The organism is Pseudomonas sp. GD04015, from assembly GCF_029837675.1.
Taxonomy (GTDB): Bacteria; Pseudomonadota; Gammaproteobacteria; order Pseudomonadales; family Pseudomonadaceae; genus Aquipseudomonas; species Aquipseudomonas paralcaligenes.
Genome location: NZ_JAOEEE010000007.1, coordinates 56,441 through 110,138, shown reverse-complemented (window position 1 = coordinate 110,138; position 53,698 = coordinate 56,441). Strand labels below are relative to the sequence as shown.

61 protein-coding genes and 2 tRNA genes (2 of these 63 cut by a window edge) are annotated in these 53,698 nt (G+C 66.8%); 37 read left to right on the top strand and 26 right to left on the bottom strand.

The window, feature by feature from the left end:
* From N7640_RS08405 to N7640_RS08365, 9 genes are all read left to right on the top strand, one after another.
* Positions 1–408, top strand: partial view of a phosphohydrolase gene (locus N7640_RS08405; RefSeq protein ID WP_279903476.1) — the 3' portion only. Its footprint begins 291 nt before the window's first position; only the last 408 of its 699 coding nucleotides appear in the window; its start codon lies beyond the left edge, outside the window; the stop codon is at positions 406–408.
* A gap of 27 nt (positions 409–435) precedes the next feature.
* Positions 436–1,056 carry a DUF1566 domain-containing protein gene (locus tag N7640_RS08400; RefSeq protein ID WP_279903474.1) on the top strand — a complete coding sequence of 207 codons (621 nt, stop codon included), beginning with the start codon at positions 436–438 and terminating at the stop codon, positions 1,054–1,056.
* Positions 1,057–1,118: 62 nt separating this feature from the next.
* Positions 1,119–1,772, top strand: a complete 654-nt coding sequence (locus tag N7640_RS08395) for a DUF1566 domain-containing protein (protein WP_279903472.1) — start codon at positions 1,119–1,121, stop codon at positions 1,770–1,772.
* Positions 1,773–1,795: 23 nt separating this feature from the next.
* Positions 1,796–2,155, top strand: a complete 360-nt coding sequence (locus tag N7640_RS08390; protein WP_279903470.1) for a four helix bundle protein — start codon at positions 1,796–1,798, stop codon at positions 2,153–2,155.
* Positions 2,156–2,477: 322 nt separating this feature from the next.
* Entirely contained in the window at positions 2,478–3,548 is a 1,071-nt protein-coding gene (locus N7640_RS08385) for an RNA-directed DNA polymerase (RefSeq protein ID WP_279903469.1), read from the top strand.
* Positions 3,545–3,778 carry a hypothetical protein gene (locus tag N7640_RS08380; RefSeq protein WP_279903468.1) on the top strand — a complete coding sequence of 78 codons (234 nt, stop codon included), beginning with the start codon at positions 3,545–3,547 and terminating at the stop codon, positions 3,776–3,778. The genes N7640_RS08385 and N7640_RS08380 overlap by 4 nt, the downstream gene beginning before the upstream one ends.
* Complete coding sequence (locus tag N7640_RS25520) at positions 3,775–4,821, top strand: hypothetical protein (protein WP_347815587.1); 1,047 nt, start codon at positions 3,775–3,777, stop codon at positions 4,819–4,821. The genes N7640_RS08380 and N7640_RS25520 overlap by 4 nt, the downstream gene beginning before the upstream one ends.
* On the top strand, positions 4,818–5,330 hold the full coding sequence (locus N7640_RS08370) for a hypothetical protein (protein WP_279903467.1): 513 nt from the start codon (positions 4,818–4,820) through the stop codon (positions 5,328–5,330). The genes N7640_RS25520 and N7640_RS08370 overlap by 4 nt, the downstream gene beginning before the upstream one ends.
* Positions 5,327–5,767: an XF1762 family protein gene (locus N7640_RS08365; RefSeq protein ID WP_279903466.1), complete on the top strand. Its 441-nt coding sequence runs from the start codon at positions 5,327–5,329 to the stop codon at positions 5,765–5,767. Before N7640_RS08370 ends, N7640_RS08365 begins: the two co-directional genes overlap by 4 nt.
* Positions 5,768–5,790: 23 nt before the next feature.
* Here N7640_RS08365 and N7640_RS08360 read toward each other — a convergent pair whose 3' ends face one another.
* Positions 5,791–6,045: a hypothetical protein gene (locus tag N7640_RS08360; RefSeq protein ID WP_279903465.1), complete on the bottom strand. Its 255-nt coding sequence runs from the start codon at positions 6,043–6,045 to the stop codon at positions 5,791–5,793.
* Between the two features lie 56 nt (positions 6,046–6,101).
* On the opposite strand from N7640_RS08360, the gene N7640_RS08355 reads away from it, so the two are divergent.
* The 5 genes from N7640_RS08355 (at position 6,102) to N7640_RS08335 (ending at position 10,691) form a co-directional block, all read left to right on the top strand.
* Positions 6,102–6,569, top strand: a complete 468-nt coding sequence (locus tag N7640_RS08355) for a hypothetical protein (RefSeq protein ID WP_279903463.1) — start codon at positions 6,102–6,104, stop codon at positions 6,567–6,569.
* Between the two features lie 198 nt (positions 6,570–6,767).
* Positions 6,768–7,970 (top strand): tyrosine-type recombinase/integrase, encoded by a 1,203-nt coding sequence (locus tag N7640_RS08350; protein WP_279903460.1) that lies wholly within the window; start codon positions 6,768–6,770, stop codon positions 7,968–7,970.
* 78 nt (positions 7,971–8,048) lie between these two features.
* Complete coding sequence (locus N7640_RS08345; RefSeq protein ID WP_279903459.1) at positions 8,049–9,536, top strand: leucyl aminopeptidase; 1,488 nt, start codon at positions 8,049–8,051, stop codon at positions 9,534–9,536.
* A gap of 173 nt (positions 9,537–9,709) precedes the next feature.
* Positions 9,710–10,129 (top strand): DNA polymerase III subunit chi, encoded by a 420-nt coding sequence (locus N7640_RS08340; RefSeq protein ID WP_220811046.1) that lies wholly within the window; start codon positions 9,710–9,712, stop codon positions 10,127–10,129.
* Between the two features lie 82 nt (positions 10,130–10,211).
* Complete coding sequence (locus tag N7640_RS08335; protein WP_279903457.1) at positions 10,212–10,691, top strand: DNA polymerase III subunit chi; 480 nt, start codon at positions 10,212–10,214, stop codon at positions 10,689–10,691.
* Between the two features lie 70 nt (positions 10,692–10,761).
* Here N7640_RS08335 and N7640_RS08330 read toward each other — a convergent pair whose 3' ends face one another.
* Both N7640_RS08330 and N7640_RS08325 read right to left on the bottom strand, forming a co-directional pair.
* A complete protein-coding gene (locus N7640_RS08330; protein WP_279903455.1) occupies positions 10,762–11,571 on the bottom strand; it encodes an SDR family oxidoreductase in 810 nt (269 codons plus the stop codon).
* A gap of 100 nt (positions 11,572–11,671) precedes the next feature.
* On the bottom strand, positions 11,672–12,040 hold the full coding sequence (locus tag N7640_RS08325; RefSeq protein WP_279903453.1) for a DUF2784 domain-containing protein: 369 nt from the start codon (positions 12,038–12,040) through the stop codon (positions 11,672–11,674).
* 241 nt (positions 12,041–12,281) lie between these two features.
* Between N7640_RS08325 and bfr the strand changes: the two genes are divergently transcribed.
* The gene (bfr, locus tag N7640_RS08320) at positions 12,282–12,752 is read left to right on the top strand and encodes a bacterioferritin (RefSeq protein ID WP_220811050.1); all 471 of its coding nucleotides are present in this window, start codon (positions 12,282–12,284) and stop codon (positions 12,750–12,752) included.
* A 445-nt stretch (positions 12,753–13,197) separates the two neighbouring features.
* On the opposite strand, the gene N7640_RS08315 is transcribed toward bfr, so the two are convergent.
* The 6 genes from N7640_RS08315 to N7640_RS08290 all read right to left on the bottom strand — a co-directional run bounded on the left by N7640_RS08315 (position 13,198) and on the right by N7640_RS08290 (position 17,426).
* Positions 13,198–13,728: an alpha/beta fold hydrolase gene (locus N7640_RS08315; protein WP_279903451.1), complete on the bottom strand. Its 531-nt coding sequence runs from the start codon at positions 13,726–13,728 to the stop codon at positions 13,198–13,200.
* A 65-nt stretch (positions 13,729–13,793) separates the two neighbouring features.
* The gene (locus N7640_RS08310; RefSeq protein ID WP_279903450.1) at positions 13,794–14,234 is read right to left on the bottom strand and encodes a hypothetical protein; all 441 of its coding nucleotides are present in this window, start codon (positions 14,232–14,234) and stop codon (positions 13,794–13,796) included.
* On the bottom strand, positions 14,231–14,506 hold the full coding sequence (locus N7640_RS08305) for a hypothetical protein (protein ID WP_279903449.1): 276 nt from the start codon (positions 14,504–14,506) through the stop codon (positions 14,231–14,233). The genes N7640_RS08310 and N7640_RS08305 overlap by 4 nt, the downstream gene beginning before the upstream one ends.
* Before the next feature lie 7 nt (positions 14,507–14,513).
* Positions 14,514–15,227 carry a DUF4349 domain-containing protein gene (locus N7640_RS08300; protein ID WP_279903448.1) on the bottom strand — a complete coding sequence of 238 codons (714 nt, stop codon included), beginning with the start codon at positions 15,225–15,227 and terminating at the stop codon, positions 14,514–14,516.
* Positions 15,228–15,459: 232 nt separating this feature from the next.
* The gene (locus N7640_RS08295; RefSeq protein ID WP_279903447.1) at positions 15,460–17,118 is read right to left on the bottom strand and encodes a cation acetate symporter; all 1,659 of its coding nucleotides are present in this window, start codon (positions 17,116–17,118) and stop codon (positions 15,460–15,462) included.
* Positions 17,115–17,426 carry a DUF485 domain-containing protein gene (locus N7640_RS08290; protein WP_220811056.1) on the bottom strand — a complete coding sequence of 104 codons (312 nt, stop codon included), beginning with the start codon at positions 17,424–17,426 and terminating at the stop codon, positions 17,115–17,117. Before N7640_RS08290 ends, N7640_RS08295 begins: the two co-directional genes overlap by 4 nt.
* Positions 17,427–17,686: 260 nt before the next feature.
* On the opposite strand from N7640_RS08290, the gene N7640_RS08285 reads away from it, so the two are divergent.
* Positions 17,687–17,911: a DUF2061 domain-containing protein gene (locus N7640_RS08285; protein ID WP_279903446.1), complete on the top strand. Its 225-nt coding sequence runs from the start codon at positions 17,687–17,689 to the stop codon at positions 17,909–17,911.
* Between the two features lie 114 nt (positions 17,912–18,025).
* The gene (locus N7640_RS08280; protein ID WP_279903444.1) at positions 18,026–19,579 is read left to right on the top strand and encodes a beta (1-6) glucans synthase; all 1,554 of its coding nucleotides are present in this window, start codon (positions 18,026–18,028) and stop codon (positions 19,577–19,579) included.
* A gap of 6 nt (positions 19,580–19,585) precedes the next feature.
* On the opposite strand, the gene N7640_RS08275 is transcribed toward N7640_RS08280, so the two are convergent.
* Positions 19,586–19,954, bottom strand: coding sequence for a hypothetical protein (locus N7640_RS08275; RefSeq protein WP_279903443.1), 369 nt, complete (start codon positions 19,952–19,954; stop codon positions 19,586–19,588).
* Positions 19,955–20,036: 82 nt separating this feature from the next.
* On the opposite strand from N7640_RS08275, the gene N7640_RS08270 reads away from it, so the two are divergent.
* The 3 genes from N7640_RS08270 to N7640_RS08260 all read left to right on the top strand — a co-directional run bounded on the left by N7640_RS08270 (position 20,037) and on the right by N7640_RS08260 (position 22,775).
* A complete protein-coding gene (locus tag N7640_RS08270) occupies positions 20,037–20,603 on the top strand; it encodes a hypothetical protein (protein WP_279903442.1) in 567 nt (188 codons plus the stop codon).
* A gap of 110 nt (positions 20,604–20,713) precedes the next feature.
* Complete coding sequence (locus N7640_RS08265; protein ID WP_279903441.1) at positions 20,714–22,012, top strand: serine/threonine protein kinase; 1,299 nt, start codon at positions 20,714–20,716, stop codon at positions 22,010–22,012.
* A gap of 22 nt (positions 22,013–22,034) precedes the next feature.
* Entirely contained in the window at positions 22,035–22,775 is a 741-nt protein-coding gene (locus tag N7640_RS08260) for a VacJ family lipoprotein (protein WP_279903627.1), read from the top strand.
* Between the two features lie 70 nt (positions 22,776–22,845).
* Here N7640_RS08260 and N7640_RS08255 read toward each other — a convergent pair whose 3' ends face one another.
* Together N7640_RS08255 and N7640_RS08250 are read right to left on the bottom strand one after the other, a co-directional pair.
* Positions 22,846–24,051: a patatin-like phospholipase family protein gene (locus N7640_RS08255; RefSeq protein WP_279903440.1), complete on the bottom strand. Its 1,206-nt coding sequence runs from the start codon at positions 24,049–24,051 to the stop codon at positions 22,846–22,848.
* 35 nt (positions 24,052–24,086) lie between these two features.
* On the bottom strand, positions 24,087–25,022 hold the full coding sequence (locus tag N7640_RS08250) for a lipid A biosynthesis lauroyl acyltransferase (protein ID WP_279903439.1): 936 nt from the start codon (positions 25,020–25,022) through the stop codon (positions 24,087–24,089).
* 110 nt (positions 25,023–25,132) lie between these two features.
* Here N7640_RS08250 and minC point away from each other — a divergent pair, with 110 nt between their 5' ends.
* From minC to N7640_RS08220, 6 genes are all read left to right on the top strand, one after another.
* Positions 25,133–25,864, top strand: coding sequence for a septum site-determining protein MinC (minC, locus tag N7640_RS08245; protein WP_279903438.1), 732 nt, complete (start codon positions 25,133–25,135; stop codon positions 25,862–25,864).
* A 99-nt stretch (positions 25,865–25,963) separates the two neighbouring features.
* On the top strand, positions 25,964–26,776 hold the full coding sequence (minD, locus tag N7640_RS08240; protein ID WP_220811066.1) for a septum site-determining protein MinD: 813 nt from the start codon (positions 25,964–25,966) through the stop codon (positions 26,774–26,776).
* A complete protein-coding gene (gene minE / locus N7640_RS08235) occupies positions 26,776–27,030 on the top strand; it encodes a cell division topological specificity factor MinE (RefSeq protein WP_192322011.1) in 255 nt (84 codons plus the stop codon). The genes minD and minE overlap by 1 nt, the downstream gene beginning before the upstream one ends.
* Before the next feature lie 56 nt (positions 27,031–27,086).
* Positions 27,087–27,722 (top strand): RluA family pseudouridine synthase, encoded by a 636-nt coding sequence (locus N7640_RS08230; protein ID WP_279903437.1) that lies wholly within the window; start codon positions 27,087–27,089, stop codon positions 27,720–27,722.
* 2 nt (positions 27,723–27,724) lie between these two features.
* Positions 27,725–28,291, top strand: a complete 567-nt coding sequence (locus N7640_RS08225; protein WP_279903436.1) for a class I SAM-dependent methyltransferase — start codon at positions 27,725–27,727, stop codon at positions 28,289–28,291.
* A 56-nt stretch (positions 28,292–28,347) separates the two neighbouring features.
* Positions 28,348–29,637 carry a M18 family aminopeptidase gene (locus N7640_RS08220; RefSeq protein WP_279903435.1) on the top strand — a complete coding sequence of 430 codons (1,290 nt, stop codon included), beginning with the start codon at positions 28,348–28,350 and terminating at the stop codon, positions 29,635–29,637.
* Between the two features lie 37 nt (positions 29,638–29,674).
* Here N7640_RS08220 and N7640_RS08215 read toward each other — a convergent pair whose 3' ends face one another.
* Positions 29,675–30,391 (bottom strand): UTRA domain-containing protein, encoded by a 717-nt coding sequence (locus tag N7640_RS08215; RefSeq protein WP_279903434.1) that lies wholly within the window; start codon positions 30,389–30,391, stop codon positions 29,675–29,677.
* Between the two features lie 242 nt (positions 30,392–30,633).
* On the opposite strand from N7640_RS08215, the gene N7640_RS08210 reads away from it, so the two are divergent.
* The 6 genes from N7640_RS08210 to N7640_RS08185 all read left to right on the top strand — a co-directional run bounded on the left by N7640_RS08210 (position 30,634) and on the right by N7640_RS08185 (position 35,488).
* The gene (locus N7640_RS08210) at positions 30,634–31,686 is read left to right on the top strand and encodes an extracellular solute-binding protein (protein WP_279903433.1); all 1,053 of its coding nucleotides are present in this window, start codon (positions 30,634–30,636) and stop codon (positions 31,684–31,686) included.
* A gap of 104 nt (positions 31,687–31,790) precedes the next feature.
* Complete coding sequence (locus N7640_RS08205) at positions 31,791–32,633, top strand: ABC transporter permease subunit (RefSeq protein WP_279903432.1); 843 nt, start codon at positions 31,791–31,793, stop codon at positions 32,631–32,633.
* Positions 32,623–33,423, top strand: a complete 801-nt coding sequence (locus tag N7640_RS08200) for an ABC transporter permease (RefSeq protein ID WP_279903431.1) — start codon at positions 32,623–32,625, stop codon at positions 33,421–33,423. The genes N7640_RS08205 and N7640_RS08200 overlap by 11 nt, the downstream gene beginning before the upstream one ends.
* A complete protein-coding gene (locus N7640_RS08195) occupies positions 33,420–34,409 on the top strand; it encodes an ABC transporter ATP-binding protein (RefSeq protein WP_279903430.1) in 990 nt (329 codons plus the stop codon). The genes N7640_RS08200 and N7640_RS08195 overlap by 4 nt, the downstream gene beginning before the upstream one ends.
* Positions 34,409–35,062, top strand: a complete 654-nt coding sequence (locus N7640_RS08190) for an HAD-IB family hydrolase (RefSeq protein ID WP_279903428.1) — start codon at positions 34,409–34,411, stop codon at positions 35,060–35,062. Before N7640_RS08195 ends, N7640_RS08190 begins: the two co-directional genes overlap by 1 nt.
* A 39-nt stretch (positions 35,063–35,101) precedes the next feature.
* Positions 35,102–35,488 (top strand): STY0301 family protein, encoded by a 387-nt coding sequence (locus tag N7640_RS08185; RefSeq protein ID WP_279903427.1) that lies wholly within the window; start codon positions 35,102–35,104, stop codon positions 35,486–35,488.
* A gap of 4 nt (positions 35,489–35,492) precedes the next feature.
* On the opposite strand, the gene N7640_RS08180 is transcribed toward N7640_RS08185, so the two are convergent.
* Entirely contained in the window at positions 35,493–36,455 is a 963-nt protein-coding gene (locus tag N7640_RS08180) for an NAD(P)H-quinone oxidoreductase (protein WP_279903426.1), read from the bottom strand.
* Positions 36,456–36,577: 122 nt separating this feature from the next.
* On the opposite strand from N7640_RS08180, the gene N7640_RS08175 reads away from it, so the two are divergent.
* Positions 36,578–38,689, top strand: a complete 2,112-nt coding sequence (locus tag N7640_RS08175) for a carboxy terminal-processing peptidase (RefSeq protein ID WP_279903424.1) — start codon at positions 36,578–36,580, stop codon at positions 38,687–38,689.
* Between the two features lie 148 nt (positions 38,690–38,837).
* Positions 38,838–40,598, top strand: coding sequence for an EAL and GGDEF domain-containing protein (locus tag N7640_RS08170; RefSeq protein WP_279903422.1), 1,761 nt, complete (start codon positions 38,838–38,840; stop codon positions 40,596–40,598).
* On the opposite strand, the gene N7640_RS08165 is transcribed toward N7640_RS08170, so the two are convergent.
* The 7 genes from N7640_RS08165 to N7640_RS08135 all read right to left on the bottom strand — a co-directional run bounded on the left by N7640_RS08165 (position 40,582) and on the right by N7640_RS08135 (position 43,955).
* Positions 40,582–41,061: a sel1 repeat family protein gene (locus N7640_RS08165; protein WP_279903420.1), complete on the bottom strand. Its 480-nt coding sequence runs from the start codon at positions 41,059–41,061 to the stop codon at positions 40,582–40,584. The two genes, N7640_RS08170 and N7640_RS08165, sit on opposite strands and share 17 nt — an antisense overlap.
* On the bottom strand, positions 41,061–41,426 hold the full coding sequence (locus tag N7640_RS08160) for a hypothetical protein (RefSeq protein ID WP_220811080.1): 366 nt from the start codon (positions 41,424–41,426) through the stop codon (positions 41,061–41,063). Before N7640_RS08160 ends, N7640_RS08165 begins: the two co-directional genes overlap by 1 nt.
* The gene (locus N7640_RS08155; protein ID WP_279903417.1) at positions 41,423–41,743 is read right to left on the bottom strand and encodes a helix-turn-helix transcriptional regulator; all 321 of its coding nucleotides are present in this window, start codon (positions 41,741–41,743) and stop codon (positions 41,423–41,425) included. The genes N7640_RS08160 and N7640_RS08155 overlap by 4 nt, the downstream gene beginning before the upstream one ends.
* Before the next feature lie 299 nt (positions 41,744–42,042).
* Positions 42,043–42,477 (bottom strand): DUF1232 domain-containing protein, encoded by a 435-nt coding sequence (locus N7640_RS08150; RefSeq protein ID WP_279903416.1) that lies wholly within the window; start codon positions 42,475–42,477, stop codon positions 42,043–42,045.
* A 353-nt stretch (positions 42,478–42,830) separates the two neighbouring features.
* Positions 42,831–43,550, bottom strand: coding sequence for an FKBP-type peptidyl-prolyl cis-trans isomerase (locus tag N7640_RS08145; RefSeq protein ID WP_220811083.1), 720 nt, complete (start codon positions 43,548–43,550; stop codon positions 42,831–42,833).
* Positions 43,551–43,782: 232 nt separating this feature from the next.
* Positions 43,783–43,859, bottom strand: a tRNA-Asp gene (locus N7640_RS08140).
* 20 nt (positions 43,860–43,879) lie between these two features.
* A tRNA-Val gene (locus tag N7640_RS08135) sits at positions 43,880–43,955 on the bottom strand.
* Positions 43,956–44,114: 159 nt separating this feature from the next.
* On the opposite strand from N7640_RS08135, the gene rdgC reads away from it, so the two are divergent.
* Both rdgC and sugE read left to right on the top strand, forming a co-directional pair.
* Positions 44,115–45,035, top strand: a complete 921-nt coding sequence (rdgC, locus tag N7640_RS08130; protein ID WP_279903415.1) for a recombination-associated protein RdgC — start codon at positions 44,115–44,117, stop codon at positions 45,033–45,035.
* A gap of 163 nt (positions 45,036–45,198) precedes the next feature.
* A complete protein-coding gene (gene sugE, locus N7640_RS08125) occupies positions 45,199–45,513 on the top strand; it encodes a quaternary ammonium compound efflux SMR transporter SugE (RefSeq protein ID WP_279903414.1) in 315 nt (104 codons plus the stop codon).
* 109 nt (positions 45,514–45,622) lie between these two features.
* Here sugE and N7640_RS08120 read toward each other — a convergent pair whose 3' ends face one another.
* The 5 genes from N7640_RS08120 to N7640_RS08100 all read right to left on the bottom strand — a co-directional run bounded on the left by N7640_RS08120 (position 45,623) and on the right by N7640_RS08100 (position 50,221).
* A complete protein-coding gene (locus N7640_RS08120) occupies positions 45,623–47,494 on the bottom strand; it encodes an MFS transporter (RefSeq protein ID WP_279903413.1) in 1,872 nt (623 codons plus the stop codon).
* A 214-nt stretch (positions 47,495–47,708) separates the two neighbouring features.
* On the bottom strand, positions 47,709–48,038 hold the full coding sequence (locus tag N7640_RS08115) for an AzlD domain-containing protein (RefSeq protein ID WP_279903412.1): 330 nt from the start codon (positions 48,036–48,038) through the stop codon (positions 47,709–47,711).
* Entirely contained in the window at positions 48,038–48,748 is a 711-nt protein-coding gene (locus N7640_RS08110) for an AzlC family ABC transporter permease (RefSeq protein ID WP_279903410.1), read from the bottom strand. Before N7640_RS08110 ends, N7640_RS08115 begins: the two co-directional genes overlap by 1 nt.
* Positions 48,749–48,820: 72 nt before the next feature.
* Positions 48,821–49,648, bottom strand: a complete 828-nt coding sequence (locus tag N7640_RS08105) for an AraC family transcriptional regulator (protein WP_279903409.1) — start codon at positions 49,646–49,648, stop codon at positions 48,821–48,823.
* Positions 49,649–49,651: 3 nt separating this feature from the next.
* Positions 49,652–50,221 carry a GNAT family protein gene (locus N7640_RS08100; protein ID WP_220811090.1) on the bottom strand — a complete coding sequence of 190 codons (570 nt, stop codon included), beginning with the start codon at positions 50,219–50,221 and terminating at the stop codon, positions 49,652–49,654.
* 165 nt (positions 50,222–50,386) lie between these two features.
* Between N7640_RS08100 and N7640_RS08095 the strand changes: the two genes are divergently transcribed.
* Positions 50,387–53,698: the 5' portion of a PAS domain-containing hybrid sensor histidine kinase/response regulator gene (locus N7640_RS08095; RefSeq protein WP_279903406.1), read on the top strand. The gene runs 165 nt beyond the window's last position; 3,312 of the gene's 3,477 nt are visible here — the first part of the coding sequence; the start codon lies at positions 50,387–50,389; its stop codon lies off the right edge, out of view.

The following is a 53,698-nucleotide window of genomic DNA, read 5'->3' as shown; positions in this document are numbered from 1 at the left end:
GCCAGCACCGAAGCCTGGCTGACGATCATCGCGGAGGCCGGCCTTGACCGGAACAAAGCAATGATCAGCGCCGCCAGCGCCCGCCTGCTGCCCGCGGACAACGGCGACGCGCTGACGCTGCTGCTGGACGCGTATCACCAGATCGAGCAGCGCATCTGGACGGCCATCTGCGAGCGCTTCGACCTCAACCCCGTGCTGCCCGCCAGCGTGAAGCGCGCAGACATGGTCGCGCTCGCCACCGAGCGCCGCGACCTGCTGCCGGACCACCCGACCGAGTGGGAATGCCTGCGCGGCGTCGATCCCATCCGCGAGCGGATACCGAAGCTCCCGCAAGAGATCGTCCGCCAGCACTTCCATGACCGCCTGCTGCAGCTGCTCACCACCACCCACCGCCAGCGCTGCGCCTGACCCCATCCAGATTCGAGGTAACGACAAATGAGCATCATCACCACCATCAACGCCGCCCAGGTTCCCGCCCTCCGTTCGCCGCTGGGTGGCGGGTTCTTCATGGGCCTGTTCGGACTGCAGGGCAAGACCTTCGCCCTGGTGCGCGCACCCAAGGCCCAGGGCTTCCACGCGGAAACGCGCTGGGGCGAGGCCGGCATCGTGATCCCCGGCGCCGCCAGCTGCGTCGACGGCTTGGCGAACACCCGCGCCATGGCCGAGGCCGGCTACGCGCTGGGCGCCTGGGCGCTGGGCCTGTCGATTGACGGCAGCGAGGACTGGTATCTCGGCGCCCGCGACGAGATCGAACTGGTCTACCGCGCCTGCAAGCCGACCGCCGAGGAGAACTGGTGCAGCTTCCGCGACGGCGACAACCCCAGCAGCCTGCCGCCGGGCTACCTCTACACCCCGAGCGAGCCGGCGCAGAGCCCCGATGCCGCTTTTCAGGAGGGCGGGGAGGAGGCGCTGGAAGCGTGCGGCTACTGGAGCAGCACGCAGGGCGGCCCGTTCCTCGCGTGGGTTCAGGCCTTCGTCGGTGGCCTCCAGACCACCTGCCACAAGGGCTACGCCAGGCCGGCCTTCGCCGTCCGCAGAATCGAAGTCACCCCTTGACCACTTCGCTCTCCCAGCCGCGCGCGCAGCGCGCGGTCGGCTCCAAATTTGAGGACATGACCATGCAACACGAAATCACCCTGTCGGTCGGCACCACCACGCTGCTCACCAACAACGCCCTGCTCGCTCGCCACACCCTGGAACAGGAAACCGGCCTGGCCCCAGTGGAGGGCATCGTCGGCGTACTGCTCACCGCCAGCGAGTACCTGATCCCGCCCGCCATCGGCCAGCACTGGGAGGGCCAGGGCGGCACCTACGTCGGCGTGATCCGCGGCGAGAACGGCGCACCGGACTACCACCTGATCGCACCGAAGCACGCGCAGATCGACTCCATCGTCTACGGCTCCGCCGGCCACCGCATCGAGGGCGCCAACCACCGCCGCGACGGCCTGGCCAACACCCGTGCCCTACTCGCCTCCGGTGTCGAGCACCCGGCCGCGAAGTGGGCCAGCGAGCAGCAGGCGGAAGGGCACGCCGATCTCTACCTGCCCTCGCAGGCCGAGGCGTTTCTCTGCTGGGCCAACATCCCCGAGCAGTTCGAGAACAAGGGCTGGTGGCTCACCAGCACGCAGGACGGCCCGGGCTACGCGTGGATTCAGGGCTTCGGCGATGGCAACCAGGACGGCGGCCGCAAGGCCTGCGCCAGGCCGGCCTTCGCCGTCCGCAGAATCGCAGTCACCCCTTCAACACTTAACGCCCTTGAACCGCGCGCGTAGCGCGCGGTAGCGAGTTTTACAGCATGGCCATCGCCCAACACCTGCCGATCTACAAGCGCCTCGCTGAACTGGCTCTGCTCGTTGCCGAGCTGAGCGCAGGGTGGCGCCGCCCCTTCGGGCGGACCCTCGGCGAGCGGGTGCTCAACGAGTGCTTCGACCTGAGCCTACTGGTTTTCCGCGCCAACAGCGCCACCGGCGCGGCGCGGGTCGCCTACATCCAGCAGGCGCTGGAGGGCATTCAGGTTGTCGAGCTTGCACTGCGGCTGGCGGTCGACCTCCGACTGCTGAGCCCCAAGCAGCACGGCCGCACCGTTGAACTGACCGATGACATAGGCCGGCAGGCCACAGGGTGGAAACGCAATGCCGCATCGCCAGAGGCATGAGGGTCACGGCCTTCATGACAGCGCGATTTTGATTCTGGTCGTGCCGCTGGCCCACAAGGCCACCGACATGCGCACCAGGGGAACCACCCGGCTTCGCCCGGGCAGGCCCCGCGCAGTTTCGCCGCTGATCGGCCTCGGCCTTCGGCAGCGCGACGTAGATAGCACGACCTGGCGCAGAACGGCCCGAACAACGCGTGGATTCAGAACTTCGACGATGGCAACCAGAACAACGACCACAAGGACTACGCCAGGCCGGCCTTCGCCGTCCGCAGCATCACCCGGTGCAGCCCCTGGCCATGCTGGATTTTCTATTGAGGCACTCATGCAGGCCTACCACGACTGCCGCCGCACCAAGCGCGGCAGCGCCTCGGCCCTTGCATTCGAGTTCAACTTGGAGCGCAACATCATGCAGCTTCACACCGAGCTGAACAGCGGCACCTGGCGCCCCGGCCCCTCCATCTGCTTCGTGGTCACCCACCCGAAGCCGCGCGAGGTGTGGGCCGCCGCCTTCCCTGATCGCATCGTCCACCACCTGCTGTACAACCACGTCGGCGCGCGCATCGAGCGCACCTTCATCGCCGACTCCTGCGCCTGCATCGAAGGGCGCGGCACCCTCTACGCCGCCGAACGCCTCGAGCGCAAGGCGCGCAGCATCACCGAGAACTGGCGCCGGCCGGCGCATTACCTCAAGTGCGACCTGGCGAATTTCTTCGTCAGCATCGATAAGCGCGTGCTGGCCGAGCAGCTGCGTGCCGCGATCCCGGAGCAGCCCTGGCAGCGCCTGGCGCTTGAAATTCTCTGGCATGACCCGCGCGCGAACTACCAGCTGCGCAGCCCGGCTCGGCTGCTCAACCGCGTGCCACAGCACAAGCGGCTGATCGCGCAGCCGGCCCACCTGGGCCTGCCCATCGGCAACCTCTCCAGCCAGTTCTTCGCCAACGTCTACCTCAACGCGCTGGACCAGTTCATTAAGCACCGCCTACGCGTGCGGCACTATATCCGCTACGTCGACGACTTCGTGCTGCTCCACCGCAGCCCGCAGCAGCTCAACGCCTGGCACGACCAGATCGAGGCCTTCCTCGGCGAGCGCCTGCACGCCCGCCTCAACCCCAGCAAGACCATCCGCCAGCCCCTGGCTCGCGGCGTCGACTTCGTGGGCCAGGTCATCCTTCCCCACCGCCGCATCACCCGGCGCCGCACGGTCGCCAACGCCCTGCGCCGGGTGGCCACAACGCCCGCGAGCGACCTGCGCGACACCGCCAACAGCTACTTCGGCCAGCTGCGCCAGGCCACCCACAGCCAGACCGACCGCCGGCACCTGACCAAGGCCCTGCTGCTGCGCGGGCGCACCGTCGACCTGGCCATGACCAAGACATTCAAGGGGGCTGCATGAACCGCCTACTGGACTTCCTGCTACCCCGCTTCATAACCGAGGACGTGGCGCTGGTAGATGCCGGAGACCATCTGGAGATCATCGGCCGTCTGGCTGATGCGCCGCCCGGGTTCGTGCCCGCAGCCGTAGCCACCATCCGCAGCTTCAATTTGTTCGGCTGGGCCATCTGCCCCCGGATGATCGGCGAGCCGCGCGAGTGGCCCGAAAGCACGGAGGGTGACCAGGCATGACCACCATCCACGACCCGATGAAATCCATCATCAGCCTACACGGCCTCGGCTTCGTTCAGGTCCTGCTTCAGGGCGGCCAGCGGCTGCACGTCTGGCACCCGGATCTTCCGCGCCGCCGCTGCTTCGAGCACTCCGCCATCCACAGCCACCGCTTCAGCTTCGAGTCTCAAGTGCTCGTTGGCGAGCAGATCAACATCAGCTATCGAGCCATCGCCGCTGCCGATGAACAGGGCGCCACCCACCGGCTGTACCTGCACGAGGGGCCGCGCAGCGCATGTGGCGGGCGGCCTTGGACACCGAATGCACCCGTGATCATGCGCGAGGAGGGCCGCTCTGCTATTCGTGCCGGCGATAGCTATCGCATGTACGCCTACGACTTTCACCGCACCGAGCCCGGCGGAGACGGACGGGTAGCCACCCTCATGACCAAGACGGGCGAGGGCTCGGCCGGCGCCATGTCCAGTTGTCTGATCGGCATCGAACCGGATACGGACTTCGACCGCTTCCAACTGAGCGCGCCCGATCTGTGGGCATACGTGCTCGATGTACTGGGCCACGGCGAAGTCAGCGCCACACTTCGCTGCTTGGGCAGGCAGCCCCCTGAACTAGAGGGGGTGGCGGATCAGTTACAGGAAGGCAATGGCTTTTGGCGGAGCTGCACAGGCTGCTACGAAACCGAGGACGGCCACCCGGTCGGCCAGTACCTCTACAGCAAGTCCTTGCACTGCATGCTCGGCGCGGGCTGCAGCGAGTGCGGCGGCATCGGGGCGGTGTGGGACTCGACCGACTATGCCGCACAGTTCGACGAGGAGGAAACCCAGCACACTGCGGCCTGCAACCACCAGTTGGCCCCCTGCCCCTGCTGTGGCATGCCGGGCGCCTATGTCGAGGTGGAGCCCAGCGGCTACGTAGTCACTTGCACCGCTACGCGCCCATGCGTCACCACCGGCGAGATTCGCTATGCGCTCGGCGGTGACGTGAAGCAGGAGCTAGCCGAGGTTTGGAACTGCCGCTGCCCAGCCGACAAGGAGCCCGCGACATGACGCCCAGCAAGCAGAAGGCCGCCCTCCAGGGCTGCAGCGCCATCGCGTGCAAGGTCTACGAGGCCGTCCCGATCCAAGAGGCCTGGCAACCAAGCCAGATCAAGCTGGCACTCGCCGCCAGCACCCGCAGCAGCGCCGATCTGCACGTGATCCGCGGCTGCCTGAAAGCACTGGTGGAAGCCGGCCTTGTGCGGGAACACCCGCGCAGCCACTTCCGACGCGTCGAAGTCCGCGAGCCACTCACCACCGCCGCCAACACCCCGGAGCAACCCATGCGCGAATCGACCAGCAAGCCCGCCACCGCCCCGGCCAAATCCTCCGTCGAACTGCTGGCCGACCTGGCCAGCCAGCTTTCAGCGACCGGCAAACAGATGCAGCACCTGGCCCGGCAGATCGAGGAGGCGGCCCTGGTGGTGGCCCAGGAACAGGAGTCAGCCGCGACCAAGCTGCAGGGGCTCAGCCAGCTGCAGACGCTGCTGAAAACCTTGTCGCAGGAAGTGCCGGCGTGAGTCTCACCATCTGCCCGCTCAGCCTGGCAGAGGCGAACGAGTTTGTTCGCCTGCATCATCGTCACCATGGGCCGGTTCAGGGGCACAAGTTCAGCCTTGGCCTAGTGCAGGGCGACAGCGTGGTCGGAGTGGCCATCATCGGCCGGCCGGTAGCGCGGCACCTCGACGACGGACTGACGCTGGAGGTGACTCGCTGCTGCACCTCTGGCGCCCGCAACGGCTGCTCGAAGCTCTACGGCTCCGCCTGGCAGGCGGCCCGCGGCATGGGCTATCGGCGACTGATCACTTACGTGCTGTCCAGCGAGTCCGGCACAAGCCTGCGCGCCAGCGGCTGGAAACTGGTCGGCGTGCGGGGCGGCGGCAGCTGGAGCAGGTCTAGCCGGCCTCGAGTGGAAACGCCGAACCAGGGCCAGAAGCTGCTTTGGGAGGCAACATGAAACGGCCGACCAGTATCTGCAGATCAGCCGCCGCCGACACCTGTAGAGCCGCCGTTGCTCTTTGCAACAGCGATGTTGCCGGCGCGCACTCGGTCGGCCAGCGCAGTGAGCCTATCTGCGGTCGCCTGAATGGAAATGGCCACCTGCAACAGCGGCAAGGCCTGAGCATCAGGCAGCGCCTGGGCGATTCGCCACAAGTCAACGCAAGCATTCTCACTCTGAAATGCCATGTCACGCAGTTCGCTCCTGAGCTGCTGGGTCGGTCGGTTCAGTCCCATAGCCACCCCTCCATATCGAACCACCAGAATAGCCGCACAGAGGAGGCGCCCCATTCATGAGCCGCCGCAAACCCTACAACCACCGCGCGAGACTGGAACGCTACTACGGCTCCATGCTGCGCAACCACCATGTGGCCGTCATCGACTCTGAAGCGGCCCAGCTGCAGACGATGATCAACTGGAAGCACGCCTCGCTGATCACATCCAACAGCCGCCAGGCCATCGCCGAAGCGCTGTGCGATATCCCGCACCGGTGGTGCATCTACCTCGCCGCGCTGTGCTGCGACCAGCGGGGTGAGCGATACATGAAAAGCACCGAGGTGGCCCCGCACGGCGTACACCTCGCAAAGGCCCTGAGCGAGATCATCGAGACCTACGGCGTCCAGCTGCGCGATGGCTGCAATCCGAAGCACCGCCCCGCCCTGGCATGGATCGCGATCCCGGATGACGTGACCCTCGACGAGGCGCAGGCCGCTCTCATCTTCGACGCCTTCGGCGCGTGGCCCACTGCGGCGGCAGCTTGAGGAGGAGCGACTGACGATGAGCACAGCCGAAGCCCTGCCGCCAATCGACCACGACAAACTCAGCGAGCCGGAGATGGCCGAGCACCTCGGCATCACGTTCCGGGCGCTGCAGACCCGCCGCCTGAAAAAGAAAATCCCCTACGGCGTGTGGAACAAGATCAACGGGGACGTGATTTACAGCGTAAAAAGGTACGAAGCATGGCTGGAAAGCACCTGGGACTGCCCCCCGGAGTTGAATTCGTTGGTGACTCGATCCGCATCCGCTTCACCTGGCGCGGAGCAACCCCTCCCCGGCGATGCGAAACCCTCCCGTTCCCGCAAACGGCCAAGGGTGTCCAGGCCGCAGCCAGTCTACGTGCTCAAGTAACGCAGCTCATCAAGCACGGTGCCCTCGACGACACCAAGTATCTGGAGCTGTTCCCGAACACCAGCTATGCCTTGGATCGCGTCGAGCCGACCTTCGGTGAGTACGCCCAGGTCTGGCTGAATGGCCGCGACATTGTCGAGGGCACGCGCAAGAACTACCGCGCCACCCTGAACCGGCACTGGATGCCGTTTCTCGCCATCAAGCCCGTCTCTACGATCACCGCGTATCAGCTGCGCCGCATCGTCACGGACACGCCCTGGGTGTCGGCCACGGCGAAGCGCACCGCCCTGGTCCGGCTGCGCACCCTGCTCAACTCCGCGGTCAAGGACGGCTGGCTCGCGAAGAACCCGGCCGACGCCATTGATCTGCCGCCCAAGCACAGAAAGGAGATCGACCCCTACACCCGGGAGGAGGCGGATCGCATCATCGACTATTTGTACGAGAAGTACGCCGGCAAACGCACTGAGATTTACGCCTGCGCGATTGAGTTCGCCTTCTACACCGGCATGCGTCCGGGCGAGCAGCGCGCGCTGATGATATCGGAGGTGGACGAACAGGCCAGGACCGCGTCAGTCCACCGGACCATGACCGACGACGAAGGCCTGGTGGAGCGCGTGAAGAATCGCAAGCCCCGCCAGGTGCTGCTGAACGACCGCGCCCTTCACGCCCTGGAACGAGCCCGGGTCGCGCGCGGGCGGATCAGGCGCAAGACCGCGTTCGTGTTCCCGCCAGCCCAGGGCGGCGACCTGATGCTGGACCCGCAGGGACCCACCGGCTACCTGTTCGAAGCGCTCGAGGCGCTGGGCATCCGCCGGCGGCGGCAGTACGATACCCGCCACACTTACGCGACGATGTGCCTGATGTCGGATATGAAGATCGCCTTCATCGCAAATCAGATGGGGCACACCGTCGAGGTTCTGCTCACCACCTACGCCAAGTGGATCAACTCGGCGGGCGACTGGTCGGAACTGGCTAAGCTCCCGATGCCTGAAAATGGTACTAAATCGGTACAAACAGAATCAGAAAAGACATAAAGTCCTTATGATTCAAGCGGATACGAACTAACCTCTAAATTATCCGCCAAACCCGACTCTTTGTCTTGGGGACAGCACATGGAATTCCTCGTCAAAAGCACCCGTCCGGAAACCCTGAAGACCGCGACCCTGGTGGTCGCGCTCGGAGAAGGCCGCAAGCTCGGCGCCGCGGCCAAGGCCGTGGACGACGCCAGCGGCGGCGCGATTTCCAGCCTGCTCAAGCGCGGCGACATCACCGGCAAGCAGGGCCAGACCCTGCTGCTGCACAGCCTGCCGGGCCTCAAGGCCGAGCGCGTGCTGCTGGTGGGCAGCGGCAAGGGCGAACTATCCGACCGCCAGTTCCGCAAATTGGTTGCAGGCGCCCATGGCGTGCTGAAGAACCTCGGCGGCGGCGACGCCGTGCTGGCCCTCGGCGAACTCGCGGTCAAGGGCCGCGACGCCTACGCCAAGGCCCGCCTGCTGGTGGAGACCCTGGCCGACGGCGGCTACGTGTTCGACCGCTTCAAGAGCAAGAAGGCCGAGCCCCGAGCCCTGAAGAAGATCACCCTGATCGCCGACAAGGCCGAGCTGGCCGAGGTCGAGCGCGGCAGCCTGCACGCCCGCGCCATCGCCACCGGCATGGCCTTCACCCGCGACCTCGGCAACCTGCCGCCGAACCTCTGCCACCCCAGCTTCCTGGCGGACGAGGCCAAGACCCTGGCCAAGGCGCACAAGAACCTCAAGGTCGACATCCTCGACGAGAAGAAACTCAAGGAGCTGGGCGCCGGCGCCTTCCTCGCCGTGGCCCAGGGCAGCGAGCAGCCGCCGCGGATGATCGTGATGCAGTACAACGGCGGGCGGAAGGACGACAAGCCCTTCGCCCTGGTCGGCAAGGGCATCACCTTCGACACCGGCGGCATCAGCATCAAGCCGGCCGCCAACATGGACGAAATGAAATACGACATGTGCGGCGCCGCCAGCGTGTTCGGCACCCTGCGCGCCGTGCTGGAACTGCAGCTGCCGATCAACCTGGTGTGCCTGCTGGCCTGCGCCGAGAACATGCCGAGCGGGCGCGCCACCCGCCCGGGCGACATCGTCACCACCATGAGCGGGCAGACCGTCGAAATCCTCAACACCGACGCCGAAGGCCGCCTGGTGCTGTGCGACACCCTCACCTACGCGGAGCGCTTCAAGCCGCAGGCGGTGATCGACATCGCCACCCTCACCGGCGCCTGCATCGTCGCCCTGGGCAGCAACGTCTCGGGCCTGATGGGCAACGACGACACCCTGGTGAAGCAGATTCTCGCGGCCGGCGAGTACGCCGACGACCGCGCCTGGCAGCTGCCGCTGTACGACGAGTATCAGGAGCAGCTGGACAGCCCCTTCGCCGACATCGCCAACATCGGCGGGCCGAAGGCCGGCACCATTACCGCCGGCTGCTTCCTCTCGCGCTTCGCCAAGAGCTACCAGTGGGCACATCTGGACATCGCCGGCACCGCCTGGATCAGCGGCGGCAAGGACAAGGGCGCCACCGGCCGGCCGGTACCGCTGCTCACCCAGTACCTGCTGGACCGCGCCAAGGCCTGACGCCAGCCCCGTAGCCCGGATGCCAGTCCGGGGGCGCTGCTGCCCCGGATTGCATCCGGGCTACGACTGATCCCCCTGTAGGAGCGAGCTCTGCTCGCGAACACAGGCAACCCGAAAGCTTCGCGAGCAGAACTCGCTCCTACAATGACCATTCCTCCAGCGCCGACAGCCCCATGATCCGCATCGAGTTCTACGTGCTCTCCTCTGCCACCCCGGAAGGCCGCCTGCGCGCGGCCTGCCAGCTGGCGGCCAAGGCCTGGAAGGCCGGCCTGCCGGTGTTCCTGCGCGGCAGCGACGAGGCCCAGTGCGAGGAGCTGGACCGGCTGCTGTGGAGCTTCCGTCAGGAAGCCTTCGTGCCGCACGACCTCCACCAGGCCGACCCGCAGGCGCCGGTGGTGATCGGCCTCGACCAGGAGCCGGCGCTGGCCGGCGGCGTGCTGCTCAACCTGCACCCGCAGTTGTCGCCCCATCTCCCCCGCTTCAGCCGGGTGATCGAGATCGTCAACCAGGAGCCGGCGCTGCTGGCCCAGTGCCGCGAGAACTTCCGCCAGTACCGCAAGCTCGGCCACGACCCGCAGCGCGTGGAACTCTGAAGGAAAGCAAGGTCGAAATAGGCCTGTACTGCGCGTAGAATCCCACGCCTCGTCCCCATTCCACCGCCGCAACGCCACGCCCATGGACAGCTCCAAACCACCGAAGCGCGATCTCCTGCTGGATGATCTGGAAGCCATCCGCCAGCTGCTGGAGAAGGACCAGCTGGAACCGCCGCTGCTGACCGAAAGCCTGGATGACGACCTGCAGATTCCCCTGCTCTCGGACATCATCCAGCCCGGGCCGGGCAGTTCGCCGACCACCACCATCCCGGCCAGCCCGCCGGTGACGAGCATGCCGCTGTCCTACCCGGCGCAGCCCGCCGTCGCGCCACCCGCTGCCGGCGCCGCACCCGCCAAACCAGCCGCACCCGCCGCCCCGTCCATCGGCACCGCCGTGCAGCAGAGCCTGCTGACCTCCGGCAAGCTGGACGCCGAGCTGCGCGCCGCCGCCCAGCTGATCCTGCAGGACGTGATCGACGACTTCGTGCCGCAGATCGAGGCCGAGCTCAAGCGCCGCCTCGACGCCCGCCTGGACCGCCTGCTCAAGTCGCCGCGCGGCTGATCGCGCAAATGAAAACGCCGTTTCCCCTCGGCGGGGAAACGGCGTTCTTCCATCCGCGAATGGCGAACGATCAGGCTGCACCCATCTTGGCGCGCATCTTCTCGCACATCTTGGTCATCTCGTCGTAGATCAGCTGCGGGTTCTGCCGCTTGACCGCCCAGGCCATGCGGCCCTGCTCGTGGGGCAGGATCATGAACTCGCCCTTGGCCACTTCCTGATACACGTAGTCGGCGATGTCGGCCGCGCTGATCGGGCTGCCCTCGAGCAGCTTGCCGACCTGCTGCTTCATCTCCGGGGTCGGGCCGCGGAAGGAATCCAGCAGGTTGGTCTGGAAGAACGACGGGCAGACCACGTGGACGCCCACGCCGACCGGCTTCAGCTCGATCAGCAGGCTTTCCGACAGCGCCACCACGCCGGCCTTGGCCACGTTGTAGTTGCTCATGGCCGGACCCTGCATCAGGGCCGCCATGGAGGCGATGTTGATGATCCGCCCGCCGCTGGCTTCCAGCATCGGCAGGAAGGCCTTGCAGCCCTTGATCACGCCCATCAGGTTGATCGACAGCTGCCAGTCCCAGTCTTCCAGGCTGAGGTCGGCGAACATGCCGCCGGCCGCCACGCCGGCGTTGTTGACCAGCACGTCCAGGCCGCCGAAGCGCTCGTCGCAGGCCTGGGCCACGGCGGTGAGCTGGCTGTAGTCGCGCACGTCGCAGCGCAGGGTGAAGCCGTCACCCCCCGCCTCGTGCACCAGCTTCAGGGTTTCCGCCAGGCCCTGTTCGTTCACGTCGCACAGCGCCAGGCGCCAGCCCTCGCGGGCCCAGCGCAGGGCGATCTCGCGTCCCAGGCCCGAGCCGGCGCCGGTAATCATCATGCGTTTTTGCATACTGCTGCCTTTGTTCTGTGGTGAGGTTGGAGCGAGTGTAGCCAAGGCGCCCCGCGCCGCGACGCAGCATCAGGCGGCTGAATGACCACTCACAAGCGCATCAGCGGCCGGCACGCAGGCGCCACAGCAGCCAGATGTAGATAGGCAGGTTGATCGCCAGCACCACGGCGCCCAGCCAGAGCTGGATCTGCGGCGTCAGCCCGGCCGGGTAGATCAGCGGGATCAGGTAGTGCTCGACGAACCCGCCGTCATAGCCGGCCTGTCCCGCCGCCAGGCGCAGCCGGTTCTCCAGTGGCGTGAGCGGGCACTGCAGGTGCAGCCACTCCACGGTCACGCCCCAGATCGCCGCCGGCAGGTGCAGCAGGGCCAGGCGCGGCCAGCGCAGCAAAGCGAGTGCGCCGCAGACCACGAACAGGATGAACGAAAAGTGCAGCAGCACGACCGCGTCGGCCGCCAATCGAAGAATCATTTTCATTCACTCCGCAGTTCATCGCGAATATATCTATCGGCGCTGTTTGCCGGAAATGGCGACATCAATCCGCCGCCCCGACAATTACTTCAATATATCAATTACTTAGCGCCAAACGCAGAAGCTAAACATTCTTATTTATATTAATTTTTATATATAATTCAATAACTTATATTTGACCAACTGCAACTTGGAGCGCAAACTTCGCCATCATCACTCACAACTCCGGGCGGACTCTCTCATGAAAGGCGACAAGAAGGTCATTCAGCATCTCAACAAGATCCTTGGCAACGAGCTGGTGGCGATCAACCAGTACTTCCTGCATGCCCGCATGTATGAGGACTGGGGCCTGAACCGGCTCGGCGAGCACGAGTACAAGGAATCCATCGACGAGATGAAGCACGCCGACAAACTGGTCAAGCGCATCCTGTTCCTCGAAGGCATTCCCAACCTGCAGGACCTCGGCAAGCTGATGATCGGCGAAAACACCAAGGAAATGCTGGCCAGCGACCTGCGCCTGGAAATGCAGGCCGTACCGGACCTGAAGGACGCCATCGCCTACTGCGAGGCCGTCGGCGACTATGGCAGCCGCGAACTGCTGGAAGACATCCTCGAATCCGAGGAAGAGCACATCGACTGGCTGGAGACCCAGCTGGGCCTGATCGACAAGGTCGGCCTGGAGAACTACCTGCAGTCGCAGATGGACGAATAAGGCCGCGAACCTCCGCCCTCGCGCCAGACGAAACGCCGCGATCCCCACCCGGGGGTCGCGGCGTTTTTCATGGCTCTGTCCACGCTGGTTGTTGCACACCTTGTGGGAGCGGATTTATCCGCGAATGTCGCGGCCTATGGGATGCCGCCCAGCCGCTCCCACTAACGCAGAATTGCGCCGCCAACATCTAACGAGACATAGCCTTTTTCATGGCTATGTCCCCGTTAGAGCTTGTCGTGCCCTGAGTTTTTCTGGATCCACGCCTGCGCGGGGATGACGAGGTAGGGGTGGAGTTTCTTCTGAAACCGTCATTCCCGCAAAGGCGGGACAGCAGCCGTATCGCTGAACAGCGCTTGCGCTGGCCCGAAGGGGAGTAATCCAGGGGCAGGCAGCTGTAGCGTCTGCAACACGTAACGGGGACACAACCTTTTCACGTCGTGGCCCTTCACTCCAGCAGGGATTGCAGCAGCGCTCGCCCTTCGGGCCAGTCGCCCAGGCCGCTGTCGCTGTTGATGTGCCCGCGGGCACCGATGTTGTGCCAGCGGCTGCCCCAGCGCGTGGCGGCGCCATGGGCGTGTTCCAGGCTGCCGTAGGGATCATCGCTGCTCGCCACTACCAGGCTGGGGAAGGCCAGCGGCAGGTCGGGCACGGGCACGAAGCCCTGGATGTTCAGCTCGGCCGCCGGGCCTTCCGGGTCGGGCGGCGCCACCAGCATGGCGGCGCGGATGCGCTGGCGGGTCTGCGCGGCCCAGTGGGCGACCAGCCCGCAGCCAAGGCTGTGCGCCACCAGCACGGTGTGCGGCCCGCTGGCGGCCACCGCCTGCTCCAGGGTCGCCACCCACTCCTCGCACACCGGATTCCACCAGTCGCGCTGCTCGACCCGGCGGAAACGCGGGTCCTGGTGCTGCCACAGGCTCTGCCAGTGGTCGGGACCGGAGTCGCCATAGCCGGGGATGATCAGGAAGGTGCAGTCCATGGTGCGTTCGCTCGTGCGGGAAGCCGATGCTCAACCATGCCCGAGGACGGCGGGCGCCTCAAGCCTCAGCCCGCCGTGGACTGGAAGTAATGGACACGCCAGCGTCCTGCCCCGTCGCGACGCAGTTCGATGCTGATCAGGCAGGCGCCCTCGAAGCGGGCGACGAGGCTGGGCATGTCCAGCTCGCGGTCATGCAGCCAGCGGCGCAGGCGGTTGCCGTTGGACTGCGGCGGGTGCATCCAGACCCGCGCCAACGGCTCGCGAGAGCACAGCTGGCGCCCGACCAGATCGCCGAAGTCGCTCAGGTTGCGGCCCGTCAAACCGTCCTCCTTCAGGGTCAGGTCGTAGGCCTGCTCCATCCGGTCGTCGCGCAGCAGTTGCAGGAATTCCTCCGCCACCGCCCAGGCCGCCGCGTTGTCGTACGGCGCCTTGAGCCAGGCGTAGGTGGCCGCGCCGCCCGCCAGCAGCACGCAGAGCCCGAGGGCCGCGAGCGTGCGCCGACTCACAGGTCCACCCCGTCGACGTCACGGAACAGCCGGCCGAACTGGCGCAGCAGCCAGAGCACGGCATTCACCGGCAACTCGACCAGCAGTTCCAGCACATCGAGCCAGGGGCTCTGCGCGTCCCGTCCGCGGGGCCACAGCCAGTACGCCAGCAGGAAGCACAGCGCCATGCCGACCAGCCACGGCAGCAACGAATCGCCGGTCAGCCCGTATACCAGGCAGGCGATGCCGGCCGTGAAGGCCAGCGACGACGACAGCATGCGAAGCAGTTCCATGCTCAGTTCACTCGCGGATCACGAACAGCTTCACCACCACCCACTCCACACCCTTGTACAGGTAGCCCAGCGGGCCGTAGATGGTCGGTGGCTGTGGTGGCGTCTGCTGGAGCAGCGTCAGGCGGATGACGGACATGTGGATCTGGTCGTTGAGGATGCGCATGCGGGCTTCCATCGCGTCGATTTCCGTCTGGACGCGGTTCAGCTCCGTTTCGATCTGCAGGATGTCCTTGACGTCCCTGGCCTTGCCCAGCAGATCGCGGAAGCGGTCGCGCAGGGCCAGGTTGGTCTTGAGCCGGGTATCCAGATCGACGTACTGCTCGGTGACGTCCTTGCCCTTGACGCTGCGCGACAACACCTTGCCGCTCTGTTCTATCTCGCTCACGGTACCGTCGAAGAGCTTGTCGGGCACGCGGTAGACGAGGTTGTAATTCAGTCCCCGATAGTCGCTCTTCTCCTCGACGTATCCGCCAAGAGCGACGATGCGGGCGTTGAGTTCCGCGACAGTCTTGTCGACATCGGCCACTTCCACGGAAAGATCGGCGCTCCATGCCAGCAGGCGTCCCTCGGGCCGGCCAACGGGCGACACCTGCTCCACGGGGGCGGATGCGGGCTCAGCGGCCGCACTCGGCGATTCGAAGCTCTTGTTGGAGCAGCCGCCCAGCAGGGTCAGGCACAGCGCCAGGACAACGGCGCCCCAGCGGGTAACGGGGGTATTCATCCTTGAGAGTTCCTCGGTTCGTCCATGTGTATGGCCGGCGATCATACCGCCGCCCACAAAAAAGGCTATGTACCCGTTAGTTGTTGCACGCCTTGTGGGAGCGGATTTATCCGAATTTCGCGGCCAAGGCCGCTCCCACAAGAGCAGAATTACGCCACCAACATATAACGGGTACATAGCCACAAAAAAGGGCAGCCCGAAGGCTGCCCCAGTCACGCATGGGAAACCGCTGTCAGTGAGCCGAAGCACCGCTGGCGCCGAGGCCGGTCTGCGAACGGACGAACTGCGGGTAGAAGCGTGCGCGCTCCTCGTCGGCGGCGCTGGACTTGTCGGTGATCGAGAAGAACCAGATGCCGATGAAGGCCACCGCGATGGAGAACAGCGCCGGGTACTCGTAGGGGTAGACCGGGGTGGCGTTGCCGAGGATCTGCACCCAGATGGTCGGGCCGAGCACCATCAGTACCACCGCAGTGATCAGGCCCAGCCAGCCGCCGATCATGGCGCCACGGGTGGTCAGCTTCTTCCAGTACATGGAGAGGATCAGCACCGGGAAGTTGCAGCTGGCGGCGATGGAGAAGGCCAGGCCGACCATAAAGGCGATGTTCTGCTTCTCGAACAGGATGCCCAGGCCGATCGCCAGCACACCGAGGATCACGGTGGTGATCTTCGATACGCGCAGCTCGTCCTTCTCGTTGGCCTTGCCCTTCTTGATCACGCTGGCGTACAGGTCGTGGGACACCGCCGAGGCGCCGGACAGGGTCAGGCCGGCGACCACCGCCAGGATGGTGGCGAAGGCCACGGCCGAGATGAAGCCGAGGAACAGGCTGCCGCCCACGGCATCGGCCAGGTGCACCGCCGCCATGTTGTTGCCGCCGATCAGGGCGCCGGCGGCGTCCTTGAAGTCCGGGTTGGTGCCGACCAGCAGGATCGCGCCGAAGCCGATGATGAAGGTCAGGATGTAGAAGTAGCCGATGAAGCCGGTGGCGTAGAACACCGATTTGCGAGCTTCCTTGGCGTCGGAGACGGTGAAGAAGCGCATCAGGATGTGCGGCAGGCCGGCGGTGCCGAACATCAGCGCCAGGCCCAGGGAGATGGCCGAGATCGGGTCCTTCACCAGGCCGCCGGGGCTCATGATCGCCTCGCCTTTCGGGTGCGCCTTGACCGCTTCGCTGAACAGGGTGCCGAAGTCGAAGCCGACGTGCTTCATCACCATCAGCGCCATGAAGGAGGCGCCGGACAGCAGCAGCACGGCCTTGATGATCTGCACCCAGGTGGTGGCCAGCATGCCGCCGAACAGCACGTAGCAGACCATCAGGATGCCGACCAGCACCACCGCGACGTGGTAGTCGAGGCCGAACAGCAGCTCGATCAGCTTGCCGGCGCCGACCATCTGCGCGATCAGGTAGAAGGCCACCACCACCAGCGAGCCGCAGGCGGACAGGGTGCGGATTTCCTTCTGCTTGAGGCGGAACGAGGCCACGTCGGCGAAGGTGTACTTGCCGAGGTTGCGCAGGCGTTCGGCGATCAGGAACAGGATCACCGGCCAGCCGACGAGGAAGCCGATCGAGTAGATCAGGCCGTCGTAGCCGGAGGCGAACACCAGGGCGGAAATGCCCAGGAAGGAAGCCGCCGACATGTAGTCGCCGGCGATCGCCAGGCCGTTCTGGAAGCCGGTGATGCCGCCGCCGGCGGTGTAGAAGTCGGCAGCCGACTTACTGCGCTTGGAAGCCCAGTAGGTGATGTAGAGGGTGAAGCCGACGAAGGCGACGAACATGACGATGGCCGCCATGTTCAGCGGCTGACGCTGCACGTCGCCTTCGAGAGCACCGGCAGCCCAGAGTGCCGGGGCAGCGACCATCAGGCCGATGGCAGTGAGCAGACGCGCGATCATTTCTGCACCTCGTCCAGGACTTCCTGGGTCATGCGGTCGAATTCGCCGTTGGCGCGCTTGACGTAGATGCCGGTCAGCACGAAGGCCGAGAGGATCAGGCCGACGCCCAGCGGAATGCCCAAGGTCATCGGCGAGTCGTCGCTGATGCGGGTGCCGAGCAGTTGCGGGTCGAAGGCGATCAGCAGGATGAAGGCCACGTAGAGGCCGAGCATGATGGCAGATAGGGTCCAGGCGAAGCGGTCGCGCTTGGCGACCAGTTCCTGGAAGCGCGGATTCTGCTCAATCCGCTTGTAGACGCTGTCGTTCATTGTTGTTGTCCTCCACAGCACGAGTTACGGTGAGGTCACTCTGCGAGCGGCGGACGTGGTGAGACAGACGACCTTAGTCGTAACACCCCGCCTCTCTCGACCAAAGTCTTAGCGGGTCGCTCGACGCCACAAAGAAAATCGATTCCTGGCAATCAATAAAGCGAACCTATCGACACCATCGGCAAGGGCGATTTCACGCCTGCCCGGCCGACGCCTTAAGGTGCACCCAAGAGAACAATTCTCATTAACCGAGGTGTGCCATGCTCAAGACCGTAACCTTCACCCTCATGCACTTCTGCATTGCCTTCGGCGTCGCCTACGCCCTGACCGGCAGCATCGCGGTGGGCGGCCTGGTGGCGGCGGTCGAGCCGCTGTGCAACTCGGTGGGCTTCTACTTCCACGAGAAACTCTGGAAGCGCTTCGAGAAACCGGGCAAGGCCAGCAGCGAGATTCCCCGCCACGCCTGGCTGCACCACCACGCCTGAGCGCCCCTGGAACAGGGCGCCCAAGGGGCCTTCCCCGGCCACCAGAAAACCTCAACGGCCGCAATGCGCTTCCGCTAAGATGCGGGGCTTTGCCACCTCGCACTCGCAGCCGACATGACCTCCAGCCCGCGCGCCCTGCTCCTGCCGTACCTGTTCGCCCTTACCCTCGCCCTCTCGGCGCTCGCCGCCATCTGGTACGGCATCGGTCACCCGGTGATCCTCGACGATGTGGCCACGCCCACCCACAAGCTGCAGTGCGCCTCCTACACCCCGTTCGGCAAGGACCAGTCGCCCTTCGACAAGCCGCTACAGATCCGCCCCGAGCAGGTGGACATCGACTTCGCCCAGTTGGCCAAGCGCTTCGAATGCGTGCGCACCTACTCCCAGACCGGCCTCGAAGCACTGCCCGAGCTGGCCCGCAAGCACGGCCTGAAGCTGCTAGCCGGCGCCTGGGTGAGCAGCAACCCGGTGGACACCCAGCTGGAAATCGACGCGCTGATCGCCAATGCCAAGGCCAACCCGGACGTGATCGAAGCGGTGATCGTCGGCAACGAGGCCCTGCTGCGCAAGGAAGTCACCGCCGCCCGCCTGGTCGAGCTGATCGGGCAGGTCAAGGCGCAGGTCGAGCAGCCGGTGACCTACGCGGACGTCTGGGAATTCTGGCTGCAGTACCCGGAAGTGGCGCCAGCCGTGGACTTCCTCACCATCCACCTGCTGCCCTACTGGGAAGACGACCCCACCGGCATCGACGCCGCGCTGAACCAGGTCGCCAACGTGCGCCGCACCTTCGGCACCGCCTACGCGCCCAAGGACATCCTGATCGGCGAGACCGGCTGGCCCAGCGAGGGCCGCCAGCGCGAGACGGCCGTGCCGAGCCGGGTCAACGAGGCATTGTTCATCCGTGGCTTCGTCAAGATGGCCGAGGAGAACGGCTGGCGCTACAACCTGATCGAGGCCTTCGACCAGCCGTGGAAGCGCGAAAGTGAAGGCGCCGTGGGCGGCTACTGGGGGCTGTTCGACGCCGACCGCCAGGACAAGGGCATCCTCGCCGGCCCGGTCTCCAACCTGCCACACTGGCCGCTGTGGCTGGGCGCGAGCGGCCTGCTGCTGCTCGCCGCGCTGGTCCTCGCCGGCCGCCCGGCCTCGACCCGCGCCGCCCTGCTGCTGCCGCCGACCGCCGCGCTCGGCGCCGCCTGCGCCCTGGGCTGGAGCGAGCTGGCCCTGATCGGCAGCCGCTACTGGGGCGAATGGCTGTGGGCCGCCGCCCTGCTCGGCCTGAATCTGCTGGTGCTGGCGCACGCCGTGCTGGCCCTGTCGACACGCAGCGGCTGGCGCGAACGCGCCTTCGCCTGGCTGGAGGCCCGTGGTGGCTGGTGGCTGGCGGCGGCCGGCTTCGCCGGCGCGGTGCTGATGCTCGGCCTGGTGTTCGATTCGCGCTACCGCAGCTTCCCCAGCGTGGCGCTGCTGCTGCCGGCGCTGGTCTACCTGTGCCGTCCGGTGCGCGGGCCGCGCCGGGAACTGGCGTTGCTGACCATCATCATCGGCGCCGGCATCGCCCCGCAGCTGTACCAGGAAGGTCTCTACAACCTGCAGGCCATCGGCTGGGCGCTGACCAGCGCGCTGCTGGTCGCGGCCCTGTGGCGCAGCCTGCGCGCCGCCCGGGGCTGAGGCGGATCAGCCCGGGCGTGGCGCGCGCACCAGCCTGAGGCCGGCCAGCACCAGGGCGAACACGGCCATGCTGGCGCTGTACAGCACCAGGGCGGGAATGCCGAAGAACAGCGCCAGCCCGCCGAGGAGCTTGCCGGCCCTGCCCGGTACGACGAAGGCCACGATGGCCAGCACCAGCGCGATCCAGGCGATCACCCGGAAATGGATCAGGTAGCCCAGCCCGGCGCGCATCTGGCACTCCCAGCGCGCGGCCTGCTCCACGCAGGCGCCCACCCACTGACCATCCTCCATCAGGGCGAAGCGCACGCCGTAGCTGGCCGCCAGCCACAGCGGCACTACCAGCAACAGCAGCAGAACAGGAAAATGGCGGGACATCTTGGCGCTCCGGCGGTCCGAAAAGGCGCCCAGCTTAATCCGCCCATGCCCGAGCGCAATACCGGACACTAGAATTCACGCCATGAACGCCCGCCGCCTGTTACTCGCCCTGGTCCTGCTGACGCTGATCGCGCTCGGCTGGCAGTGGCTGCGCCCGCAGACGCCGATGCCCCAGGTGACCTCCACAGGCGGCGTCATCCGTCTCGACGGCCACACCATCACGCCGCTGCAGCCGTTCCAGCTGGAGGCTCTGGTGCTGGGCCGCGAGGACTACCGCTTCGACCGCGGCGCCAAGGTCTCGCCCACCGACCTGGCGCTGGGCTGGGGACCGATGGCCGACCCGCAGGTGCTGGCGCGCATCGACATCCGCCAGGGCAACCGCTGGTACTACTGGCGCACCGCCGACTTTCCCATCCCCCGCCGCGACATCGAGACCCACAGTGCCAACATGCACTTGATCCCGGCCAACCAGGCCGTGGCCCACACCCTCAAGCGCATCAGGCCCGGCCAGCGCATCGCCCTGTCCGGGCAACTGGTGCGGGTGGACGGCGACGACGGCTTCCACTGGCAAAGCTCCCTGACCCGCGACGACGTGGGCGAAGGCGCCTGCGAGCTGATCTGGCTGGAGAGCCTGAGTGCGCTGGACTAGCCGCGTCGGGGTCCGTATATAGGCTTGCAAAGCCAAACGGCACTCGCAACGCTTGCACTTGTCATAAGCCCGGTATTCACTTCAGCAGTCCTTCGCCAAGGAATCTGGCCATGTCCCGTCTCCCACTCCTCGCTGCCCTGCTCGGCGGCCTGCTCTCCGGTGCGCCGGCGCTGGCCGCCGACATCGATGCCGCGGCCTACGGCTACCCGCTGGCCAACCCCTTCGAGGCCACCATCGCCACCACGCCGCCGGAGCTGCGCTCGCAGCTGCCCACCGACGACGACATCGACCAGGCCGACTACGAGCTGAAGCTGCGCCCCGAGCGCGAGTTCGAGCTGCCGGACAACTTCTGGCCGGTGAAGAAGCTGCGCTACCGCCTGGCCCGCCAGGACGGCAACGCGCCGCTGATCTTCATCATCTCCGGTACCGGCGCCAGTTACGCCAGCGGCAAGACGGAAGACCTCAAGCGCCTGTTCTACGGCGCCGGCTACCACGTCGTGCAGCTGTCCTCGCCGACCAGCTACGACTTCATGAGCGCCGCCTCGCGCACCGCCACCCCCGGCCTGTCCAAGCAGGATGCCGAAGACCTGTACCGGGTGATGATGGCCGTGCGCGCGCAGCACCCGGACCTGGAAATCAGCGAGTACCACCTCACCGGCTACAGCCTGGGCGCGCTAAATGCGGCCTTCGTCAGCGAACTGGACGAGCGCCTGCGCAGCTTCAACTTCAAGCGCGTGCTGCTGCTCAATCCGCCGGTCAACCTGTACACCTCGGTGACCAACCTGGACCGCCTGGTGCAGACCCGGGTCGCCGGCGTCGACAACGGCACCACCTACTTCGAGCTGATCCTGACCAAGCTCACCCGCTACTTCGAGGAACAGGGCCACATCGACCTCAACGATGCCCTGCTCTACGACTTCCAGCAGTCCGGGCAGAAGCTCAGCGACGAACAGCTCGCCATGCTGATCGGCAGCTCGTTCCGCTTCTCGGTGTCGGACATGGCCTTCACCGCCGACCTGATCAACCGCCGCGGCCTGATCACCCCGCCGCGCTACCCGATCAGCGAGGGCACCAGCCTGACGCCGTTCTTCAAGCGCGCGCTGCAATGCGACTTCGACTGCTACATCGTCGAGCAGCTGATGCCCTACTGGCGCGAGAAATTCGACGGTGGCAGCCTGCCGCAACTGGTCGACGAGGTCAGCCTGTACGCCCTCGAGGACTACCTGAAGAAGAATCCCAAAGTGGCGGTGATGCACAACGCCGACGACCTGATCCTCGGCCCCGGCGACCTCGGCTTCCTGCGCCGCACCTTCGGCGAGCGCCTGACCCTCTACCCGCGCGGCGGGCACTGCGGCAATCTCAACTACCGCGTCAACGGCGACGCCATGCTGGAGTTCTTCCGTGGCTAGAAAATGGACCTTCACGCTCGCCCTGCTGCTCGCCACCGGCCTGGCCCGGGCCGAACCCGTCGTGGATGAGGACGGCTTCACTAACCCGCTGGACCAGCTGGAGTTCAACCCCTACCTGGACCAGCGCGAATTCGAGCGTTCCACCATGGGCGCGCTGGCCGTCTACGACCCCTGGGAGTCCTGGAACCGCCGGGTCTACCACTTCAACTACCGCTTCGACGAGTGGGTGTTCCTGCCGGTGGTGCGCGGCTACCGCTACGTCACCCCGAGCTTCGTGCGCACCGGGGTGAGCAACTTCTTCGGCAACCTGGGCGACGTGCCCAACCTGCTCAACAGCCTGCTGCAGTTCAAGGGCAAGCGTTCGATGCAGACCACCGGGCGCCTGCTGGTCAACACCACCATCGGCATCGCCGGCCTGTGGGACCCGGCCACGCGCATGGGCCTGCCCCGGCAGAGCGAGGATTTCGGCCAGACCCTGGGCTTCTACGGCGTGCCGGACGGTCCCTACGTCATGCTGCCGCTGCTGGGTCCCTCCAACCTGCGCGACACGGGTGGCCGAGTGTTCGACTTCGTGGCCGAGAACCAGATCAACTACCTCAACGTCGCCGAGATCAGCAGCGATCACCCGGAGATCACCCTGCTGCGGGCGGTGGACACGCGCTACAGCACCAACTTCCGCTACGGCCAGCTGAACAGCCCGTTCGAGTACGAGAAGGTGCGCTACGTCTACCGCGAGGCGCGCAAGCTGCAGGTCGCCGAGTGACTCCCCTCTCCCCTTGGAGAGAGGGCGGGAGTGAGGTTCTTGCAGGCACCTCAAACCCTATTGAGCCGCGCTAGCGCGACGACAGCACCGGCGCCTCGTCGATCGCCACCTCGCTATGGCCGAGGAAACGGCACAGGGCGCCCTTTTGCGCCATCGCATCCTGATAGCCGAGTTCGATCAGCTCCCGGCAGTAGCCGGGCTCGAACAGCAGGTAGCTGAGCACGCCGGCGCCGCTGGCGCGGGTCGCGCCGGGACCACGCAGGAAGAAGCGCATGGAGCGCGGCAGCTCGTGGCGGTGGCGCGCGGCAATCTGGTCCAGCGGCTGGCTGGGCGAGATCACCAGCACCTCCACCGGTTTCAGTCCCAGGCCGCGCGGGTGCAGGCCGGAAGGCACCAGGCGGCTCATGTGGTTGAGCCGTTCCAGGGTCTCGATGTCGCCTTCCAGGCTGTCGATGAAGGTGCTGTTGAGCATGTGTCCGCCGATCTGCGCCAGGGTCGGCGGCAGGCCACTGCGCGGGCGCACCACCTGCTGGTTGACGTCCTTGCCGACCGGGTTGCCACTCACCCCCACCACCAGCACGCGGTTGGCGCCCAGATGCAGCGCGGGGCTGATCGGCGCCGACTGGCGCACCGCGCCGTCGCCGAAGTATTCGCGGTGGACCTTCACCGGCGGGAAGATCAGCGGAATCGCCGCGCTGGCCAGCAGGTGCTCCAGCTTCAGGCGGGTCGGCACGCCGACCCGGCGATGGCGGAACCAGGGGTCGATGGTGGCGCGGCCCTGGTAGAAAGTCACCGCCTGGCCGCTCTCGTAGCCGAAGGCGGTCACCGCCACCGCGCGCAGCTGACGCATGCGTACCGCCGCGGCGATGCCTGAAAAGTCCAGCTCGCGGGCCAGCAGGCCGCCCAGCGGCGAGCTGTCGAGCAGCGCCACCGGCAGGTCCTTGCCCAGCCCCAGGAGGCTATGGCCGAGGAAGCGGCTGGCCTGGCGCAGCACGCCCGGCCAGTCGCTGCGATACACGTCGGCACAGTGGAAGGCCTGCCAGACCTCGTTCAGCCGGCGCACGGCGCTGGCAAAGTGCAACGCCCCGCAGGCCAGCCCTACGGCGTTGATGGCGCCGGCCGAGGTGCCGACGATGACCGGAAAGGGATTGCGGCACGACTCGCCGAGCAGATCGGCGATCGCCCCCAGCACGCCTACCTGATAGGCCGCCCGTGCTCCGCCACCGGAAAGGATCAGACCGGTGACGGGCCTGGCGACATCCACTACTTCGGTCATGGGCGCTTTCCACTCTTTATCGTGAGTCTAGGAGGCTATTTCCCGCGTTTGCGATACAGGCGCGGCTCGCCCACCGGCCGGGTCTTGAAGCGGCGGTGCGCCCAGAGATACTGCGCGGGGCACTGGCTGACCGCCTGTTCGATCCAGCGGTTGATGCGCAGGCAGTCGGCCTCCTCGCTTTCGCCGGGGAAGTCCGCCAGCGGTGGATGGATCACCAGCCGGTAGCCGGAGCCATCGGCCAGGCGCTCCTGGGTGAAGGGCACCACCCGCGCCTTGCCCAGGCGGGCGAACTTGGTGGTGGCGGTGACCGTGGCCGCCGGAATGCCGAACAGCGGCACGAAGATGCTCTGCTTGCGGCCGTAGTCTTGATCCGGCGCGTACCAGATGGCGCGGCCGGCGCGCAGTACCTTGAGCATGGCGCGGATGTCCTCGCGCTCGATGGCGGTGGCGTCGCGGTTGTGCCGCTCGCGGCCGCGGCGCTGGATATAGTCGAACAGCGGGTTCTTGTGCTCCCGGTACATGCCGTCGATGGTGTGTACCTGGCCGAGCAGCGCCGCGCCGATCTCCAGGGTGGTGAAGTGCAGCGCCATCAGGATCACGCCCTGCCCCTCCTGCTGGGCCTGCCGCAGGTGTTCCAGCCCCTCGATGTGGGCCAGCCGGGCCAAGCGCTTCTTCGGCCACCACCAGCTCATGGCCATCTCGAAGAAGGCGATGCCGGTGGACGCGAAGTTCTCCTTCAGCAGCCGCGCGCGCTCGGCCTCGCTCCTGTCGGGGAAGCACAACTCCAGGTTGCGCGCCGCGATGGCCGGACGAGAGCCCGCAGTGTGGTACATCAGCGCGCCGAGCCAGCGGCCGAACACAAGCAGCACCCGGTACGGCAACTGCACCAGCAACCACAGCAACCCCAGGCCCAGCCACAGCAGCCAGAAACGCGGGTGAAGGAAGTAGGCGCGAAATTGCGGGCGGTCCATTGTGATTCCGGGCAGGCGACAAAGCCCGCCATTCTACAGTAGCGCTCGCGGCTTGCGGCGCTGCGGCCTTCTCGTTATAAGTCGTGCCCATTCAATGCAGTGGGCAGACCATGAGCCAAGCCGACCTCCTCGACCAAGACCCCGTGTTCCAGCTCAAGGGCAGCATGCTCGCCATCACCATCCTGGAACTGGCGCACAACGACCCGGAGCGCCTGGACCGGCAGCTGGCCGAAAAGGTGGCCCAGGCCCCCAATTTCTTCCAGAACACGCCGCTGGTGCTGGCCCTGGACAAGCTGCCGGAAGGCGAAGGCGACCTCGACCTGGGCAAGCTGATGGAGGTCTGCCGGCAGCACGGCCTGCGCACCCTGGCCATCCGCGCCAGCCGCGAGACCGACATCGCCGCCGCCGAAACCCTGGACATCCCGGTCCTGCCGCCTTCCGGCGCCCGGGAGAAGCTGATCGAGCCGGTGGAAGCACGCAAGAAGGAAGCGAAACCGGCCGAACCGCAGTACAAACCGACCAGGATCATCACCACGCCGGTGCGCGGCGGCCAGCAGATCTACGCCCAGGGCGGCGACCTGGTGGTGATGGCGCCGGTCAGTGCCGGCGCGGAACTTCTCGCCGATGGCAACATCCATGTGTACGGTCCGTTGCGCGGACGTGCCCTGGCCGGCGTGAAGGGCGATGCCAGGGCGCGGATCTTCTGCCAGCAGATGGGCGCCGAGATGCTCTCCGTGGCCGGTCAATACAAGACCGCCGAGGACCTGCGCCGCGACCCTCTGTGGGGCCAATCGGTACAGGTCAGCCTGTCGGGAGACGTGTTGAACATCACCCGCCTTTAACGGATACTGCGGCCAATTTTCAAGGACCAAAAAAGCCTTCGGAAGCCCGTATTTCGGCTCAGAAAAGCTTTTATTTTCAAATATTTGGGGTAAATCACCTTGGCCAAGATCCTCGTAGTCACTTCCGGCAAGGGCGGCGTGGGTAAAACCACCACCAGCGCCGCCATCGGTACCGGCCTCGCCCTGCGTGGCCACAAGACCGTCATCGTCGACTTCGACGTGGGCCTGCGTAACCTGGACCTGATCATGGGTTGCGAGCGCCGCGTGGTGTACGACTTCGTCAACGTGATCAACGGCGAGGCGACCCTGACCCAGGCCCTGATCAAGGACAAGCGCCTGGAGAACCTCTACGTGCTGGCTGCCAGCCAGACCCGCGACAAGGACGCCCTGACCAAGGAAGGCGTCGGCCGCGTGATCGACGAACTGGCGCAGAACTTCGAATACGTGATCTGCGACTCCCCGGCCGGCATCGAGACCGGTGCCCACCTGGCCATGTACTACGCCGACGAGGCCATCGTCGTTACCAACCCGGAAGTTTCCTCGGTCCGCGACTCCGACCGCATGCTGGGCCTGCTGGCCAGCAAGTCGCGCCGTGCCGAGCAGGGCCAGGAGCCGATCAAGGAACGCCTGCTGCTGACCCGCTACAACCCGGAGCGCGTGACCAAGGGCGAGATGCTCGGCGTGGAAGACGTCGAGGAAATCCTCGCCATCAACCTGCTGGGCGTGATCCCGGAATCCCAGGCCGTGCTGAAGGCGTCCAACCAGGGCGTGCCGGTCATCCTCGACGAGCAGAGCGACGCCGGCCAGGCCTACGGCGACGCCGTCGACCGCCTGCTGGGCAAGGATGTGCCCCACCGCTTCCTCGATGTCCAGAAGAAAGGGCTCATGCAACGCCTGTTTGGAGCGCGCTAATGAACATTTTCGACTTCTTTCGTGAACGCAAGAAGGAAACCCCTGCGTCGATCGCGAAAGAGCGTCTGTCGATCATCGTCGCCCACGAGCGCGGCCAGCGCAGCCAGCCGGACTACCTGCCGGCGCTGCAGAAGGAACTGGTCGAGGTGATCCGCAAGTACGTCAAGATCGAGCAGGATCAGGTGCAGGTGGCGCTGGAGAACCAGGGCAGCTGTTCCATCCTCGAACTCAACATCACCCTGCCCGATCGCTGATCGGGTTGCGGTGAGCGACGGCGGCCACGGCCGCCGTTGTCATTTGTGGAAAAGCCATGCCGCTGTCGAACATCCACATCATCCACCAGGACGACGCCCTGCTGGTGATCAACAAGCCCACCCTGCTGCTCTCGGTGCCCGGCCGCGCCGAGGACAACCGCGACTGCCTGATCACCCGCCTGCAGGAGAACGGCTACCCCGAGGCGCGGATCGTCCACCGCCTGGACTGGGAGACCTCCGGCCTCATCGTCCTGGCCCGCGACCCGGACAGCCACCGCGAGCTGTCGCGCCAGTTCCACGACCGCGAGACCGAGAAGGCCTACACCGCCCTGTGCTGGGGCCAGCCGGAACTCGACAGCGGCAGCGTCGACCTGCCCCTGCGCTACGACCCGCCGACCAAGCCGCGCCACGTGGTGGACCACGAGCAGGGCAAGCACGCCCTGACCTTCTGGCGCGTGGTCGAGCGCTGCGGCCACTACTGCCGGGTGGAACTGACGCCCATCACCGGCCGCTCGCACCAGTTGCGCGTGCACATGCTCTCCATCGGCCACCCGCTGCTCGGCGACCGCCTCTACGCCCACGACGAAGCCCTGGCCGCCCACGAGCGCCTGTGCCTGCACGCCAGTATGCTCGCCCTGACCCACCCGCAGAGTGGCCAGCGCCTGCGCTTCGACTGCCCGGCGCCGTTCTGAGCGTGGCCGACTTCGACGTCGCCACTCGCGGCGCGCCCGCCCATCCCACGCTGCTGGAAGCCCTGCGCCACTGGAACGGCGCGCCGGGCCTGGCCCTGGACCTGGGCTGCGGCATGGGCCGCGACACACTCGAACTGCTGCGCCAGGGCTGGCGGGTGCAGGCCATCGACAGCCGCCAGGCCGCCCTCGACGGGCTGGGCGAGCAGGCGAGCGAATATGGCGAACGGCTCGAACTGCGCTGCGGCGCCTTCCAGGCGCTGGAGCTGCCCGCAGCCGAGCTGATCAACGCCAGCTTCGCCCTGCCCTTCTGCCCGCCGGCGGACTTTCCCGAGCTGTGGCGCGGCATCGGACAGGCGCTGGTGCCGGGAGGCCTGTTCGCCGGCCACTTCTTCGGCGAGCGCGACCAGTGGCAGACACGCGGCCTGACCCTGCACACCCGCGCTGAACTCGAACGGCTGCTCGACGACTGGGAGCCACTGCAGTTCGAGGAGCACGAGTGGGACGGCAAGACCGCCACCGGACACGCTAAGCACTGGCACCTGTTCGCCGTGGTCGCCCGCAGGCGCTGAGCCCTTTCACGACGACAGTGCGATAAACTCGGGGCCATCGCCGTCCGGAGTCCGTCATGCGAGCAGAACTGAACCAGGGCCTGATCGATTTTCTCAAGGCCTCGCCCACGCCCTTCCACGCCACCCGCAGCCTGGCGCAGCGCCTGCACAGCGCCGGCTTCCGTCCGCTGGACGAGCGCGAGCCCTGGCTCACCGAGCCCGGCCGCCGCTACTACGTGACCCGCAACGACTCCTCGATCATCGCCTTCCGCCTCGGCAACCGCCCGCCGCTGGAAGGTGGCCTGCGCCTGGTCGGCGCCCACACCGACAGCCCCTGCCTGCGAGTCAAGCCACAGCCGGAGCTGCAGCGCCAGGGCTTCTTCCAGTTGGGCGTGGAGGTCTACGGCGGTGCCCTGCTGGCGCCCTGGTTCGACCGCGACCTGTCCCTGGCCGGGCGAGTGACCTTCCGCGAGAGCGGCCGGGTCAAGAGCCAACTGATCGACTTCGAGCAGCCCATCGCCGTCATCCCCAACCTGGCCATCCACCTCAACCGCGAGGCCAACCAGGGCTGGCCGATCAACGCTCAGACCGAGCTGCCGCCGATCCTCGCCCAGATCAGCGGCGACGAGCGCGCCGACTTTCGCGCCCTGCTCGCCGACCGCCTGGCCAGCGAGCACGGCATCGCCGCCGATGCGGTGCTGGACTACGAACTGAGCTTCTACGACACCCAGGGCGCCGCCGTCATCGGCCTCAACCAGGACTTCATCGCCGGCGCCCGCCTGGACAACCTGCTGTCCTGCTACGCCGGCCTGCAGGCGCTGCTCGCGGCCGGGGGCGACGAGAGCTGCGTGCTGGTATGCACCGACCACGAGGAAATCGGCTCCTGCTCGGCCTGCGGCGCCGACGGCCCGTTCCTCGAACAGGTGCTGCGTCGCGTGCTGCCGGAGGGCGACACCTTCGTCCGGGTCATCCAGAAGTCGCTGCTGGTGTCCGCCGACAACGCCCACGGCGTGCATCCCAACTACGCCGACAAGCACGACGCCAACCACGGCCCGAAGCTCAACGCCGGCCCGGTGATCAAGGTCAACAGCAACCAGCGCTACGCCACCAACAGCGAGACCGCCGGTTTCTTCCGCCACCTGTGCCTGGCCGAAGAGGTGCCGGTGCAGAGCTTCGTGGTGCGCAGCGACATGGGCTGCGGCTCGACCATCGGCCCGATCACCGCCAGCCAGCTGGGCGTGAACACCGTGGACATCGGCCTGCCGACCTTCGCCATGCACTCCATCCGCGAACTGGCCGGCAGCCATGACCTGGCCCACCTGGTAAGGGTGCTGACTGCCTTCTACGCCAGCGCCGAACTGGCCTGAGCCCCTCTCCCACGAGGAATGAGAGAAGAATCGCCCTTCAATCCGGCACTTCGACGCTGACCCGCACGGCGTCGTGGCGCCAGAACTCCACGTCGCAATCGATGATCCGCCCGTGCTGGTCGCGGTTGACCCGGGTGATGCGCAGCCCCGGGCTGCCCGGCGCGGCCTTGAGGTTGAGGGCCGCCTCGGCCGGCAGCACGGTGGGCAGGATGTCGAAGGCCACCCGGCCATAGCGGATGTCGTAGCGACTGGCATACAGCTCGGTCAGCGAAACCGTCAGGTCGTGGTCGAGGATGCCGGGGAAATAAGCCGGGTTCAGGTAGTGCTCGACGTAGAGCACCAGCCGCCCGTCGATGCGCCGCACCCGCCGGATCTGCAGCACCGCCGACAGCGCCGGCAGTTCCAGGCGCGCGCAGATATCCACCGGCGCCGGCATCGAGCGCGCACTCAGCAGCTCGGTCGCGGGCTGCCGCCCCTGCTCATGCGCCATCGCGTGGAAGTGGCTGCGCCCCAGCGGGTTGTAGGCCAGGCGCCGGGGCGAGACGAACCAGCCGCGGCGCTCCTCGCGATAGATACGGCCCTCGGCCTCCAGCTGGCCCAGCGCCTCGCGCAGGGTGATGCGGGTGGTCTCGAACAGCTCGCTGAGGCGGCGCTCGGCCGGCAGCTTGCCGCCCTCCGGCAGCAGGCCGTACTCGATCTGTTCGAGCAGCGCGCGGCCGATGGCGGTGACGGTACGGGGCGCTTCTTCGCGCATCAGGCTTCTCCCATCTGGACTAGACCAGCACCGGAACCCTGCCCGGATGTGGCCATGCTAGGCAGCCCAGATGACTGCCGGATGACAGCCGCGGCTTGTGGGCCTGGTGTCGGTAGACGGCGGACCAGCCGAACAGCTCCTGCACCTCGCACACCGGCCTGGCCGCCATGAAAACGTCACACAAGGCTTCTAGATTGAGCCGCAGCCGCACTGATCTAGACCAACCCGACAAGGAGCTCCACATGAAACGCCTGCTGCTGATTTCACTGCTGGGATCGGCCATCGTCCTGGGCAACCAGGCCATGGCCAGCGAAGACCTGAAGGCGCTGGAACAGGCCGCCCGCGCCGAGGGCGAAGTCAACAGCGTCGGCATGCCCGACAGCTGGGCCAACTGGAAGGACACCTGGGCCGACCTGAACAGGCTGTACGGCCTCAAGCACATGGACACCGACATGAGCTCGGCCCAGGAAATCGCCAAGTTCGAGGCCGAGAAGGACAACGCCAGCGCCGACATCGGCGACGTCGGCGCCGCCTTCGGCCCCATCGCCGTGCAGAAGGGCGTGACCCAGCCCTACAAGCCAAGCACCTGGGAGCAGATCCCGGCCTGGGCCAAGGACCAGGACGGCCACTGGATGCTGGCCTATACCGGCTCCATCGCCTTCATCGTCAACAAGCGGCTGGTCAAGGAGGCCCCCAGGTCCTGGGCCGACCTCAAGCAGGGCAGCTACCGGGTCGCCATCGGCGACGTCAGCGCCGCCGCCCAGGCCGTCAACGGCGTGCTGGCTGCGGCCATCGCCAACGGCGGCGACGAGAAGAACATCCAGCCGGGCCTGGACTTCTTCGCCGAGATCGCCAAGCAGGGCCGCCTGTCGCTGTCCAACCCGAACATCCAGACCCTGGAGAAGGGCGAGGTGGAAGTCGGCGTGGTGTGGGACTTCAACGGCCTGTCCTACCGAGCCCAGATCGACCCGAGCCGCTTCGAGGTTCTGATCCCGTCCGACGGCTCGGTGATCTCCGGCTACACCACCGTCATCAACAAGTACGCCCGGCATCCGAACGCCGCCAAGCTGGCGCGCGAGTACATCCTCAGCGACGCCGGCCAGATCAACCTGGCCAAGGGCAACGCCCGGCCGATCCGCGCCGAGCACCTGACCCTGCCGGCCGAGGTTCAGGCCCGGCTGCTACCCAACGAGCAGTACGCCAAGGTCCAGCCGATCAGGGACGCCGCCTGGGAGGCGACCTCCAAGGCCCTGCCGCAGCTGTGGCAGGAACACGTGATCATCGAAATGCAGTGAACGCGACGCGGAGCCCGCACGGGCTCCGCTTTCATCGCGGTCATGCGCTGACGCACACTGGCCCGGCGCCCCCCTCGACACCCCCTGTACAAGGAGCCGCTCACGTGAGAGTCGCACTGCGCGGCAAGTGGCTGGCGCTGCTCTGCCTGCTGCCCTTCGCCATCGTCTTCTTCGCCTTCCAGGTCGCCCCGCTGCTGTGGGTCACGGTGCACAGCCTGATCGTCGGCGACGCCTGGAGCCTGGCCAACTTCGAGAAGATCCTCGCCTCGCGCTTCTACCGGCAGGCCATCGGGCACAGCCTGGAGATCGCCTTCTGGTCGAGCCTGTTCGGCATCGCCATCGCCATCCTCGGCAGCTACTCCCTGCGCCAGGTGGACTCGAAACTGCGCGACTTCGTCATGGCCTTCTCCAACATGACCAGCAACTTCGCCGGGGTGCCGCTGGCCTTCGCCTTCATCATCCTGCTCGGCTTCAACGGCGCGCTGACCCTGCTGCTCAAGCAGGCCGGGCTGATCGAGGGCTTCAACCTCTACTCCAAGACCGGCCTGATCGTGCTCTACACCTATTTCCAGATTCCACTGGGCGTGCTGCTGCTCTACCCCGCCTTCGACGCCCTGCGCGAGGACTGGCGCGAATCGGCCCAGCTGCTCGGCGCCGGCCCCTGGCAGTTCTGGCGCCACATCGGCCTGCCGGTGCTGACCCCGGCGCTGCTCGGCACCTTCGTCATCCTGCTGGCCAACGCCCTGGGCGCCTATGCCACCGTGTACTACCTGACCACCGGCAACTTCAACGTGCTGCCGATCCGCATCGCCGGCCTGGTGGCCGGCGACATCAGCCTCGACCCGAACCTGGCCAGCGCCCTGGCGATGGTGCTGGTCGGCCTGATGGCGCTGATCACCGTGGTGCACCAGTGGCTGCTGCGCAGGAGCTACCACGATGCGCGCTGAAGCCAGGCCCGCCGCCCTCTACCACCGCGTGGTGGTCTGGCTGCTGTTCGCCATCCTGCTGCTGCCGCTGGCGGCCACCCTGCTCTATTCGCTGTCCACCAGCTGGTCGGCGACCATCCTGCCGGACGGCCTGACCCTCAAGTGGTACCTGGCGCTGTGGAGCGACGCGCGCTTCCTCGCCGCCTTCGGCCAGTCGCTGCTGGTGTGCGTCGGCGCACTGCTGCTGGCGGTGCTGCTGATCCTGCCGCTGCTGTTCGTGGTGCACTACCACTTCCCCAGGCTCGACCGGCTGATGAACATCCTCATCCTGCTGCCGTTCGCGGTGCCGCCGGTGGTGTCCTCGGTAGGCCTGCTGCAGCTCTACGGCTCCGGCCCGCTGGCGATGGTCGGCACGCCGTGGATCCTGATCGGCTGCTACTTCACCGTGGCCCTGCCGTTCATGTACCGTGCGATCACCAACAACCTGCAGGCGATCAACCTGCGCGACCTGGTGGATGCCGCCCACCTGCTCGGCGCCAGCACCTGGAAGGCCGCATTCCTGGTGGTGCTGCCCAACCTGCGCAACGGCCTGATGGTGTCGCTGTTCCTCTCGTTCAGCTTCCTGTTCGGCGAGTTCGTGTTCGCCAACCTGCTGGTCGGCACCCGCTACGAGACCCTGCAGGTGTACCTGAACAACATGCGCAACAGCAGCGGCCACTTCAACAGCGCCCTGGTGATCTCCTACTTCTTCTTCGTACTACTGTTCACCTGGGCGGCCACCCGCCTGAACAAGGACAAGACACAGGCATGAGCTACCTTTCCATCCGCAATCTGCACAAACGCTACGGCGCCACGCCGGTGTTCCAGGACATCCACTGCGAGATCGGGCGCGGCGAGTTCGTCACCCTGCTCGGCCCCTCCGGCTGCGGCAAGTCCACCCTGCTGCGCTGCATCGCCGGCCTGACCGGGGTCGATGGCGGGCAGATCCTCCTCGACGGCCAGGACCTGGTGCCGCTGTCGCCGCAGAAGCGCGGCGTCGGCATGGTGTTCCAGAGCTACGCCCTGTTTCCCAACATGACGGTGGCGCAGAACGTCGCCTTCGGCCTGCGCATGCAGAGGGTCGGCAAGGACGAGAGCGCCCGGCGGGTCGACGAGGTACTGCGCCTGGTGGAGCTGAACGACTACGCCACGCGCTACCCGCACCAGCTCTCCGGCGGCCAGTGCCAGCGCGTGGCCCTGGCCCGCTCGCTGGTCACCCGCCCGCGCCTGCTGCTGCTCGACGAGCCGCTGTCGGCCCTCGACGCGCGCATCCGCAAGCACCTGCGCGAGCAGATCCGCGCCATCCAGCAGGAGCTGGGGCTGACCACCCTGTTCGTCACCCATGACCAGGAAGAGGCGCTGACCATGAGCGACCGCATCTTCCTGATGAACGCCGGGCGGATCGTCCAGAGCGGCGACGCCGAGTCCCTCTACACCGAGCCCGTCGACGCCTTCGCCGCCGGCTTCATCGGCAACTACAACCTGCTCGACGCCGAGGCCGCCAGCCGCCTGCTGCTGCGCCCGGTGGGCGGCCGCATTGCCATCCGTCCCGAGGCCATCCGCCTGGAAGACAGCGGCGCCATCGCCGCCGAAGTACTCGGCCACAGCCTGCTCGGCAATGTCATCCGCTACCGGGTACAGGCCAACGGCGTGGAATTGCTAGTGGACGTGCTCAATCGCTCGCAAGGCTCGCTGATCGACCGGGGCCAGTGCGTCGGCCTGTCCATCGACAGCGCTTCGATCCGGGAGGTGGCCTGATGGCCCTGGCGATCTTCGACCTCGACGAGACCCTGATCCACGGCGACTGTGCCTCGCTCTGGGCCCAGCACATGGCCGATATCCAGTGGGTCGACCGCGATTCCTTCGTGCCCCGCGAGCAGGAGCTGATGGCGCTGTACTCCCGCGGCGAACTGGCGATGGAGGACTACATGGCCTTCACCCTGGCGCCGCTGGTGGGACGCACGCCGGAGGAGGTGGAGTTCATCGTCGGCCCCTTCGTCGAGGACGTGATCGAGCCGATCATCTTCAGCGACGCCATGCGCTGCCTGGCGGCCCACCGCGCCGCCGGCGACCGCCTGCTGATCGTCTCCGCCTCGGCGCATTTCCTGGTGAGCGCCATCGCCGAACGGCTGGGCGTGGCAGAGGTGCTGGCCATCGACTGCGAGCTGCAGTATGGCGGCTACAGCGGCAACCTCTCGGGCGTCCCGACCTACCGCGAAGGCAAAGTCACGCGACTGCGAGCCTGGCTGGAGAGCGAGGGCGAATCGCTCGACGGCGCGCACTTCTACTCCGACTCGCACAACGACCTGCCGCTGCTGCAGCTCGTCCCACACCCCCACACTGTCAACCCGGACCCGACCCTGCGCGCTCACGCCGAGCAGGCCGGCTGGGATATCCTGCACTGGAACTGACCGACCTCCGAGCAACGCCCCCAAGGCAAGGATGCCAACGTGAAATACCCCCTCCTCGCGCTCTGCCTGCTGGCCACCTCCACGCTGCAGGCCCAGGTCTTCGTCTGTCCGCAGGCGCCAAAGGCGGCCGGCGCCGACTGGCAGCACTTCACGCCAGATACGCCCGCGACCGGCGGCGGGTGGCGATCCATCATCGAGCTGTACGCGGGCGACCCGCGCCAGGGAGCCGCGCTGATCGAGTCGGACTCGGTCAACGAGATCGGCGTCGCACCACTGGACTGGACCCTCTCCGGCCAGCCGCCATACATGGCCTGCACCTTCGCCGACAACGAGCTGCGCCTGGTCCGCCCGCTGCCGGCCGGCCTGGGCTACTGCGTGGCCGACAACGAGTTCGAGGACCTGCACGCGCAGCTGGAGTGCCGCTGAGGCTTCAGCCCAGGCTCTCGTCGATCACCAGCACCAGCTTGCCGGCCACCCCGTTGCCGGCAAGCTCGGCGAAGGCCTGCTCGGCGTCCGCGGCCGGGAAAGCCCGCTCGAGCCGGGGCTGCAGTCGCCCTTCCTCGAACAGCGGCCAGACATGGCGCTGCAGGTCGGCCATCAGCTCGGCCTTGAACTGTTCGTCGCGATTGCGCAGGGTCGAGCCGATCAGCTGGATGCGCTTGCCCAGCACCAGGGCCATGTCCAGCTGCGCCTTGCTGCCGCCCATCAGGCCGATGTTCACCCAGCGACCGTCGCGCGCCAGCAGCTGCAGGTTGATCTCGGCATAGTTCGCCCCCACCGGGTCGAGGATCACATCGAACGGGCCGAAATCGCGCAGGCTCTCCAGACCCTCGCCACGCAGCGCGCCACCCTGGGCGCCGAGTTCCTCGCAGTAGACCAGGCGCTGCGCCGAACCGACACTGACCCAGCACGGATTGCCGAAGGCCTTGCACAGCTGGATCGCCGCCGAGCCCACGCCACTGGCCCCGGCGTGCAGCAGCACCTTCTCGCCGGGCTTGAGCGCGGCCAGCTGGAACAGGTTGAGCCAGGCGGTGGCGTACACCTCAGGCAGCGCCGCCGCCTCGGCCAGGGACAGCCCCGCCGGCAGCGGCAGCGCATGGCGCGCATCGACCACCACCTCCTCGGCCATGCCGCCACCGGCGAGCAGGCAGCAGACCCGGTCGCCCACCTGCCACGGGCTGCCGGCACCAACCTCGGCGATCACTCCCGAGCATTCGAGGCCGAGAATGTCGCTGGCGCCCGGCGGCGGTGGGTAGTGCCCGGCACGCTGCAACAGGTCGGCCCGGTTCAGTCCCGCCGCGGCCACGCGAATGCGGACCTGTCCCACATCGCAGGCCGGAGACGGTCTTTCGACCCACTCCAACTGCCCTTCGACGCCTTGCAATGCCTTCATGCTGCCTCCATAGTGAGTGAGCCCCCCGGTACAGACAGTACGCGGCTTCGCGCCTGATGCCGGGCTTTTGCGTTTTGTCGCCGGAACCGAACGGAACCTGGCGCTCCACTAGACGGCCTAATATGCGTTATCACTTGCCCTCGCGTCGAACCAACATGCATCGTCTCTTCTCCGCTACAGCCCTGGCCCTGCTACTCGGCCTGCACTCCCTGCCGGCCGCCGCCAAGGCCGCCGCGGAAAACTGGACCTACCTGCAGCCCGACCGCGAGCAGGTGATCGCCAGTCTCAACGTGGTCGAGCTGCTCAAGCGCCACCACTACAACAAGCCCCCGCTGAACGACGAACGCTCGGTGAAGATCTACGAGGGCTACCTCAAGATGCTCGACCCGGCGCGCAGCTACTTCACCGCCGCCGACATCGCCCAGTTCGACCGCTGGAAGACCAGGTTCGACGACTTCCTCAAGAGCGGCGACCTGGAGCCGGGCTTCGGCATCTACCGCGTCTACCTGCAACGCGCCGAAGAGCGGCTCGACCAGGTCGAGGCCATGCTCGAAGGCGGCGTCGACAAGATCGACTTCACCCTCGACGAGAGCCTGCTGGTGGACCGTGAGAAGGCCCCCTGGGCCAAGGACAAGGCCGAGCTGGACGACCTCTGGCGCAAGCGTGTGAAGGACGAAGTTCTGCGCCTGAAGATCGCCGGCAAGGAGCCCAAGGACATCCAGGAGCTGCTGCTCAAGCGCTACAAGAACCAGCGCAAGCGCCTGGAGCAGACCCGTGGCGAAGACGTGTTCCAGGCCTACATCAACGCCTTCGCCCAGACCTACGATCCGCACACCAATTACCTCTCGCCGGACAACGCCGAGAACTTCGACATCAACATGAGCCTGTCGCTGGAAGGCATCGGCGCCGTGCTGCAGACCGACAGCGAATACGTCAAGGTGGTACGCCTGGTGCCGGCCGGCCCGGCCGAGAAGAGCAAGCAGGTCGCCCCCGCCGACAAGATCATCGGCGTCGCCCAGGGCGACAAGGAAATGGTCGACGTGATCGGCTGGCGCCTGGACGAAGTGGTCAAGCTGATCCGCGGTCCGAAGGGCTCCAAGGTGCGCCTGGAAGTGATCCCGGCCAGCAACGCGCCGAGCGACCAGACCAGCAAGGTGGTCACCATCGTCCGCGAGGCCGTGAAGCTGGAAGAGCAGGCCGCGCAGAAATCCGTGCTCAAGCTGCAACACGACGGCCGCGACTACAAGCTCGGGGTGATCAAGATCCCGGCCTTCTACCTGGACTTCAAGGCCTACCGCGCCCACGACCCCAACTACAAGAGCACCACCCGCGATGTGAAGCGCCTGCTGGGCGAGCTGAAGGACGAGAAGGTCGACGGCGTGGTCATCGACCTGCGCGACAACGGCGGTGGCTCCCTGCAGGAGGCCACCGAGCTGACGGGCCTGTTCATCAACCAGGGCCCGACCGTGCTGGTGCGCAACAGCGACGGTCGCGTCCAGGTGTTGGCCGACGAGGACCCCGGCGTGTTCTACGACGGCCCGCTGGCCGTGCTGGTGGACCGCCTCTCGGCCTCCGCCTCGGAGATCTTCGCCGGCGCCATGCAGGACTACCACCGGGCGCTGATCCTCGGCGGCCAGACCTTCGGCAAGGGCACCGTGCAGTCCATCCAGGAACTCAACCATGGCGAGCTGAAGCTGACCATGGCCAAGTTCTACCGCGTCTCCGGCCAGAGCACCCAGCACCAGGGCGTCCTGCCGGACATCGCCTACCCCGATATCGTGGACACCAAGCAGATCGGCGAGAGCGCCCTGCCGGAAGCCATGCCGTGGGACAGCATCAAGCCGGCGGTCAACCCGGAGATCGATCCCTACAAGCCGTTCCTGGCCCAGCTGAAATCGCGCCACGAGTCGCGCACCGCGGAGAACCCGGACTTCGTCTTCGCCCGCGAGCGCCTCGACCTGACCCAGAAGCTGATGGCCGAGACCACCGTCAGCCTCAACGAGCAGGCCCGCCGCGCCCGGCACGCCGAGATCGAGGCCAAGCAACTGGCGCTGGAAAACGCCAGGCGCACGGCCAAGGGCGAAGAGCTGCTCAAGGAAATCAAGGAAGACGACGAGGACGTGACTCCGGTCGAGCCCGAGAAGACCAAGCCGGAAGACGATGCCTACCTGACCGAGAGCGGCCGCATCCTGCTCGACTACCTCGGTATGGAAGCCACCGTGGCCAAGCAATAGCACGTGTCACCGATGACGTGGCTCGCCGCGGCCAATTGAGACATGCCGAGCAATAAGACGAGGCGTAATCAAACGGTCATCGCTCTGTCGTGAAATAGGGGGGCCGGTAGCGATACCGGCCCCCTTGTTTTGACGCCGAGAGATGTCCATGACCGTCACCGAGCAGTTGAGCGCGCTGGAGTCCATCCTCGCTCACGGCGACCTTCACAGCCTGTTCCAGCCCATCGTCAGCCTGTCCGAGCGACGCATCCTGGGCTACGAGGCGCTGACCCGCGGCCCCTCCAACAGCTCGCTGCACGCCCCCATCGCACTGTTCACCGTGGCCCGCAACGCGGGGCGCCTGAGCGAACTGGAACTGCTGGCACGCAAGAGCGCCTGCCGCCGCTACAGCGACCTCCAGCTGGACGGCAAGCTGTTCCTCAACGTCTCGCCGGAATCCCTGCTGGAAGCCAGCCACCAGCCGGGGCGCACCCTGAGGTTGCTGCAGGAATTCGGCATCCCGCCCGGCCAGGTGGTGATCGAACTCACCGAGCAGGCCCCCATCGAGGACCTGCAGTTGCTCGACACCGCCCTGCACCACTACCGCGCCATGGGCTTCTCCATCGCCCTGGACGACCTCGGCGCCGGCTACTCCAGCCTGCGCCTCTGGTCCGAGCTGCGCCCAGACTACGTGAAGATCGACCGCCACTTCATCGACGGCATCCACCAGGACGCGGTCAAACGCGAGTTCGTCGACTCCATCCTGAAGATGGCCAAGGCCTCCCGCGCCCAGGTGATCGCCGAGGGCATCGAACTGGTCGAGGAACTGGCGACCCTCACCGAGATGGGCGTCGACTTGGTCCAAGGCTACCTGCTGTGCCGTCCCCAGGAACAGCCGCCACGGGACGCCCAGAAACTCCTGCCACGGCTCGACAGCTCGCCGCCCGCGCTCGGCGAGGACAGCGGCGACCTCTCCGCGCTGCTCAACGAGCAGCCCGCGGTCGGCCAGGACACGCCCATCGCCGAAGTGCTCGAAGCCTTCCGCGCCCAGGCCAACCTGAATTCCCTGGCGGTGCTGGACGAACAGCGCCAGCCGGTCGGCATCGTCCACCGCCACTCGCTGTCCGACGCCCTGCTGAAACCCTTCGCCACAGACCTGTTCGCGCGCAAGCCGATCAGCCGGCTGATGAGCGGCGACTTCCTCGCGGTGGACATCGGCCAATCGCTGCAGCAGGTCAGCCGCCTGCTGACCAGCCGGGCGCGCCAGCGCATGGAGGAAGACTTCATCATCATCCAGCAGGGTCGCTACCGCGGTCTGGGCCGGGTGATCGACGTGCTCAAGCTGATCACCGAGCTGAAGATCCAGCAGGCCCGCCACGCCAACCCGCTGACCCTGCTGCCGGGCAACGTGCCGATCCAGCAGTGCCTGGGCCGCCTGCTGCAACAGGGCCGCGAAGCGCTGGTGTGCTACGTGGATATCGACAGCTTCAAGCCGTTCAACGACCTCTACGGCTACGCGCGAGGCGACGAGGTCCTGCTGTGCCTGGCCCAGTGCCTGAACGAGCGGGTCGACCCCAACCGCGACTTCGTCGGCCACATTGGCGGCGACGACTTCCTGCTGGTGCTCGGCCCGGACAACTGGCGCGAACGCCTCAATCAGCTGCTGGAGGATTTCCAGGCCCAGTGCCGGCGCTTCTATCGGGAAGAACACCTGAGGGCGGGCTGCTTCGTCAGCCACAACCGCCAGGGCAATCGCGAGGAGTTCCCGCTGCTGTCACTGTCGATCGGCGTGGTACACCTGCACCCCCAGAGCTGCGCCCAACTGGATGCCAGCCAGCTCGCCAGCCTGGCGTCCAAGGCCAAGCATCACGCCAAGGCCATCCCCGGCTACAGCCTGCACATCCTCGACACGCTCAGCCTTTCGGCCTGAAGCCGAGCGACTCCGCCCGCCGGGCGAAACGCTCGGCCAACGCCGCATCGGGCGCGAGACCATCACCGCCGTCCCGGTAGAGCTGCGCCAGACGCTGCGCGGCGAGGGGATGGCCCAGTTCTGCCGCCCTCTCCCACCAGCGTGCGGCTTCAGCGGCGTCCGGCGCCTGGCGGCTGTCGCCGGCCAGGTACTGCACGCCGATCTGGTAGGCCGCCTTGCCATCGCCGCCCTCGGCAGCCAGGCGCAGCAGACGCAGGCCTTCCTCGCGGGCGCCGAAGCCTTGCCCACGGAACAGCAGGAGATGACCATAGAAACTCTGGGCGGGCACATGCCCCTGCGCGGCCATCCGGGCGAACTGGCCCTGCACCCAGGCCCACGCACGGGGCTGGCGCACCATCCAGCTCCAGCGGAACAGACGCCGCGCCACCCAGTAGCCGATCCACGCACGCAGGCGCCAGAGCATCAGGGCTCCTCGGGGTAGCTGAACTCGAACACGCGAGCCACCTCGGCCGCGTGCCAGGAGGCCGCGGCGATGCCGTCGGAGGGGCCGGCAAAGCGCCCCAGTCTGGCCACGCACTCGAAGAAGCCGGTACGTGGCAGGCGACTGGCGCCCTGGCTGATCACCAGGGCGCTGCGCAGCGGGCGCTCGGCACGCGCGTCGAGCGCGGCCAGGTGCTCCAGCGCGGCGGTCAGGGTCTGCATGGCCGGGGTCGGCAGCTGCAGGCGCTCGACCAGGGCGCGATAGGTCAGCAGGTGTCGCTGCCGGCGCGCGTCTTCCAGTTCACCGAGCAATGCCTGCCAGTGCTGCCTGTGGATGCGCACACTCAAGACGACTGCTCCCAGTCGCCCACTTCCAGCACGCGCGCCAGTGAGCGCAGGATCGCCCCGTCAGGCTCACGCTCGCCGGTTTCGATCAGATTCAGATAGTGCGGGCTGATGCCCACGGCGCGGGCCAGGTCGGCCTGGGACAGGCCCTTGGCCTCGCGCAGGCTGGCCAGCCGATCGAGCCGGGAAACGGCCGCCGGCGCCTCAGCGACATCGGCTGCCGAAGCCTGGTTCGCAGCCTTCAGCAGCGCCTGGTACTCGGCCCACGGCAACACCGCATACTCGGCCTCGCCGTCGCGCATGATCACTTGCACACTCATTACAGCTCTCCGTGGAAAGCAGTGCCGAAACGCTCGGCACCTCCCTTGCAGGCGCCCATCTTATCAGCCCGGACAGGCCAAGAGCGTGACCCATGCTGACCTGTCAGACAAGAGTCGGGAACGGCCATCGTGGCCGACGGAAAGGCTATTTACCGTTATGTGCTGGTGGCACAATCCTGCTTTTGTGGGAGCGGCTGGGCAGCATTTAAATTGGCCGCGAATTTCGCGGATGAATACGCTCCCACAAGGTGTGCAACAACTAATGGGGACATAGCCGATGGAAAGGCCGCAGGTGGCGGTCAACCGGACTGGCGCTCCCGCGCGTCCGGCAGCGCCTCGACCCGCTGCAGCACCTCCGGCGCCTGGGCATCGCGCCAGGCGCGATAGGCATCCAGTTCTCCTTCCCAGGTACGCAGCACCCAGGCCAGCACCGCGAGATCGTCCAGCAGGCCGACGCCCAGCAGCCAGTCGGGCACCAGGTCCAGCGGCATGACGAAGTACACCAGCGCGGCCACCACGGCCAGCAGCGCCTGGCCGCTGACGGCGCGGTACTCGCCCCGCCACCAGGCGGCGCACAGCCCCTGCAGCAACTTGAGATCGCCGCGCAGGCGGGCGAAACGCGCGCCGCGTTCACCCTTTCGGGTCACCGCCAGGAGCAGCGCGGGGAGTCGTCCACGCGCCAGCACACGCTGGGCGAGTCGGAAGTAACGCGCAGAATTGAAGGGTGGTTTCATGGTCGATCTCCGCGATGGCGCGTGCCTGCTGGGCCCCACGCGGTTATCCACCGGATCTGTGGATAACCTTGTGAACAGTTGTTTGATGACTCGATCAAACGCCCGTCCCATGCGGTTTCCCCACAGATCGGGCAAATTTTGCTCACCACAAAAAACCAATATAAATCATGCAGTTATGATTGCCACATCGCTCACGATTGGGGTAACGAAGCGGACAGCGCCGGTAACCGGGGCGATGTGCATAACCGTAACACCACAACCCCCGCCGCTCTCCATTCAGACCGGCGGGTCGCCTGCCGGTTCTGCAAATGAAAACGCCCCGGCTAGCGGGGCGTTTTCTCGGAGCGGAACCGTTACTGGGCGGCGCCAGCGGCGGCGGCCGGGTCCTTGATGCCGAGCAGTTCCAGTTCGAACACCAGCACCGAGTTGGCCGGGATCGCCGGGCTCGGGCTCTGGGCACCGTAGGCCAGTTCGCTGGGGATGTAGAGCTTGTACTTCTCGCCGACGTGCATCAGTTGCAGGCCTTCGACCCAGCCCGGGATCACGCCGCTGACCGGCAGATCGATGGGGCTGCCACGCTCCACGGAGCTGTCGAACACGGTGCCGTCGGTCAGCTTGCCCTCGTAGTGCACGGTGACCACGTCGGTGGGCTTGGGCTGGGCGCCGTCGGCCTTCTTGAGCACTTCATACTGCAGGCCGGAAGCGGTGGTGACCACGCCATCCTTCTTGCCGTTTTCCTCGAGGAATTTCTTGCCGGCCTGGGCCGACTCCTCGTTCAGCTTGACCATGCGCTCCTCGGCGCGCTTCTGCAGGAAGGTGAAGGCCTCGGCCAGCTCCTCGTCCTTCAGCTTCTGCTCCTTCTTGCCGATGGCATCGTCGATGCCCATGGCGACGGCCTTGGAGTCCAGATCGGACAGGCCTTCCTGGGACAGGCTCTTGCCCATGTTCAGGCCGATACCGTAGGAAGCCTTCTGCGCCGGGGTCTTGAGTTCCACTTCGCTGGTCTGCGCGTCGCAACCGGCCAGAACCAGGCCGACCAGGGCAACCGCCGCAGCAAGACGATGTTGTTTCATGCTTGTTCCTTGTAGAAGCCACGTATGGGCAGAAAGAGAGCGCGAGCTTAGCAGCCTGCACCGAGCACTGGCTACGGCACAGTAGGAACGGCAAAAGACCGAGAAGTTCAGCCGCCCCCGATCGCAATGGGCAAGGCCAGGTGCCGGACGAAGCAAATCGCGGGCAAAAAAAAACGACCTTTCGGTCGTTTCTTTCAAGCCTCGGTCTTAAGTCTAACCAAGGCTTTATGTATGGCGCAGCGGACGGGACTCGAACCCGCGACCCCCGGCGTGACAGGCCGGTATTCTAACCGACTGAACTACCGCTGCGCGTAACCTCGTGAGCGAGATGGTGGGTGATGACGGGATCGAACCGCCGACCCTCTGCTTGTAAGGCAGATGCTCTCCCGGCTGAGCTAATCACCCTTCACTCTCGAAGTGGGGCGCATTCTAGGGAGACCCTTTCCCCTTGGCAAGCCTTTTTTGAAAAAAATTTTCGAGCACTTCCAAAGGCTTAGCTTCGGGTTGGCCAATCGGCCCCGGCGGAGAATAATGCGCGCTTCGTGTTCAAGGAGTGTTTCCCCCATGTGGTTCCGCAACCTGCTCGTTTACCGCCTGACCCAGGACGTGCCCTTCGACGCCGAGGCCCTTGAAGCGGCGCTGGCCGCCAAGGCCGCGCGCCCCTGCGCCAGCCAGGAGCTGACCACCTACGGTTTCATGGCGCCGTTCGGCAAGGGCGCCGACGCCCCGCTGGTGCATGTCAGCGGCGACTTCCTGCTGATCGCCGCGCGCAAGGAGGAACGCATCCTCCCCGGCAGCGTGGTGCGCGACGCGCTCAAGGACAAGGTCGACGAGATCGAGGCGCAGCAGATGCGCAAGGTCTACAAGAAGGAGCGCGACCAGCTGAAGGACGAGATCGTGCAGGCCTTCCTGCCGCGCGCCTTCATCCGCCGTTCCAGCACCTTCGCCGCCATCGCGCCCAAGCTCGGCCTGATCGTGGTCGACAGCGCCAGCGCCAAGAAGGCCGAGGACCTGCTGTCCACCCTGCGCGAGGCCATCGGCTCGCTGCCGGTGCGCCCGCTGTCGGTGAAGATGGCGCCGACCGCCACTCTCACCGACTGGGTCAAGACCCAGGCCGCCGCGCCGGACTTCTTCGTCCTCGACGAATGCGAACTGCGCGACACCAGCGAGGACGGCGGTGTGGTGCGCTGCAAGCGCCAGGACCTGACCAGCGAGGAAATCCAGCTGCACCTGTCCGCCGGCAAGCTGGTCACCCAGCTCTCCCTGGCCTGGCAGGACAAGCTGTCCTTCGTGCTGGACGACAAGCTGACCATCAAGCGCCTGCGCTTCGAGGACCTGCTGCAGGACCAGGCCGCCCAGGACGGCGGCGACGATGCCCTGGGCCAGCTCGACGCCAGCTTCGTCCTTATGATGCTGACCCTGAGCGACTTCCTGCCGGCGCTGTTCGAGGCCCTGGGCGGGGAAGAGATTCCCCAGGGTATCTGACCACTCGGACAACTCCGGTAACCATTGCCAGGGCATGCCCGTTCCTCGGGTCTTGCCCTGTGCAGTCCAGTGTGCAGAATAGCGAACGACGCGAGGACGACCTCGCCGCTCCATCCGAGTGACCATCCGGGACGGCCCGCCCATCAGCGAAAGGAGCCTTCCCATGTCCTGGATCATTCTGTTTCTCGCCGGCCTGTTCGAGGTCTGCTGGGCCATCGGCCTCAAGTACACCGACGGCTTTACCCGCCCCATACCCACCCTGCTCACCGTCGGCGCCATGATCGTCAGCATCGGCCTGCTCGGCCTCGCCATGAAGGAGCTGCCGCTGGGCACCGCCTATGCGATCTGGACCGGCGTCGGCGCGGTCGGCACGGTGATCGCCGGCATCCTGCTGTTCGGCGAGTCCATGGCCCTGATGCGCCTGGCCAGCGTGGCACTGATCGTCGCCGGGCTGGTCGGGCTCAAGCTGAGCCACTAATGCCCGTAGGGTGCGCCGTGCGCACCAACAGGCCCCGGTGCGCATGGCGCCCCCTACGACAGCCATGAAAAAGCCCGCCGATCGGCGGGCTTTTTCGTTCGACCTGAACTCAGCGCAGGTCACCCCGCAGCCGCATCACCTGCTCCTGCAGCACCAGCCGCCCGGTGTCCGCCGGCAATGGCTGGCCAGCCACCAGGTCGATGCGCGACCAGAAGCGCCTGAACAGCCCCTTGTGCGGCGCGCGGCTGAAGAAGCTGCCCCACAGCCCCTGCAGCGCCATGGGAATCACCGGCACCGGGTTGGCAGCAAGGATGCGCTCGATGCCCGCCTTGAATTCGTCGATCTCGCCGCTGGTGGTCAGCTTGCCTTCGGGGAAGATGCACACCACCTCGCCCTCCTCCAGGTAGCGGGCGATGCGGGTGAAAGCCTGCTCGAACACTTCCGGGTCCTCGTTGCGCCCGGCGATCGGCACGGTGCCGGCGGTGCGGAAGATGAAGTTCAGCACCGGCAGGTTGTAGATCTTGTAGTACATGACGAAGCGCACCGGCCGGCGCACCGCGCCGCCGATCAGCAGGGCGTCGACGAAGGACACGTGGTTGCACACCAGCACGGCGGCGCCCTCGTCCGGGATCGCCTCGAGATTGTGATGGCGCACCCGGTACATCGAGTGGCTGAGCATCCAGATGAGGAAGCGCATGGTGAACTCGGGGACGATCTTGAAGATGTACAGGTTCACCGCGATGTTCATCAGCGAGATGGCCAGGAACAGCTGCGGGATGCTCAGCTTGGCGACACTGAGGAAGAGGATCGACACCAGCGCCGCCGCCACCATGAACAGCGCGTTGAGGATGTTGTTGGCGGCGATCACCCGCGCCCGCTCGTGCTCCTCGGTGCGCGACTGGATCAGCGCGTACAGCGGCACGATATAGAAGCCGCCGAACACCCCCAGGCCGAGGATGGAGCCGAGCACCCACCAGACCTCGCCCATCCTCAGTAACCCCAGCCAGTCGTGCGTCGCCGCCGCCTGCGGGAAGCCGCTGGACGTGGCCCACAGCAGGATGCCGAACAGCGACAGGCCGAATGAGCCGAACGGCACCAGGCCGATTTCCACCTTGTGCCCGCTCATCCGCTCGCAGAGCATCGAGCCGAGCGCGATGCCCACCGAGAACACGGTGAGGATCAGCGTCACCACGCTCTCGTCGCCGTGCAGCAGTTCCTTGGCGAAGGTCGGGATCTGCGTCAGGTAGATCGCGCCGAGGAACCAGAACCAGGAACTGCCGATCAGCGAGCGCGACACCGCCGGGCGCTGACCGAGCCCCAGGCGCATGATCTGCCAGGACTGGCGGAAGATGTTCCAGTCCACCTGCAGTTGCGGCAGCGCCGCGGCGAAGCGCGGGATGCTGCGGCTGGCCAGGTAGCCGGCCACCGCAGTGACGACGATGGCGACGCCCACCGCCATGCGATAGCCCTCGCCGGACATCAACAGCCCCGCGCCGATGGTGCCGGCGAGGATGGCCAGGAAGGTGCCCATCTCCACCAGCGCGTTGCCGCCGACCAGCTCCTCCTCGCGCAGGGCCGCCGGCAGGATCGAATACTTCACCGGGCCGAACAGCGCCGAGTGGGTGCCCATCGCGAACAGCGCCGCCAGCATCAGGAACAGGTCGTCGAACAGGAAACCCGTGGCGCCGACCACCATGATCACGATCTCGGCCAGCTTGATCGCGCGGATCAGCCGGTCCTTGTCGAACTTCTCGCCGAACTGGCCGCCGAGGGCGGAGAACAGGAAGAACGGCAGGATGAACAGCAGCGCGCAGAGGTTGACCAGCAGATCGCGGTCGGCGCTGACGCTGAGCTTGAACAGGATGGCGAGAATCAACGACTGCTTGAACACGTTGTCGTTGAACGCGCCGAGCAGCTGGGTAACGAAGAACGGCAGGAAACGCCGGGTGCCGAGCAGGGCGAATTGCGAGTGTTGGGTCATCGTCCTTGTACCTGGTGGAGGCCGAGCGGGCCGTCCGACATTGGACAGCATCTGCCCCGGGCAAAGCCACACCCGCGTCGCGCTTTCGTGCACAGCTCCCCTCTCCCTCTGGGAAAGGGGCCGGGGGTGAGGGGTTTCCAGGCTACACCGAGCCGCCTATAGCACCCTCACCCTACGCGGGCCGCCCCAACTCTCTCCCAGAGGGAGAGAGGAATCAGATCGGCATCTGCCCCAGCCACCAGCGCAGCAGGAAGAACACCAGCAGGCCGCCGCCGATGGTCGCCAGCAGGTGGCGGGTCAGCGCCGCAATGGCGATGGTGATCAGCCCGGCCAGCAGGTAGGCGTTGTCCCAGGCCAGCGCCCAGGTCTTGCCGTCGGGCAGCAGCATGCCAGGCACCACGATGGCGGTGAGCACCGCCGTGGGCACGTAGTGCAGGCCCTGGCGCACCAGCGGCGGGAAACGCAGGTCGGGGAAGGCGAACAGGCTGTAGCGGGTGGCGAAGGTGATCGCCAGCATGCCGAGGATCAGTATCCAGTTTTCCATCAGAACACCTCATCCTGCAGCAGGCGGTAGCGACGTTCGAGCACCACGCCGACGACGATGCCGGCGCCGGCCGCGGCCATCAGGCCGAGCTTGTAGGGCAGCCCGTGGCAGGCCAGGGCCGTGCCGGCGGCGACCAGCGACGCCGCCACCTGCGGGCGGTTGCGCAGCATCGGCACGACGATGCCGATGAAGGTGGCGAGCATGGCGAAGTCCAGGCCCCAGGCGCCGATGTTCGGCACCGCCCGGCCGAACACCAGGCCGATCAGGGTGCAGGCCAGCCAGTTGCCGTACATCGCCAGGCCGGCGCCGAGGAAGTACCAGTGCTTGTTCGGCGAGGCATCGGTTTCGGCGTAGCGGTGCTGGACCACGGCGAAGGCCTCGTCGGTCAGCCAGAACGCCAGCGGCACCCGCCAGCGCTTGGGCAGGTGGCGGACGAAGGGTTGCAGGGTGGCGCTGTACAGGGCATGGCGCAGGTTGACCACCAGGGTGGTCAGCCACAGCACGGCCAGGGTCGCACCGCCGCCGAGCAGGCTGATGGCGATGAACTGGGCCGAGCCGGCGAACACCAGCACCGACATGCCGATGGTCTGCCAGGGCGTGAGTCCGGCGGCGCCGGCCAGGCTGCCGTAGATGATGCCGAACGGCATGGCGCCGAGCAGCATCGGCAGCATATCGCGCAGGCCCTGCAGGAATTCGTGTCGACGGGTCATGGAGCCTCCTTGAGCGCAGGAGGCTAGTCGACGACCGGTTCCGCCGTCTTGAACGATATTGCGCCGTCGCCTTCAGAAACCGGCACAGGCTCGGCGGTACTCGCCGGGGCTGACCCCGTAGCTCTGCTTGAACTGCCGGCTCAGGTGGCTCTGGTCGGCGAACCCCAGCTGCATGGCCACCTGCAGCGGCGCACAGCCGGAACGCAGCAGGGCACGGGCCTGCTCCAGGCGGCGCTGCTTGAGCCAGGCATGCGGCGGCAGGCCGGTGGCACGACGGAACACCCGGGCGAAGTGGAAGGGCGAGAGGTTGACCTGCGCGGCCAGCTCTTCCAGCGACGGTGGCTCGCCCAGGCGCGTAGCAAGAAGGTCCTTGGCCAGGGCCACGGCGCGCGGCTCGCGGCCGGGCTCGGCCGGTTGGGGTAGCCGCGCGTGGCGCTGGAACAGCAGGAGAATCGCCTCGCGCCAGGCGGTCTGCTGCTGCAGGGCATTGGCATCGCTGTCGAGCAGACGGTGCAGGTGGCCGAACGCCTGGTGCAACTCCACGTCCTGCAACACGCTGACGCCGAACGACGGCATGCCGCCGGCGGCCAGCCCGAGTTCCTCCAGCACACCCTGTACCTGCGCCGGCGCCGGGTAGAAGCCGCGATACCACCAGCCCTGTTCGTGGGCCTTGGAACCGGTGTGCACCTCGTCCGGGTTGATCAGCACCATGCTGCCGACCGGCGCCAGGTGGTCGCTGCCGCGATGACGGAAGCGCTGGGCGCCGCCCTCGATCACGGTGAACACGAAGCCCTCGTGCACATGCGGTGAGAAACGCTGCTCGATATAACGCGCATGCAGCAGCTCGACGCCGGTCAGCGCCCGGCTCTCCCAGAAGCGGGTGCGTTCGCCGCCGGCCATGCCTCAGGCGCCGAAGCGCGCCTCCAGGCCAGCCTTCACCTGCGGCCACTCGCGGTCGGTGATGCTGTACATCACGGTGTCGTCGAGGCGGCCGTCGGCCAGGCGCCGGTGGTTGCGCAGCACGCCCTCGCGCTGGGCACCGAGCTTGGCGATGGCGCTCTGCGAACGCAGGTTGCTGGCGGCGGTCTTGAGCTGCACGCGCACCAGCTGCCACTCCTCGAAGGCGTGGCGCAGCATCAGGTACTTGATCATGCCGTTGAGGCCGGTGCCCTGCTGGCGGGTATCCAGCCAGGTGGAGCCGATCTCGGCGGCCGGCAGCGCCGGGTTGAAATCGAAGAAGCGAGTGGTGCCGACCAGCTCGCCGGCCAGGCGGATGGCGAACACCACCGCCAGCTGCTCGCGCTGGTCGGACAGCGCGCTGCGGTACCAGTCCGGGCGCACGGTGCCGCTCATGTACTGCTGGGATTCGCGGTTGGCCTCGGCCAGTTCCAGCAGGCCCGGCAGGTCGCTCTCGACCAGGGGATCGAGGCGCAGGGCGCCCTGCTGAAGGGTGACGGGTTGGGGCTTGAACATGACGCGAACTCCGGTAAAGCGACCACGGCCGGCCACGCTATCAGGCGTTCATGAGCGACTCAAGCGGGCTGCGACCATGGTCGGCCTGACGAGTCGAACGCCGCATGCGAGACTAATCTCACTATTCCATGGTCTTGCTGACCATGCCCCACACGCGGAGTTCGCATGTCGCTGTCCGGCGGATTGATCGCCTTCGTCGCCCTGGCCTACATGGCCATCCTGTTCGCCATCGCCTTCTACGGCGACCGCCGCCGCACCCCGCTCAAACCACGCCTGCGCGCCTGGGTCTACAGCCTGTCGCTGGCCGTGTACTGCACCAGCTGGACCTTCTTCGGCGCGGTCGGCCAGGCCGCCGGGGAGCTGTGGTCGTTCCTGCCGATCTACCTCGGGCCGATCATCGTCCTGCTCTTCGCCCCCTGGGTGGTGGAAAAGATGGTGGCGATCAGCAAGCAGGAAAACATCACCTCCATCGCCGACTTCATCGCCGCGCGCTACGGCAAGTCGCAGAGCCTGGCCGTGGTGGTGGCGCTGATCTGCCTGGTCGGCGTGCTGCCCTACATCGCCCTGCAGCTCAAGGGCATCGTGCTCGGCGTCAACCTGCTGGTCGGCACGACGCCCAGCCCGACCCGCGGCCAGGACACGGCGCTGATCGTGTCGGTGATCCTCGCCCTGTTCACCATCCTGTTCGGCACCCGCAGCCTGGACGTCACCGAACACCACCGCGGCATGGTGCTGGCGATCGCCTTCGAGTCGCTGGTCAAGCTGCTCGCCTTCCTCGCCGTCGGCGTGTTCGTCACCTGGGGCCTGTTCGGCGGCTTCGGCGACCTGTTCACCCGCGCCAGCCAGGCGCCGGCCCTCGAAGGCTTCTGGTCGCAGACCTTCAGTTGGCCGGCGATGCTGGTGCAGACCGGCCTGGCGATGACCGCCATCATCTGCCTGCCGCGCCAGTTCCACGTCGCCGTGGTGGAGAACATCGAGGCCAGCGACCTGCGCCAGGCCCGCTGGGTATTCCCCATCTACCTGATCCTCGCCGCCCTGTTCGTGGTGCCCATCGCCCTGGCCGGGCAACTGCTGCTGTCGCCCGGCGTGCAGCCGGACTCCTTCGTGATCAGCCTGCCACTGGCCGAGGCGCACCCCGCGCTGGCCCTGCTGGCCTTCATCGGCGGCGCCTCGGCGGCCACCGGCATGGTCATCGTCGAGGCCGTGGCGCTGTCGACCATGGTCTGCAACGACATGCTGCTGCCGGCCCTGCTGCGCCGGCAGAACGCCGAGCGGCCGTTCGAGGCGTTCCGCCACTGGATGCTCAGCGCCCGGCGCGTGAGCATCGTGGTCATCCTGCTGCTGGCCTACGTCTGCTACCGCCTGCTCGGCACCAACGCCAGCCTGGCCACCATCGGCCAGCTGTCGTTCGCCGCCATCAGCCAGCTGGCGCCGGCGATGATCGGCGCGCTGATCTGGAAGCAGGCCAACCGTCGCGGCGTGTTCGCCGGCCTGGCCGCCGGCTGCACCTTGTGGTTCTACACCCTGGTCCTGCCGCTGGTGGCCGGCGGCCTGCGCTGGTCGCTGGACAGCTTCCCGCTGCTGCCGGAACTGCTCTACTACCCCATCGGCATCGAGGTGGACCCGCTGACCCGTGGCGTGGTGCTGTCGCTGACCGGCAACTGGCTGCTGTTCGCCTCGGTGTCCTGGTTCTCTCGCTCGCGGGTGTCCGAACACTGGCAGGCCGGCCGCTTCATCGGCCTGGACACCGGCGCCAAGCCCAGCGGGCGCAACCTGCTGGCAGTGCAGGTGGCCGACCTGATGGCGCTGGCCGCGCGCTTCGTCGGCGAGGAACGGGCGCGGCAGAGCTTCGTGCGCTTCTCCTACCAGCAGGACCGGCCGTTCAACCCCACGCAGAACGCCGACGCCGAGTGGATCGCCCACACCGAGCGCCTGCTGGCCGGCGTGCTCGGCGCCTCCAGCACTCGCGCCGTGGTGCGGGCCGCCATCGAAGGCCGGGAGATGCAGGTCGAGGACGTGGTGCGCATCGTCGACGAGGCCAGCGAGGTGCTGCAGTTCAACCGGGCGCTGCTGCAGGGGGCCATCGAGAACATCACCCAGGGCATCAGCGTGGTCGACCAGAACCTGCGCCTGGTGGCCTGGAACCACCGCTACCTGGAACTGTTCGAGTACCCGGAAGGGCTGATCGGCGTCGGCCGGCCGATCGCCGACATCATCCGCTACAACGCCGAACGCGGCCTGTGCGGCCCCGGCGACGTCGACGAGCACGTCGCCAAGCGCCTGTTCTGGATGCGCCAGGGCAAGGCCCACACCTCCGAGCGGCTGTTCCCCAACGGCCGGGTCATCGAACTGATCGGCAACCCCATGCCCGGCGGCGGCTTCGTCATGAGCTTCACCGACATCACCGCCTTCCGCCAGGCCGAGTCCGACCTCAAGGAAGTCAACGAGAGCCTCGAACAGCGCGTGCTCGAACGCACCCGCGAGCTGTCCCAGCTCAACGAGGAACTGGGCGAGGCCAAGGCCAACGCCGAATCCGCCAACCAGTCGAAGACCCGCTTCCTCGCCGCCGTCAGCCACGACCTGATGCAGCCGCTGAACGCCGCCCGGCTGTTCTCCGCCTCCCTCGCCCACCAGCAGGAAGCCCTGCCGCGGGAGGCGCAGGAACTGGTGCGCCATCTGGACAGCTCGCTGCGCTCGGCCGAGGACCTGATCACCGACCTGCTGGACATCTCACGCCTGGAAAGCGGGCGCATCACCCCGGAGCGCAGCCACTTCCCCCTCGGCCAGCTGTTCGACGCGCTGGGCGCGGAATTCAAGGTGCTGGCCCACGAACAGGGCGTGGACTTCCGCCTGGTACCGTGCCACCTGCGCATCGACAGCGACCCCAGGCTGCTGCGCCGGGTGCTGCAGAACTTCCTCACCAACGCCTTCCGCTACGCCCGCGGCCACGTGCTGCTCGGCGCCCGCCGCGACGGCGAGTGCCTGCGCCTGGAAGTGTGGGACCGCGGCCCGGGCATTCCCGAGGACAAGCGCAAGGTGATCTTCGAGGAGTTCAAGCGCCTGGACAGCCACCAGACCCGCGCCGAGAAGGGCCTGGGCCTTGGCCTGGCCATCGCCGACGGCCTGTGCCGGGTGCTGGGGCACCATCTGGAAGTGCGCTCCTGGCCCGGCAAGGGCAGCGTGTTCAGCGTGCGCGTGCCGCTGGTGCGCGGCCCCGCCTCGGCGGTGGCGCAACCGGGCGTCGAGACCCCGGCCCAGACCCTGGGCGGCGCCCAAGTGCTGTGCATCGACAACGAGGACAGCATCCTCGCCGGCATGCACAGCCTGCTGTCGCGCTGGGGCTGCCAGGTGTGGACAGCGCGCAACCGCCTGGAATGCGAACACCTGCTGGACGAGTCGGTGCGCCCGCAACTGGCGCTGGTCGACTACCACCTAGACGAGGGCGACACCGGCACCGAGCTGATGGCCTGGCTGCGC

Excerpts from the sequence above, each read along its gene's own strand:
- N7640_RS08400 (WP_279903474.1), top strand. The coding sequence starts at position 436 with ATGAGCATCATCACCACCATCAACGCCGCCCAGGTTCCCGCCCTCCGT.
- N7640_RS08395 (WP_279903472.1), top strand. The coding sequence starts at position 1,119 with ATGCAACACGAAATCACCCTGTCGGTCGGCACCACCACGCTGCTCACC.
- N7640_RS08390 (WP_279903470.1), top strand. The coding sequence starts at position 1,796 with ATGGCCATCGCCCAACACCTGCCGATCTACAAGCGCCTCGCTGAACTG.
- N7640_RS08385 (WP_279903469.1), top strand. The coding sequence starts at position 2,478 with ATGCAGGCCTACCACGACTGCCGCCGCACCAAGCGCGGCAGCGCCTCG.
- N7640_RS08380 (WP_279903468.1), top strand. The coding sequence starts at position 3,545 with ATGAACCGCCTACTGGACTTCCTGCTACCCCGCTTCATAACCGAGGAC.
- N7640_RS25520 (WP_347815587.1), top strand. The coding sequence starts at position 3,775 with ATGACCACCATCCACGACCCGATGAAATCCATCATCAGCCTACACGGC.
- N7640_RS08370 (WP_279903467.1), top strand. The coding sequence starts at position 4,818 with ATGACGCCCAGCAAGCAGAAGGCCGCCCTCCAGGGCTGCAGCGCCATC.
- N7640_RS08360 (WP_279903465.1), bottom strand. The coding sequence starts at position 6,045 with ATGGGACTGAACCGACCGACCCAGCAGCTCAGGAGCGAACTGCGTGAC.
- N7640_RS08355 (WP_279903463.1), top strand. The coding sequence starts at position 6,102 with ATGAGCCGCCGCAAACCCTACAACCACCGCGCGAGACTGGAACGCTAC.
- N7640_RS08350 (WP_279903460.1), top strand. The coding sequence starts at position 6,768 with ATGGCTGGAAAGCACCTGGGACTGCCCCCCGGAGTTGAATTCGTTGGT.
- N7640_RS08345 (WP_279903459.1), top strand. The coding sequence starts at position 8,049 with ATGGAATTCCTCGTCAAAAGCACCCGTCCGGAAACCCTGAAGACCGCG.
- N7640_RS08340 (WP_220811046.1), top strand. The coding sequence starts at position 9,710 with ATGATCCGCATCGAGTTCTACGTGCTCTCCTCTGCCACCCCGGAAGGC.
- N7640_RS08335 (WP_279903457.1), top strand. The coding sequence starts at position 10,212 with ATGGACAGCTCCAAACCACCGAAGCGCGATCTCCTGCTGGATGATCTG.
- N7640_RS08330 (WP_279903455.1), bottom strand. The coding sequence starts at position 11,571 with ATGCAAAAACGCATGATGATTACCGGCGCCGGCTCGGGCCTGGGACGC.
- N7640_RS08325 (WP_279903453.1), bottom strand. The coding sequence starts at position 12,040 with ATGATTCTTCGATTGGCGGCCGACGCGGTCGTGCTGCTGCACTTTTCG.
- bfr (WP_220811050.1), top strand. The coding sequence starts at position 12,282 with ATGAAAGGCGACAAGAAGGTCATTCAGCATCTCAACAAGATCCTTGGC.
- N7640_RS08315 (WP_279903451.1), bottom strand. The coding sequence starts at position 13,728 with ATGGACTGCACCTTCCTGATCATCCCCGGCTATGGCGACTCCGGTCCC.
- N7640_RS08305 (WP_279903449.1), bottom strand. The coding sequence starts at position 14,506 with ATGGAACTGCTTCGCATGCTGTCGTCGTCGCTGGCCTTCACGGCCGGC.
- N7640_RS08300 (WP_279903448.1), bottom strand. The coding sequence starts at position 15,227 with ATGAATACCCCCGTTACCCGCTGGGGCGCCGTTGTCCTGGCGCTGTGC.
- N7640_RS08295 (WP_279903447.1), bottom strand. The coding sequence starts at position 17,118 with ATGATCGCGCGTCTGCTCACTGCCATCGGCCTGATGGTCGCTGCCCCG.
- N7640_RS08290 (WP_220811056.1), bottom strand. The coding sequence starts at position 17,426 with ATGAACGACAGCGTCTACAAGCGGATTGAGCAGAATCCGCGCTTCCAG.
- N7640_RS08285 (WP_279903446.1), top strand. The coding sequence starts at position 17,687 with ATGCTCAAGACCGTAACCTTCACCCTCATGCACTTCTGCATTGCCTTC.
- N7640_RS08280 (WP_279903444.1), top strand. The coding sequence starts at position 18,026 with ATGACCTCCAGCCCGCGCGCCCTGCTCCTGCCGTACCTGTTCGCCCTT.
- N7640_RS08275 (WP_279903443.1), bottom strand. The coding sequence starts at position 19,954 with ATGTCCCGCCATTTTCCTGTTCTGCTGCTGTTGCTGGTAGTGCCGCTG.
- N7640_RS08270 (WP_279903442.1), top strand. The coding sequence starts at position 20,037 with ATGAACGCCCGCCGCCTGTTACTCGCCCTGGTCCTGCTGACGCTGATC.
- N7640_RS08265 (WP_279903441.1), top strand. The coding sequence starts at position 20,714 with ATGTCCCGTCTCCCACTCCTCGCTGCCCTGCTCGGCGGCCTGCTCTCC.
- N7640_RS08255 (WP_279903440.1), bottom strand. The coding sequence starts at position 24,051 with ATGACCGAAGTAGTGGATGTCGCCAGGCCCGTCACCGGTCTGATCCTT.
- N7640_RS08250 (WP_279903439.1), bottom strand. The coding sequence starts at position 25,022 with ATGGACCGCCCGCAATTTCGCGCCTACTTCCTTCACCCGCGTTTCTGG.
- minC (WP_279903438.1), top strand. The coding sequence starts at position 25,133 with ATGAGCCAAGCCGACCTCCTCGACCAAGACCCCGTGTTCCAGCTCAAG.
- minE (WP_192322011.1), top strand. The coding sequence starts at position 26,776 with ATGAACATTTTCGACTTCTTTCGTGAACGCAAGAAGGAAACCCCTGCG.
- N7640_RS08230 (WP_279903437.1), top strand. The coding sequence starts at position 27,087 with ATGCCGCTGTCGAACATCCACATCATCCACCAGGACGACGCCCTGCTG.
- N7640_RS08220 (WP_279903435.1), top strand. The coding sequence starts at position 28,348 with ATGCGAGCAGAACTGAACCAGGGCCTGATCGATTTTCTCAAGGCCTCG.
- N7640_RS08215 (WP_279903434.1), bottom strand. The coding sequence starts at position 30,391 with ATGCGCGAAGAAGCGCCCCGTACCGTCACCGCCATCGGCCGCGCGCTG.
- N7640_RS08210 (WP_279903433.1), top strand. The coding sequence starts at position 30,634 with ATGAAACGCCTGCTGCTGATTTCACTGCTGGGATCGGCCATCGTCCTG.
- N7640_RS08200 (WP_279903431.1), top strand. The coding sequence starts at position 32,623 with ATGCGCGCTGAAGCCAGGCCCGCCGCCCTCTACCACCGCGTGGTGGTC.
- N7640_RS08195 (WP_279903430.1), top strand. The coding sequence starts at position 33,420 with ATGAGCTACCTTTCCATCCGCAATCTGCACAAACGCTACGGCGCCACG.
- N7640_RS08190 (WP_279903428.1), top strand. The coding sequence starts at position 34,409 with ATGGCCCTGGCGATCTTCGACCTCGACGAGACCCTGATCCACGGCGAC.
- N7640_RS08180 (WP_279903426.1), bottom strand. The coding sequence starts at position 36,455 with ATGAAGGCATTGCAAGGCGTCGAAGGGCAGTTGGAGTGGGTCGAAAGA.
- N7640_RS08175 (WP_279903424.1), top strand. The coding sequence starts at position 36,578 with ATGCGTTATCACTTGCCCTCGCGTCGAACCAACATGCATCGTCTCTTC.
- N7640_RS08170 (WP_279903422.1), top strand. The coding sequence starts at position 38,838 with ATGACCGTCACCGAGCAGTTGAGCGCGCTGGAGTCCATCCTCGCTCAC.
- N7640_RS08165 (WP_279903420.1), bottom strand. The coding sequence starts at position 41,061 with ATGCTCTGGCGCCTGCGTGCGTGGATCGGCTACTGGGTGGCGCGGCGT.
- N7640_RS08155 (WP_279903417.1), bottom strand. The coding sequence starts at position 41,743 with ATGAGTGTGCAAGTGATCATGCGCGACGGCGAGGCCGAGTATGCGGTG.
- N7640_RS08150 (WP_279903416.1), bottom strand. The coding sequence starts at position 42,477 with ATGAAACCACCCTTCAATTCTGCGCGTTACTTCCGACTCGCCCAGCGT.
- N7640_RS08145 (WP_220811083.1), bottom strand. The coding sequence starts at position 43,550 with ATGAAACAACATCGTCTTGCTGCGGCGGTTGCCCTGGTCGGCCTGGTT.
- rdgC (WP_279903415.1), top strand. The coding sequence starts at position 44,115 with ATGTGGTTCCGCAACCTGCTCGTTTACCGCCTGACCCAGGACGTGCCC.
- sugE (WP_279903414.1), top strand. The coding sequence starts at position 45,199 with ATGTCCTGGATCATTCTGTTTCTCGCCGGCCTGTTCGAGGTCTGCTGG.
- N7640_RS08120 (WP_279903413.1), bottom strand. The coding sequence starts at position 47,494 with ATGACCCAACACTCGCAATTCGCCCTGCTCGGCACCCGGCGTTTCCTG.
- N7640_RS08115 (WP_279903412.1), bottom strand. The coding sequence starts at position 48,038 with ATGGAAAACTGGATACTGATCCTCGGCATGCTGGCGATCACCTTCGCC.
- N7640_RS08110 (WP_279903410.1), bottom strand. The coding sequence starts at position 48,748 with ATGACCCGTCGACACGAATTCCTGCAGGGCCTGCGCGATATGCTGCCG.
- N7640_RS08105 (WP_279903409.1), bottom strand. The coding sequence starts at position 49,648 with ATGGCCGGCGGCGAACGCACCCGCTTCTGGGAGAGCCGGGCGCTGACC.
- N7640_RS08100 (WP_220811090.1), bottom strand. The coding sequence starts at position 50,221 with ATGTTCAAGCCCCAACCCGTCACCCTTCAGCAGGGCGCCCTGCGCCTC.